The organism is Bacillus sp. FJAT-50079, from assembly GCF_018343515.1.
Classification (GTDB): Bacteria; Bacillota; Bacilli; order Bacillales; family Bacillaceae_C; genus Lederbergia.
Window position 1 is genome coordinate 461,372 of the sequence record NZ_JAGYPD010000002.1, and the last position, 57,671, is coordinate 519,042.

Below are 57,671 nucleotides of genomic sequence, written 5' to 3' on the forward strand. Positions count from 1 at the left end.
GTAAAGTGTTTTTTCTTAACATCTAAAAAGTAATGATGTTTTTACATGAAAGGTAGTTTAAATCCACCTTTTTTTCTGCCTTTTTGCTGCATTCCTGTCATTTGCTTCATCATTTTTTTCATATCTTCAAATTGCTTTAAAAGACGGTTCACCTCTTGTACAGTCGTTCCGCTTCCTTTCGCAATTCTCCGTCGCCTGCTTGCATTAATAATTTCAGGTTGCAGCTTTTCCTTTGTTGTCATGGAACGAATGATCGCTTCTACATGCCCAATTTGCTTCTCATCGATTTGCAAATTGTCCATGCCTTTAATCTTATTCGCACCCGGCATCATTTTTAATAGTTCGTCAAGTGGCCCCATATTGCGCACTTGGCCAAGCTGGTCAAGGAAATCATCAAGAGTGAATGAAGCTGTACGGAATTTCTGTTCCAATTCTTTTGCTTTATCTTCATCAACAGACGCTTGGGCCTTCTCGATTAATGTAAGCACATCGCCCATCCCAAGAATTCTTGATGCCATTCGCTCAGGGTGGAATGACTCAAGTGCATCCAGTTTCTCACCCATCCCGACAAATTTAATCGGTTTTTCGGTTACGGAGCGAATCGATAATGCCGCCCCTCCTCGTGTATCACCATCGAGCTTCGTTAAAATGACACCGCTAATTTCTAGCTGATCATTGAAGCTTTGCGCAACGTTGACAGCATCTTGACCTGTCATCGCATCGACGACAAGAAAAATTTCGTCCGGATTTGCAACATCTTTAATCGCTTTTAATTCATCCATCAATTCCCCGTCAATATGCAAACGACCAGCCGTATCGATCAATACGTAATCATGATGGTCTTCCTTCGCTTTTTCAATCGCTTGACGAGCGATTTCAACAGGGCTTACTTGATCCCCTAGGGAAAACACAGGCATGCCGAGTTGCTTACCTAATGTTTCTAGCTGTTTAATTGCTGCTGGGCGATAAATGTCCGCAGCAACAAGCAATGGGTTTCTGTTATATTTTTTCCGAAGTAAATTGGCAAGTTTTCCAGTTGTTGTTGTTTTCCCCGCACCTTGTAACCCTGCCATCATAATGACCGTCGGGGGTCTTTTGGCGACAGCGATTTGACTTTGCTCTCCGCCCATGAGCTCGGTAAGCTCTTCTTTTACAACTTTAATGACTTGCTGACCAGGTGTTAGGCTTTTCATTACTTCTTGTCCAACAGCCCGTTCACTTACTTTCGAAACAAACTGTTTCACGACCCTGAAATTGACGTCGGCTTCAAGAAGCGCAAGTCGAACTTCACGCATCATTTCTTTAACATCCGCTTCAGAAACTTTCCCTTTTCCGCGGATTTTTTGCATCGTTGCCTGTAATCGGTCGGCCAATCCTTCAAATGCCATAATGCCGCCCCCTAATCCAATTTTTCAAGCGCAAGCAAATACTCGCTTAGTTTAGCCTCATCTAATTTCCCTTCAGCTAAATCTATTTTTAATTGTGCGGTAATATTTTTTCGCTCTTGAAATTTTTGAAATAACAACAATTTTTTCTCATATTCCTCCAGCATGGCTTCGGTTCGCTTAATATTGTCGTAAACCGCTTGTCGGCTTACTTCATATTGCTCAGCGATTTCTCCAAGGGAGTAATCATCAAGATAATAGAGGGACATATAACTTTGTTGCTTCTGAGTTAACAGCGCATGATAAAAGTCGTATAAATAATTCAAACGCGTTGTTTTCTCAAGCATGGTCATTACATCCACTCCTTGTTAAGTTAAAATGCTTTACACTAAAATCATACATGTCCATATGCATATTGTCAAGCACTGAACATATTCCATTACGTGCCTATTCGTTCATGTTTTCGATCGTATCAGAAAACAATCCATACACATATTTCTCCGCGTCGAACTCTTGGAGGTCATCCATTTTTTCTCCAAGTCCAACAAACTTAACCGGGATATGTAGTTCATTGCGGATTGCAAGGACAATTCCACCTTTTGCTGTCCCATCCAATTTAGATAGAACTATTCCCGTTACATTCGTTGCATCTTTAAACGTCTTCGCTTGGATCAAAGCATTTTGTCCTGTCGTTGCATCTAATACAAGTAATACTTCATGCGGCGCTCCTGGAACTTCTCGCTCAATGACTCGCTTTACCTTTTCAAGCTCATTCATTAAATTCACTTTATTTTGCAAACGTCCCGCTGTATCGCAAAGCAAAATATCTGCCTTTCTTGATTTTGCCGCTTGAACGGCATCAAACATAACTGCCGCTGGATCAGATCCTTCCGCTTGCTTTATCACATCAACACCAACACGCTCTCCCCATACTTCGAGCTGTTCAATTGCCCCAGCACGGAACGTATCACCAGCGGCAAGCATGACATGCTTGCCTTCCTGTTTAAACTTATGAGCAAGTTTACCAATCGTTGTCGTTTTTCCGACTCCGTTTACACCGACAAATAAAATAATCGTCAATTCGTTTTCTTGAATATTCAATGTCGTTGGGGATGTGTCGTCTGCTTCATAAATCTCAACAAGTTTTTCTGAGATCACAGATTGAACATCTGCTGTATCTTTAATATTGCGCTTTTTCACTTCTGTTTTTAATTCATCAACGAGCTGCATGACCGTGTCAAAGCCGACATCTGCCTGAATTAAAATTTCTTCTAATTCTTCAAAAAAGTCTTCATCGACTTTACGGTATCTTGCAACTAAGTCATTTACTTTTTCTGAAAAATTATCTCTTGTTTTTGCCAAACCATCTTTAAACTTCTCTGAAATTGAATCCGTAGAAGTAGTAAATTTTTCTTTCAGCTTTTTAAAAAAACTCATGTTTTTCCACCTCTATATTTATATACTGTATAAGTTGAATAAATAACGTACATAAAATGCTGAAAGTAAACACCGTTGATTTCCGTTCCAGGCGGACGCTTTCTGGGGGGCGGCACGTTTGCCGCTCATCCCCCAGGAGTCGCCGCCTTTCACTCCAATCAACTAGGTATACTTCTGATTAAAACCATTTAAATGAACATTTTAACTTCAACTTATATCGTAGCCATCTCTTCTTGATCTTGTAATTTCACCGAAACGAGCTTCGAAACCCCTGATTCTTGCATCGTTACCCCGTATAATACGTCAGCGCCTTGCATCGTACCTTGACGATGAGTAATGACGATGAATTGTGTTTCATTGCTAAACTTTTGTAAGTATTGGCTGAACCGATACACATTTGCTTCGTCCAATGCCGCTTCCACCTCATCAAGTACACAGAAAGGAACAGGACGCACTTTAATAATCGAAAAGAGAAGGGCGATCGCGGTTAAAGAGCGCTCTCCACCGGAAAGTAAGCTTAAATTTTGTAGTTTTTTTCCAGGCGGCTGTGCGACGATATCGACTCCTGTGCGCAATAAATCATCAGGCTCGGTTAGTTTCAATTGAGCTTTCCCTCCGCCGAATAACGCTTGGAACACTCCTTCGAAATGTGCTTTGATTGCGTTAAACGTCGATGAGAAACGTTTTTTCATTTCTTCATCCATTTCAGCCATCACTTGTAATAACGTGTTTTTTGCTTCGGCTAAATCTGCTTGCTGTTCAGCTAAAAACTGATACCTTTCCGAGATCCGTTCATATTCTTCGATCGCACCGAGATTAACCGTTCCCAGTTCCTCAATCTCACGTTTAATTAATGTTACTTTCTTGGCTGCTTCATCTGCAGCGATTTGCAGCTGATACTGCTCCTTCGCCCCTTCATATGAAAGACGATACACCTCACGCAGTTTTTGCAGTCGATTTTCCAACTCGACATCAAGGCGATTCGTCTGAATTTCCGCCTCCACGAGCAAATCATTCACAGCTTTGTATTGATTTTTCAATTGCTTACATTCGTTCTCATTTGCAGCGATCGTCGCTTGCTGTGTTGTTCGTTCATTATACAAATGAGTAAGCTTTTGTTCTATCGTATCTTTATCGGCTTTTTTCTTCAATGCTTCAGCCGCTAGCTCCTCCTCGCTCGTAAAATGACCGGACATTTCATTTTCTAGCCAATGCAAATCATCGACTAGAGACGTTTTTCGCGCCTTTGCTTCTTTCAATTCTTTATTTAATGATTTTAAATAGTTCGCGCTTGATGAAAGCTGTTCATTCATTACCGCATATTCTGCCGTCAAATTGCTTACTTCCTCACGCAATGACTCTTTTGAAATCCGCTCATGATCTCTTCGTGCTGTTAGTTCCGCAATTTGTTGATTTAGCGCATCTGCTTTTTTCTCATTGTCTTCTAATACAGTTTTTAATGCGTGCATGCGTGCGGAAATTTTGCTGGATTCAGCATCTAGCTCATTTTTTTCCAGATCATATAAAGATAGACGCTCATCAACATTCTTTTTATTCACTGTAATTTGCAAAATATTTGCTTCTAAATTATTTTGTTCCTTGCGTAATTGCTCGCCGGATTCTCTAATTGCTTCAAGCTGTTTTTCCTCGGCTGTTAACGCTTCTTTTACCTCTTGCCAACGAGCTTCTAAATTCGCTGTCTTTTCGCGCATCATTGCTATTTTCTCTGTCAGCTCTTCAAGTTCACTTTTTCGGCTAAGTAATGAGCCGGCTTTTTGCTGTGTCGCTCCGCCCGTCATCGAGCCGCCCGGATTGACGATGTCGCCTTCTAGGGTGACGATTCGATAGCGATATTGCAAAAGCTTCGCTAGTGCGTTTGCCCCAGCCAATCGATCAGCAACAATCGTCGTTCCTAGTAGACTTCTAATAGCAGGGGCATGCTCTGGAGCATACTGAATAACATCCGCCGCGACTCCAACGAACGCCGATTGCGCAGCTAATGTCTCAATTAAGCCATGCTGTATCCGTTTTTCCTTTATGATATTAAGTGGTAAAAACGTCGCTCTCCCGTATCGATTTTCTCTAAGATATTCAATCGCTCTTCTTCCATCTGCTTCTGTTTGAACAACGACATGTTGCACAGTGCTTCCCAACGCCGTTTCAATTGCAAGCTCAAATTTTTTCGGGACTTGGATAAGCTCGGCAACGGCTCCTTCGATGCCCGTCAATTTTTTCTCCCGCGCTTTTAGCACTTCACGAACACCTTGGAAAAAACCGATATAATCGTCTTCCATTTCCTCTAATGTTTCTTTGCGCGAAATGGATTTCTGTAAATAATGATGAGCCTGATTTACGAGCGAAGCTTGTTCATCCACTTGCTTTTTCAATTCGGAAATCTTTTTATCTGTTTCTTGAAAAGACGTTAATTGCGTAGAAAGCTGATCTTCCACTACTTTTAGCTGTTTTTGTTTTTCGGCAAGTGCTGCTGTCACTTCATTTCGTTCAGCAATATATTTTTCATTTTCGCGATCGAGCCGTTCAGCCTTTACTTGCTGCTGACGTTTTTGCTGCTCTAAATATTGATGCTCATTTTTAGCTGATGCTTGCTCATTTAATCGTTCGATATAATCGCTTTTTAATGATTCAATTGTTTCTTCAATTGAGCCATCAAATAAGTCAACTTGCTCTTTTTTCTGCTTAAGCTTATTTTTTAATTGCTCCGCAGCTTTCTGCTTGATCCGCGTTTCGTCTACCAACTGCTTTTTCTTCATTTCTAATTGTTCAATCTTTTCCTCTGCATCATGGATGTTTTTCGTTAATTGAGCGGTATTATCGGTCGCATTTTTTTTACGCTCCCTTAAAACATCTCTTCTTCCTTCAAGCTTTTCAAGTTCCTTCGTTGCAGATAGAAGTTCGGACTGAAGTTGACTAATTGTTTCATCGATGATGATTAATTGCTCACGGACAACGGTCAACTCCGCTTCGCTTTTTTGAACATCTTCGGCAAGTTGGTGATCACGTGCCTGTAATTGTTCGACTTTTCCTTTAAATTGTTCCCAGCTTTTATGTAACGTATCGATTTCATAAACCGTTAGCGCGACCTCATAATTTTCGAGCTCTGCTTTTTTCTGCAAATAATCGTTGGCAATCGACGCTTGAATTTTTAATGGTTCGACCTGTCCTTCAAGTTCATGAATGATATCATTGACGCGCTGTAAGTTTTCAGCTGTTTCATGCAGCTTCGTTTCCGCTTTCTTTTTCCTCATTTTATATTTGAGGACGCCAGCCGCTTCTTCGAAAATCGTTCGTCTTTCCTCGGGCTTACTATTTAAAATTTCTTCTACTTTCCCTTGGCTAATAATTGAAAAGGCTTCTTTTCCAAGTCCAGAATCCATGAAAAGATCAACGATATCTTTTAATCTGCATGATTGGCGATTCAATAAATACTCACTTTCACCCGAGCGAAACACTCTTCGTGTGACACTTACTTCATTGTATTCGATCGGCAAAGCACCGTCTTCATTGTTTAAAGTCAATGTCACTTCCGCATAATTTAATTGTTTTCGTGAGTCACTTCCAGCGAAAATAACGTCTTCCATTTTCCCGCCACGAAGTGATTTAGCCGATTGTTCACCGAGCACCCAGCGAATTGCATCGGTCACATTGCTTTTTCCACTTCCGTTTGGGCCAACAACAGCAGTTACACCAGGGACAAATTCAATATTCGTTTTTTCGGCAAACGATTTAAAGCCAATAATGTCCAACTGTTTTAAAAACACCTTATTCCCCTCCTTTCTTTTTGTTCTTGCTTCTTATTCTTCTTTTCGCTTACTTAAAGCCATTTGGGCCGCATGCTGCTCCGCTTCTTTTTTTGATCTTCCCGAGCCTTCGCCAAGCACTTCGTTATTTAATAATACTTGTGAGACGAACGTCCGATTATGCGCCGGACCTTCTTCGAGTAAGATTTTATATTCAAGTACCCCAATTCCATCTCTTTGAATATTTTCTTGCAATTGGCTTTTAAAATCCATCACATGAGAAAAAGCACCAGCATCGACTTGCGGATAAACAGATTTTTCGAGGAACGAGATCGTTGCTTCAAGCCCTTGGTCAAGATATAACGCACCTACAAAAGCTTCAAATGCATCAGCAAGCAAAGCCGGCCTTGATCTTCCTCCTGTCATCTCTTCTCCTTTTCCTAATAGCACTGTTTCGCCAAAATTTAATTCAGTCGCAAACTTAACGAGTGAAGGCTCACAGACGATCGATGCCCTGATTTTCGTTAACTCGCCCTCGCTCATTAGCGGAAATTTTTTGAATAGATATTGGGAAACGGTTAGTTCCAGAACCGCATCACCTAAAAACTCAAGGCGTTCATTGTCTTCATGCGGTTTTTTCCGATGCTCATTCACATAGGATGAATGTGTAAAAGCTTGCATAAGTAATTTTTGATTATGAAATTGTATTCCGATTTTTTCTTGGAAGTTTTTCATGCGATTTTCAATGAGATGACTCATTTTTCTCTCACGATTTATTTTTTTCCTCATGTGTGATTCCACCTTGATAGAAATAATGTAACGTAGAAATGTCCCGCCTACAAAGAACGGGACATCATCTAAACTTCAACGACTAGTTTTTACTTTCTATGTAATTAACAGCGTCGCCGACTGTTGCGATCTTTTCAGCATCATCATCGGAAATTTCCAAATCGAATTCATCTTCCAATTCCATGACAAGTTCAACAACATCTAATGAATCTGCTCCTAAATCATCTTTAAAAGAAGCTTCAAGTGTTACTTTTGATTCTTCCACACCAAGACGGTCAACGATAATTTGAGTTACGCGTTCTACTGTATCTGCCATTCGTTTCACCTCCCCTCAAGTCATTATAAAGGAAAACATTAAAAAGTAAAATGTTTAAAATGATTACATAAACATGCCGCCATTAACGTGAATGGTTTGGCCAGTAATATATTTCGCATCATCTGAAGCTAAAAATAACGCTGCCTTTGCGATATCTTCCGCATCACCAAATTGCCCGAGCGGAATTTGCTGTAACATCGCTGTTTTCACATCTTCTGGTAATTGATCGGTCATATCTGTCGTTATAAAGCCTGGTGCAAGTGCATTGACTGTAATTCCTCTTGCAGCAAGTTCTTTTGCTGATGTTTTCGTAAGTCCGATTACGCCAGCTTTTGCCGCTACATAATTAGCTTGTCCTGGATTCCCGATTTCACCAACAATAGAAGAAACATTAATGATTCTACCTGATCTTTGCTTCATCATTTGTCTTGATACAGCTTTCGTGCAGAGGAATACGCCTTTTAAGTTAATATTAATGACATCATCCCATTCGTCTTCCTTCATGCGCATTAATAAATTATCTTTCGTAATCCCTGCATTATTTACTAATATATCAAGCTTGCCAAATTGTTGAACCGCCGCTTTGACCATTTCACCAACAGATTCGCTGTCAGCGACATTGCATTGATAGGCAATTGCATTGCGTCCTAATGCTTGAATTTCACTGACTACTTCATTTGCTTTCGCTTCACTGCCTGAATAATTGACAAGGACATTAGCACCTTCTCTAGCAAAATGTAAAGCAATTTCTCGGCCAATTCCCCGTGATGCACCTGTTACAATGACAGCTTTCCCTTCTAACTTCATTTTCCTTCTCCTTTCAATTGCTCGATCGCGCTTTGACAACTATCCGGATCTTGGACTGAAATCGTTGTGACGGAGCGATTGATCTTCTTAATTAATCCAGAAAGCACTTTTCCTGGCCCAATTTCAACAAATGTATCGACCCCATTCGCGATCATTGCTTCAACCGAATCCTCCCATAAAACGGGTGAGTATAATTGTTCGATTAATTTTTCTGCAAACTGCGAGCCGTCTGTAAGTGGATGCGCGGTCACATTTGCTACAACCGGAACCTTTGCATCACTTATATTAATTTCAGCTAAAATTTGAGCAAATTTTTCTGCTGCCGGCTTCATTAATTCGGAATGAAACGGCCCGCTCACTTGCAACGGAATGACTCGTTTTGCTCCTTGAACTTTTGCGACTGCACCAGCTTTTTCAACCCCAGCGACCGTACCAGAAATAACAATTTGGCCTGGACAGTTAATATTCGCCATTTGTACAGAATCACCAGCTTGGGTAACTTCGCCGGTAATTTGCTGCAACTTTTCCCGGTCAAAGCCCATGATCGCCGCCATCGTTCCTTTTCCGTTTGGAACGGCTTCTTCCATAAACTCTCCACGTTTTCTAACGGCATAAACGGCATCGGAAAACTCCATCACACCGCTTGCGACTAACGCTGAATATTCACCAAGACTATGACCAGCCGTGTAATCAGGTTGAATCCCTGCTTCTTGAAGGCGCTGCAAAAGAGCAATGCTCGTCGTTAACAATGCCGGTTGCGCATTCGTCGTTTTTGTCAATTCTTCAATTGGTCCATTAAATATAAGGGATGATAGCGATTCATCCAATCGTTGATCTGCTTCTTCAAAAATATGCTTCGCCCGTTGGTCTGCCTCAGCAATGGCTTGTCCCATTCCAACTGTTTGCGAGCCTTGTCCTGGAAAAACAAAAGCGATTTTCCCCATTTTTTCACCCCATCTATTATACGTTTTGTTTTGCTTCTACTGCTTCCCTAATTTTTTCTGGTACTTGATGAATAACCATTTCACGCGCTTGACGTACAGCATGGTAAATGGCATTCGCATTCGATGAACCATGCGCTTTAATAACAGGCGCATCTAATCCGAATAGACATGCACCACCATATTCTGTATAATCCATTTTATTTTTCAATTGGACGAGATCAGATTTAATTAGGCCAGCAGCAAGTTTATTTTTAAAGCTCCCCATGAACGTGTCCTTTAACATCGAAAATAACGATGATGCCGTTCCTTCGATCGCTTTTAAAACGATATTGCCTGTAAATCCATCCGTAACGACAACGTCCGCATGACCTTCCAGTAAATCTCTAGCCTCAATATTCCCAATAAAATTCAAATCTGCTTGGCTAATGAGTTCAAATGCTTTTTTCGTTAATTCATTTCCTTTATTTTCTTCGGTTCCAATATTTAATAATCCGACGCGAGGACGGTCAATTTTTCGAACCTTCTCAGCATAAATATTGCCCATAATCGCATTTTGCAATAAATGCTCCGCCTTTGCATCGGCATTTGCTCCTAAATCGAGCATGACAAACCCTTTGCCATCAGTAGTCGGGAGCGTTGGTGCGAGTGCAGGTCGATCAATTCCCTTGATCCTTCCAACGACAAATAAACCCGCAGCCATTAATGCCCCAGTATTGCCTGCTGAAATGCACCCATCTGCTTCGCGATCTTTCACCGCTTGTGCCATCATGACCATGGAAGCTGCTTTCTTACGGCGAACTGCCCGCACGGGTTCATCCTCTGCTTCGATTTTTTCATCTGTATGAATGATTTGAATTCGGTCAGATTTTGTTACATATTTATTTATTTCTGTTTCATTTCCGTATAATACAAACTCAACATCTGTAAAGTCTTGGGCAGCTTTCACGACGCCAGCTACAATTTCTTTCGGCGCGTGATCTCCTCCCATTGCGTCAATTGCAATTTTCATTCGTTTTCACCTTCTATTCATTGACTGGAGCGATACATTTCAAATTCACCTTTGAATACGATCTCTTGACCGACATAGCTAAGCACACCGACAGTCGTTCGATCCGGTCGTGTTGTTTTCTCCACTTTCGCCTTGGCAACAACACGATCACCAAGTTTAACGGGACGAGTAAAATGAACTTTTACTTTCATTGTCAATGCTAGCTCATCATCAATCACAGCAACTGCCAAAGAGTTGGCTTGGGCAAATAAATGATGTCCTCTAGCAATCGAATTTCTTTTAAACACATGCTCTTGCTTTACATCGAAAATCGATATCGCTGTCTGGTCAAGTTGAATATCAATAACCTCTCCAATTACTTCATCGATTGGAAGTGATTTTACCTCGTCATCTACATGCTTTTCAGCAACATTTTTTATTCTCTCCCTAAGTTCAGGGATCGACAACTCCATTCGATCTAGGCGAATGGTTTGAACGCTGACAGAAAATCGTTCAGCTAATTCCTCATCTGTTACAAATGGATTCTCTTCAATTGTCTCGATCAAAAGCTTTTGCCTTTCTTTTTTAGGCCGCCTCATATTATCAACACCATTCAAGATATTAAGACTAGGTATTAATAGTAGTATATAAAAATAAAAGAGGAAGCGCAACAAATATGAGTCTATGATTTTCACTAGAAATGTACGACTTCTTCGAAAAAAGGTAGATTTGGGTAATGGGATGTTGATTTGCGCTCTAGGCACTTCGCTTTCCGCGGGTGAGCGGTGAGCCGCTTCGGGCCAACAGGATGTCGGTCACGAAGCCGTTGCCACACGATGTGGCGAATTTAGGCTTCGTTCCTTAAACGCGCCTTGCAGGGTCTCACCTATCTCGCACATCCCGCTGGAGTCTTCGTGCCTTCCGCTCCAATCAACGCATTTCAAAAGTATCCCTTTTAGTTAACCATAAAAAACCTGTTTCTTTCGGCAAATTTGATCAAACCTTATTCCAATGCCACAATTGAGCGGATATTTTTACTAAAAAAACTAAATGACTTTGGTAAGAAATATGCCCGTTTCTTGAAATACTAAGTCGGGTGCATGCTCAACTTAGTATTTTCACAAGGTTAATGGAGGATTATGCAAAAATATAATGCAAGGGGTTGCATATGAAAATAATGAATTATTTTTTTCACGTTGTTAACTCTAATATTAGCACTATCGACTTGTGCTCCAAGTCCTATTTTTGAATCGTATGAAGGGAAATCTTTAAGATTAGCAGTAATTGGAGAGCCACAAGAAGTGAAAGAAGAACAAGTAAGTTCGAGGAAATTTCTTTCGGTGATATAAAAAGTGAGGTAATGGATTCTTATGATGCCGTCTTAATTATGGAAGAAAATCTTATCGAAGCTGCTGAAAGCCAGTATGCAGATGTTTATTTAAATATAACCGTTCCATTCTTTTTATCAGCTTCGAATCAAATCCCTTTTACTATAAAAGATATGGCTTGGGGTTGGATTCCTAGTACTGAATATGCTGTTGGCATTCTTACCTCTCAAGAAGGCGACGCATTAAAAGGCTGGAGATATGGTTTATATAACGAAGAAAAGACTGATGAACATATAAGAGATGTGTAGTCAAGAATTTCCAAGACATTTGATGAACGGAAGGGGCTATCCTAAAGTCAAACGTTTATTGACTTTAGAATAGCTACTTTTTTATGCACAGGTAGGGTAGCTATCCAGTTCCTCCTGATCCATATTTACGTCATTTTGGTCAATCGAATTTTATCCGATTGCCCCTTTCCAGTAAAAAATCACCGATATGGGCATTCGATACTCGCCCGATTGCCCCTCGCCAGTAAAAATTCCTCGATACGGGCATTCGAGCGCACGATGTTTACAAAAAAACAATTAGTATTACTTTTTAGACAGCCCCTATATCATTTTATTTGCGAATTATTGCTTTGTACTTCTGAACAAACCAATTATCTAAATACGATTTATCAGTCCAATTTTTCGTGCGATAATACGCCAGACATTTCTAAATAGTTACGTAGTGTAGCATATTCTTCGTCTTGCCAAAACTCCTTTAGCTCGATGATATGTGCAGCATCGTTTCGAGCGGTTTCCAGCGCACGATAATCATGGACCATATCCGCGACTTTAAATTCCGGCAATCCGCTTTGTTTTTTACCAAAAAATTCACCGGGACCGCGCAGTTCTAAATCACGCTCACTTAATACGAAGCCATCATTCGTTTCCGTCATAATTTTCATCCGTTCTTTACCAACGTCTGATTTTGGATCGGCGAGCAAGATACAATAGGATTGCTCCTTTCCACGTCCAACTCGACCGCGAAGCTGATGAAGCTGCGCTAACCCAAATCGTTCCGCATCATAGATGAGCATAACCGTTGCGTTCGGAACATTTACTCCTACTTCAACAACGGTTGTTGAAACGAGTACTTGAATGTCGTTTTGGCTAAAGCTTTTCATTACTTCATCTTTTTCCGCAGATGGAAGTCTTCCGTGCATGAGCCCGACTGCAAATTTCCCTTGATAATGAACAGATAATAAATCAAAAAGATCGATGGCGTTTTGCACATCTAATTTATCCGACTCCTCAATGAGTGGACAAATGACGTATGCTTGCCTTCCTTTTCTTAATTCTGCTTCTATGAAATTCAAAATCCGATCAAGCATATCGTGCTTCGCCCAATACGTTTCGATCGTCTTTCTTCCTGATGGCATTTCATCTATGATCGAAACGTCCATTTCTCCAAAAACAGTGATCGCCAATGTTCTTGGTATCGGTGTAGCTGTCATAAACAGCACATCCGGATGTTCCCCTTTTTCCCGTAAAACTCGGCGTTGTTCAACACCGAAACGATGCTGTTCGTCTGTAATGACGAGGCCTAGTTTATGAAAATGAACATCATCTTGGATAAGGGCATGCGTTCCGACTAGCAAATCGATTTCTCCGTTTCTAAGCTGCTCAATGATGGCTTCGCGTTTCTTCCCTTTGATCGAGCTTGATAATAAGGCAATCGACACACCTGCTGGAGCAAGCAATTCTGTTAATGAAGCGACATGCTGTTCAGCGAGAATTTCTGTTGGCACCATTAATGCTCCTTGGTAGCCTGCCGTAATACTGGCGTATAAAGCAATTGCGGCAACAGCCGTTTTCCCTGATCCTACATCACCTTGAAGGAGCCGATTCATTTTATAAGGGGATTTTAAATCCGCACATATTTCATTGACAACCCGCTTTTGAGCGTTTGTCAACCCAAATGGCAGTGAATCGATCAATGCCTTTATTCGTTCCAAATCATATGCTTGAATAATCCCTGCTGATTTTTCCCTTTCAATTTTGCGCAGTGCTTGCATTTTCAATTGAAAATAAAGAAACTCCTCATAGACAAATCTCCTTCTCGCTCGCTTTCGATCTTCCTCCTTGTCAGGAAAATGAATCGCATGCAAAGCCGTTTTGCGATCAAGCAAGCGATATTTGTTTATGAGCGATAGCGGCAAAGTTTCTTTCATAAGATCGCTATATTCATGAAAGGCTTGCGCAATATAACGGCGCAGCGCTTTTACACTTACATTGCCCTTTGTTGAGTATACAGGTTCAAAGTTCGCACTTTGTGAACGTGGACCTATCGTCAAATCTTGTCCAGTTATTGTTTGTCTATGTTTATCCCATTTTCCCGAAACGGTAATCACATCTTGTGGAGCGAGCTTGCCTTTTAAATAGGCACGATTAAAAAATGTGACTTTAATTAAATAACGATCGACGAGCAGATGAATCGTTAGCCTGCTTTTTTTCCTACCGTAATACATGAAAGAAGGTTCACTATGAACCTTCCCTTCAACGGTTATTCTTTCATCATGGGCAACATCTGCCAAATCACGCAATCGCGCATCATCATATCGAAATGGAAGATGCTCGATTAAATCGGCGATCGTTTCAATGCCCATTTCAGCTAATGTTAGGGCCGTTTCAGGACCAATTCCTTTTAAAACCGTAACGGGATCCGTCAGCGACCTACTCATTATTCCACCGCGAAAATATAATGGTAGAGCGGTTGCTTGCCATTATGAATTTCAATTTCAAGCTCGCCATACGTTTCATCCACATACGTTTCTAACTGTTCAAGATCTGCCTGTTTTGTGTCCTCTCCATATATGACAGTCATGATCTCTGAATCCTCATCGATCATTTTATCCACCAATGTTTCTGATACGGTAGATAGGCTTGGATTTGCAGCAACAATTTCCCCGTCTAAAATAGCCATATAATCATCTTTTTTAATGGCTAATCCGTCGATGCTCGTATCACGGACAGCAAATGTCACGAGCCCCGTTTTTACTTCACTCAGTGCCGCTGTCATTTCTTCTTTATTTTTGTCCAGTGATAATGACTCGTTAAAAGAAAGAACAGCAGTCAATCCTTGCGGAACTGTTTTGGAAGGAACGACAATGACCTCCTGATCGGCAATCGCCGCTGCCTGTTCAGCTGCCATAATAATATTTTTATTATTTGGCAATAAAATAATTTTATTGGCATTCACCGCTTGAATTGCCTTCATCATATCTTCTGTGCTCGGGTTCATTGTTTGTCCACCTTCAATAACTTCCGACACTCCGACACTTTTAAATAATTCGGCAATGCCAGCACCCATTGAAACGGCGATGATCGCATAATCCTTCCGTTCTTTTGCAGGCGAATGGTCAGCATGCGAAGAAGCTGGTGCAGATTCTCCAACAATTGACCGATGCTGTTCCCTCATGTTTTCAATTTTCATATGAATTAAGCTTCCATATTGCTGTCCATATGTTAAAACTTCACCTGGCTGCTCTGAATGAATATGAACTTTCGCTACTTCATCATCGGCAATTACGAGTAAGGAATCACCGAAAGCACTTAAATCATTTCTAAATGTTTCTTCTGAAAACGCCTTTTGATGATCGAGACGAACCATGAACTCGGTACAATAGCCAAATTCGATTTCGTCTGTATTCATGAAGCCTTGAACATTTTGATGATGGTGGGCACTCACAAGCTCATCCATAGAAGGCTCGATCGTATGCTGTGGAAGCTCCTCACCTTTTAACACAGCTAAAAACCCTTCATATACACATACTAAACCTTGCCCACCACTATCAACGACACCTACCTCCTTTAAAACAGGAAGCAAATCTGGCGTACGTTTCAATGATGCCTTCGCTTCTTTCACAACCGCTTCCATAACAACGACAATATCCGGTTCACTTTTTGCAACCTCGACCGCTTTGCTCGCAGCATCTTTTGCAACAGTTAAAATCGTCCCTTCAACAGGCTTCATTACTGCTTTATAAGCCGTTTCCACTCCCACTGCGAACGCATCTGCAAAATCAACGCTTGTCAAAATGGATTTCGCTTCAATCGCTTTTGAAAATCCGCGAAATAATTGTGATAAAATCACCCCCGAATTTCCACGCGCACCCATAAGTAGACCTTTTGATAACGCCGCCCCAACTTTTCCGATTTGCTCTTGGCGATTGTTTTGTACTTCTTTTGCGCCCGACGACATCGATAAATTCATATTCGTTCCAGTGTCGCCGTCAGGAACGGGAAACACGTTCAATGCATCAACCATTTGTGCATTCGCTGCTAAATGGTTGGATCCTTGTATAATCATATCGGCGAACCGATATCCGTCCAATGCTGTAATTGACACGAACTTTTCCTCCTTATTAAGGATTCGAGACCCGAACCCCTTGTACATAAATGTTTACTGTATCGGCTGAAAAACCAACTGTTTGCTCAAGTGTGTATTTAACCTTCGATTGCACATTATGGGCAACTTCCGAAATTTTCGTTCCATAGCTTACGATAATATACATATCAATATGTATTGACGTCCCCTCTTGACGGACGATAATCCCTCTAGTGAAGTTCTCTTTTCGTAAAATATCTGAAAATCCATCTTTTATTTGGTTTTTAGAAGCCATTCCCACAATTCCATAGCAGTCGATTGCAGCTCCTCCAGCAATGGTTGCAATCACATCATTAGATATCTCAATCTGACCGTACTTCGTTGTCATCTCTATTGACATACAACTTCCTCCTTTATCGAAATATCATGACTGTACATTTTCATTCTGCATCATATCATATACACCTTATAGCTATGATTATTTTACTATACAAGGCTCTGTTTTGAAAGTATGATCCTTTTTCGGTAAATGCTTCCTAAAAAGGATGTCAAGGAAAAGTTCTTTAAAGGAGAAGTTTGATGTATTGCATTATGAAAGCATGTGTGATAAATTATTAAAGTATCTTTAAATGTGCAAATTGAAGTAGTTCGGGAGGGAATAATAGATGGCGAAACAATGTGTAATTACTGGACGCAAAACTGGAACTGGTAATAGACGTTCTCACGCGATGAACGCAAACAAACGTACATGGGGGGCAAACCTTCAAAAAGTACGCATTCTTGTCGATGGAAAGCCTAAACGTGTTTGGGTATCTGCAAGAGCGCTTAAATCCGGTAAGGTCGAAAGAGTATAATAAACATTATAACAAATTGCAAAAAAAGGCGCCTTTTAAGGTGCCTTTTTTCTATTTGCTGCTAACTACATCAATTCTTTTTAAAACCTAGCACGGCTCTGACAAGCCCACCTAAAAACCTTGGAAGTTTAATTGTATAAAACCTCATAAAATTCCCTCCTAATGTGAAAATATCGGGATTTTCCTCAATCCTATCATATTCATCATTTATGGATAAGTACGTGCTCTAACAGGAATGGGCGATTTAATCTGTACTTCTTACCATCATTAATATGCCTTTTTCAAAAGAAAAAGTACCTGTTTGTTGTAGAAGTTCATTACTAATGCAAAGAGATGAACCAAAAGGCACATACTTGTCCTTGAGAGGATATTTGAACCCTTTTAAACTTAGCCCGAATATTTCACTGCTTAGAGGAAGAAATGAGATATATTTTTTTGTGTTATCAATTTCTATATCATATTCACCAGGGTAGAAAATAGAAATGGTGTTTTGAATGTCAATGAGTTCAAACGTCACCGTCTGCTGTTTGAGTTGATATGGAGCGAGCATAAAAGCATTGGCGAAAAAATGATCGCTTCTCCCCCCCGTACCACCAAAAATCTTGATTGAATCAGGGTTATGTTTTAACGCCCATTCGATTGCTAGCTCCATATCCGTCTCATCTTTTTCTGGTTTAAAACGGTTAACAGCTTGAATGTGACTGCGAACTTTTTCCCATTCTTCCGCTGAAATTGAGTCAAAATCACCGACAGCAAAATCTGGGCGAATGCCGGCATCTAATAAATAAATGACACCACGGTCAACACCAATCCATAAAATGTCTTGATCATTTCCTTGAAAAACGTCCGGAATTAAATGACGCGGACCGCCTGCCATAATATGAATCGCCTTATTATTCGTTTCCATCATTACTCCGTAATTTGCTTGCGTAGCTCCTGGATTGCTGCCTTGCGATCTTCGTTTGCAAAGATGTTTGAGCCAGCTACGAATACATTTGCGCCTGCATCCATACATTGCCTAATCGTTTCGCTGTTTACGCCTCCATCGACTTCAATATCGACAGAAAGTTGCTTGCGATCAATCATGGCCTTCACTTCGCGAATTTTCGGTAAAACATTCGGAATAAATGACTGTCCACCAAAACCTGGGTTGACCGTCATTAATAGAACCATATCGATATCATCAATAATATGTTCAATCGTCGATACAGAAGTAGCCGGATTTAAAACAACTCCAGGCTTTGCTCCTAATCTTCTAATTTCTTGAATCGTCCGATGTACGTGCGGATCGGCTTCCACATGTACTGTTACGTAATCCGCTCCTGCATTGACAAACTCTTCAATGTAACGAGCCGGCTCTTCAATCATTAAATGAACATCAAGCGGCAGATCCGTCACTTTGCGAACCGCCTCTACAATTAAGGAACCAAATGAAATATTAGGAACAAAATGGCCGTCCATGACATCAATATGGATTAGATCTGCTCCAGCAGCTTCTACCTCTTTAATTTCATCAGCTAGCTTTGAAAAGTCAGCCGCCAATATCGATGGTGCAATTTTCATCATAGTTAGTACCTCGGCTTTCTATCTATTATTTCTTGTATAAATTGTTCATAATGCTCATATCGATACGATGGAATTTCACCTGATTGAGCACTACCTTTGACGTGACATCCAGGTTCGTTTAAATGTAAACAGCCTCTAAAACGACATTGCTCACTTGCCTCCGATATTTCCGGAAAATAATCCGTTAATTCTTCTTTTTCAATCGTTGAAAATTCGAGCGAGCTAAATCCAGGCGTATCAGCAACAAGCCCTCCGCCGATTTCGACCAACTCTACATGACGTGTCGTATGCTTCCCACGGCCAAGATGAGTTGATATCTCGTTCGTTTTTAATTGCAGCTCTGGTTTTAATGCGTTCAGTAACGATGATTTTCCAACACCGGACTGACCAGCAAATACACTCGTTTTTCCCATTAAATAGGGGCGTAGCTTTTCGATTCCTTCATCGGTTTTTGCTGAAAGCTTTACAACATCATAACCAATTTGCTGATAATCATTTATATACTCCTCGATTTTACTACGTTGTTCTCCAAGGAGGTCAATTTTAGTTATACAAATAAGTGGTAAAATTTGCGCTTCCTCAACAATAACGAGAAAGCGATCGAGAAGAAGTGGGCTAAACTCCGGTTCAACAGCTGAAAAAACGAGAATCGCTTGATCAATATTGGCAATTGCAGGTCTGATCAGCTCGTTGCTCCGTTCTTTGATTTCCATAATATAGCCTTCTTTATCATTTTCAGCTTGAAAGACAACTTGGTCTCCGACAAGTGGGGTGATTTTATTTTTTCGAAATACTCCCCTGCCTCTGCATTGGATGACACTTCCTTCAGATAACACGTAATAATAACCGCTTAGCGCTTTTATTATTTTACCTTCTGGCATCGAACCCTTCCTTCCAAAAGCTTATATTGGAGGACAAAAAGTCCAGCTCCCTTCCTACGGACGAAACGAATGCATTGCAAGCAAGCCATTTCACTCACGTTTAAAAGGTATAAGCGGAGCTGTCTTTAAAACAGAACCCGCTTGTCCTTTTTGTCCTTTATTGCAATTCATTATTCACCTGAATATTCTACTTCTTCATTAATTAATACAGAATTATCGCGAATCACTTGGTAGCTGGCCTTTTTTCCCTTTTCGATCGTCAGCTCGATTTCCTCTGTGACCGTTTCTGTAATCGTAAATGTTTTGACAGGAGTTGTTATACTATGATGCATATCTTGAACAAAGATGCTTACTTCTTGCTCCATTCCTTCTTCCGCCGGCTCATATGGAATCGTAATCGAAACGACCTTCGTCTGCGGCGGAATTTCCTCCTGACCTTTTGAAAGGATGACAGTCACTTTATCACCGTTAATTAATTCTGTGCCCGGAGCTGGCGTTTGCGATATGACGAGTCCCGCCGCGACACTATCCGAATATTCCTCACCGGCGATTACGATTTCGAATCCAGTAGATTCTTCATAGCTTTCTAACGCATCCGCATTATAGCCGCTTAAATTTCTTAACGTCATCTTCTTCGGTCCAAGACTGACGACGAAAACCAAATCTGTTTCTCCCGGAACAACTTCTCCTGGCTCATGATTCTGTTCAAGAATCGTCCCAACCGCCGAATCATCGTAGCGCGCATCCTTTTTAATGCTTTTAAACTTGACAGGATCAAGTATGCTGACAACACTATCAAACTGTCTGCCTGTGTAATCGGCAAGAGGGAATTTCTCCTTGCCTGAACTAACATAAATGTCTACGGAACTGCCTTTTTTCACTTCTTCATTCGCTTTCGGTTCTGTTTTAACGACGGACCCTTCAGGGATTTCTTCATGAATAATATCGTGATTTTCTCCTAATTTTAATCCTAACTCCGAAAGCTTCATTACTGCCTCGTCATATTCATATTCACTTAGATCAGGAACGACAACGATTTGCGCATCACGTATAGCCGGAAGAATAAAGCTGAAGAAAACGACCGCCAATAGAAGCAATGTCATAAAAATACCAACTAGCCATGGCCATTTTTTTCTTTTCTTCTTCGTTGGCGGTTGTTTTTTAGCGCCACTCGGTTTCTCCTTTTCTTTCGTATGGAGCACGGTATCATGACTTGCACTATGTAAATGCGAGTTTGTAATGACAGGGATTGCCCTCGTCGCATCGACATCTTCCGGAATCGTAAATTTTGGATCGTTTTGCCGTTCTGGATCGAGTGCTGTTTCAAGATCCTCCTCCATTTCCTCCGCCGCGTTATAGCGTAGAAACGGATCTTTCGCTGTTGCTTTTAAGACGATATTTTCAACGCTTTGTGGAATATCTGGATTCCAGCGTGTTGGAGAAGGTGTGTCAGATTGCAAATGTTTCAATGCGATCGAAACTGCTGATTCTCCTGAAAATGGCAACCTTCCCGTAAATAATTCAAACATAACGATTCCTAAAGAATAGATGTCCGATTTTTCAGTCGCCATCCCACCACGCGCTTGCTCTGGTGATAAATAATGAACAGACCCTAATACCGCATTTGTTTGCGTAATGGAAGTCGCACTCAGTGCCATCGCAATCCCAAAATCAGTGATCATCACTTGACCATGATGGTCTATTAAAATGTTTTGTGGTTTAATATCGCGATGAACGATATGATTTTCATGGGCGTGAGCAACAGCTGATGTTAATTGTTTCATAATATCGAGCGATTTTTCAATCGGTATTGGATGATATTGTTGAATGAATTGTTTCAATGTCATGCCATCAACATATTCCATCACAATATAATAAATATCGCCCTCTTCTCCAACATCGTAAATGCTAACAATGTTCGGGTGAGTTAAACTTGTCGCTGACTGGGCTTCTCTCTGGAAACGGCGAATAAATTCATCCTCGTTTGCAAAATCTAAACGAAGGATCTTAACCGCAACTTCCCTTTCCAAAATCATATCGAGCGCTAAATAGACGTTGGCCATTCCTCCGCCGCCAATCATCCGGAGGATTTTATAGCGTCCGCTTATTCTGCGGCCTATTAACATTCCTCACACCCGCTTTCATCGCTTTCATACTCAATGATTGCGAGCGTAATATTATCTTCGCCACCCTTTTGATTAGCTCGATTAATTAACGTCGTCGCTTTTTCATCCAAAGACCGATCACTTTCTAATACTTGGGCCATTTCTTCCACCGTTACTTTATTTGACAATCCATCTGAACAAAGCAATAGTTTATTCTCTTCTTCAAATGTAATCGTTCGCACATCCATCTCGACATGTTCTTCTGTTCCTAAAGCTTTTAACAAAATATTTTTACGCGGATGCTGCTCCGCATCTTCTCGTGAAATTTGCCCAGTTTTAATCAGCTCATTTAATAAAGAATGATCTTCAGTTAATTGGCTAAACCCCGATTCATTTAAAATATAACAACGGCTATCGCCAATGTTAACTACTGTTGCGAATAGATCCGTACAAATTGCGGCCACAATCGTTGTTCCCATGCCACTGCATTCTTCTACTTCCAAAGAATGACGATAAATCTGTTGGTTAACTTCCTTCACATTTGATAAAAACCAATTTTCCGCCTTTTCCGGTGTAAACGGTTCTTCAACTTTTGACCAGACATCTAAGAGAGCACTGACGGCCATGCGACTTGCAACTTCCCCTGCATTATGTCCTCCCATGCCATCAGCGACAATGGCTAAATAATCGCCGTTCTTATTTTTGAACACTCCGCCATTGTCTTCATTTTGCTGACGGATTTTCCCTTGATCCGTTTTGAAAATCATCGACAAGCTGATCACCCCACTCTTCTAGTAACCTCACAACTCTTTTTTGAATTCCTTGCTCTGGTAAACCTGTTGTTGATTTCCGCTTCAGGCGGACGCTTTTCACTGAGCGACCCGTGAGCCTCCTCAGACCAACAGGATGTTGGTCACGAAGCCGCTGCCACACGATGTGGCGACTTTAGGCTTCGTTCCTTTAAAAGCTCCTGCGGGGTCTTACGTTTACCGCTCGCAGGACATGAATCTACACCGCACGAAGGAAGTGCGAAGCATTTTCAAGGAGTCGCCTCCTTCCGCTTCAATCAACGAAATTTATTATAATTCGACATTCACGCGATTATCAGGGCTTTTTTCTAAAACATGAAAGAAAGAAACCATCCCCGCCAAAATCTTGTGGGAATATTTGTAATTGATGTCCGTCATTACCGACTAATGCTTGCAAGCTTTCAGGCAATGTAAGTGGATGCGGAATAAAATCCGGATGGCGTTGCAAAAACTGTGCCACCGTTTGCTCATTCTCTTCTTTATCAACTGTACATGTACTATAAACGAGAAGCCCATCTTTTTTTACTAATTTAGAAACTTCATCTAAAATTGTTTGTTGAATAGAAGAAAGTGAATGAATATCTTCAAGTGACTTCGTATATTTTATATCCGGCTTTCGTTTTAAAACACCGAGTCCTGAACATGGGGCATCAACGAGAATACGATCAAAGCTTTCTTCCTTAAATGTTTCTCCCGCTTTTCTGCTATCCATCACAACCGATTCAATGTTTGGTAATTGAAGTCGGTTGGCATTCTCTGTAATCAACTTCACTTTATGCGGATGCAAATCAAGCGCTGTTACAAGGCCTGTTCTATTTAACATTTCCGCTATATGACCTGTTTTTCCTCCGGGTGCAGCGCAAGCGTCGAGCACATTCAGATTCTCTGTAATATCAAGCGCATATGCGACTGCCATCGAGCTTTCATCTTGAATGGAAATAAGTCCTTTTTTATAGACGTCTGAGTGGACGAGATTGCCTTGAAGAACTTTGATTCCGACTGGAATGATGTTGCTAGGCTGAACGGAATATCCTTCCTCAGTTAGTGCAGATACGACTTCCTCTCTCGAAGCAAGCGTCGTATTTACCCGAGCTGTTTGGACAGGGGCGAGTAAATTTTCTTCACACATCGCTTTTGTTTTTTCAAAGCCGAATTGCTCCACCCAGCGCTTAACAAGCCATAACGGATGACTCGTTTCGATTGATAATCTTTCAACTGGATCTTTAATTTCATTTAGACTAGGTAATCCTTGTCTTTGAACGGAACGTAAAATCCCATTTACAAGTGATGCAATCCCTTTATGACCTTTTCTCTTCCCAATTTCGACCGCTTCGAAGATAATCGCGCGATCAGGAATTTTATCTAAATAAACCATTTGATACAGTGAGAGTCTTAATAAAATCAATACCCATGCTTCAAGTTTCTTTTTTATAAAAGGACTTAAATAAAAATCTAACGTCATTTTCCGTTGAATTGTACCGTAGACCATTTCTGTTAGCAGTCCAACATCAGGACCAGTCATCTTATTTTTTGTAATGACTTGGTTCAAAAGAAGATTGCTATATGACTGATGTTTCTCGATTGCTTCCAGCACTTCTAGTGCCACTTCACGGACATTCTTTTTATGCTTATTCATGATTTTCTCCAAACGTCATCCCTGCTTTTATGTGTGCGCCAGCCCCTCTAAGGTATTGCTCTGCGAACAGCTTTTTCTTCCCAGCCGGCTGTAATTCAGTAATTTTAATTGCGATCTCATTGCCTGTCGCAACGATGATGCCGTCCGCTTCGATTTTCACAATTGTTCCTGGAGTCGATGACTGCTGGAGTGGATATTTTTCTGCTTGCCATATTTTTACCGTTTGTCCGGCAAAAGTTGTGTATGCCACCGGCCATGGACGCAAGCCTCTAATATGATTATAAATGACTTCGCCTGTTTCCTCCCACTGAATCACTTCTTGTTCACGGGTAATATTGTATGCGAATGTCGCTTTCTCTTCATTTTGTGGCTGGGCAGTCACATTGCCTGCCAAAAGATCGGGCAATGTCGTAAGTAAAAGTTCTGCCCCTGCTTTACTTAGCTTATTATGTAATGATCCAACATCATCATCCTCGGAAATTGGTACTTCCACTTGGCTAATCATATCGCCGGCATCCAACTTTTCTACCATATACATAATTGTAATGCCTGTTTTCTCTTTTCCTTGTAATAATGCATAATGGATCGGTGCTCCTCCGCGTAGTTCCGGTAGCAATGATGCATGAACATTAATGCAGCCAAGTCGCGGCGATTCCAATAGCTCTTTCGGTAAAATTTGCCCGTATGCTGCTGTAATAATTAAGTCCGGTGATAGATCAATAATTTTTTGTAATTCTTCTTGCTTGCGAATTTTTTCCGGTTGCAAAACAGGTATTTGATGGCGTTCTGCCTCCACTTTTACCGGGGGTGGTGTTAATACTCGTTTTCTGCCAACGGGTCGATCTGGCTGCGTAACGACAGCAAGAATGTCATAGCCTGCTTCGACAAGACTGTTTAAGACGGGTACTGAAAAGTCAGGCGTACCCATAAAAACGATTTTCGTCATGCTTCTTCCCTCCCAAAAACTTCTTCTTCATCGACATATTCAATAATTTTTGATGTAAAAAGCACACCAGCTAAATGATCAAGTTCATGTTGAATCGCACGTGAAAGAAAGCCCTCCGCTTCCAATTTGAAGGGCTCGCCAAATCGGTTTTGAGCTGTAACTTCAATTGTATAGGAACGCGCAACCGTTCCGTATAGTTCTGGAAAGCTCAAGCAGCCTTCAACATCTATTTCTTCCCCCTTTTTCTCAACAATTTCAGGGTTAATAAGTTCAATCATTTCATTCTCATCAATTTCCACGACAGCAATTTGCTGACGAATGCCGATTTGCGGTGCCGCTAGCCCTACCCCATCCGCATCGATCATTGTATCGATCATATTATCTAATAATTGTCCGAGCTCTTGATTAAACTCCGTCACTCGTTCACATTTTTCCTCTAAAATCGCAGCTGGATATTGCACGATAGGGAGAATTGCCATTTATCTTCACTCATTTCCTTCGGTTACATCATCATATAAGGATTCACATCAATCGATATCGTTAATCCTTCTTTTACATATTGTTGTTGATAATGTTCGATTACTTTTTTTAATGCATGATTTAGTTGTGGTTCATGTTTGTATTTTATCAAACATTGATATCGATATCTATTATTAATCCGTGCGATCGGTGAAGCGACAGGTCCTAATAAAATCGCGCTTTCCGAAATAAACGATGAAATGTATTTTGCAATTTTTTCTGTCGCCGAAAAAGCGTGCATGACATTTTCGTGGCTAATTGTAATCATTGTGATGTAATAAAACGGCGGGTAAGAACCGATTTTTCTCATCATCATTTCCTGCTGATAAAATCGATCATAATCCTGCATGCCTGCGGTTTGAATACTGTAATGTTCTGGTGTATACGTTTGGATAACAACCTCGCCCGATAATTCATGCCTGCCTGCACGACCGCTCACTTGGGTAAGTAATTGGAATGTTTTTTCACTTGCACGAAAATCAGGCAAATGTAGCATTGTATCAGCACTTAAGATGCCGACGAGGGTGACGTTGGGAAAATCCAAGCCTTTGGCAATCATTTGCGTACCTAGTAAAATATCCGCCTGTCCGGATTTAAAATGATTTAGTAATTTCTCATGTGCCCCTTTGCGGCTTGTCGTATCAACATCCATCCGGACGATTCGCACTTCTGGCAAAAGCTTTAATAATTCTTCCTCAACCTTCTGTGTACCTGTCCCAAAATAGCGAATATGCGTGCTTGAGCAATCAGGACATGTTTGCGGGACATTCGTATCGTAACCACAATAATGGCACTTCATTTCTTTTGAATAGCGATGGTATGTTAATGAAATATCACAATTTGGACATTGCATTACAAATCCACAATCCCTGCACATCATAAAAGAGGAGTGTCCACGTCGATTTAAAAATAAAATCGTTTGTTCCTTCTTTTCGAGATTACTGACAATTTTTTCGAATAATAGTTTCGAAAACATCGAGCGATTGCCATTGCGCATTTCTTCACGCATATCAACAATAGATACAGGTGGCAGTCCTTTATTATTCATCCGTTTAGACAAGGTTAATAATTCATAAACCCCTTTTTTAGCACGGGCAAATGATTCAAGTGATGGTGTCGCACTGCCAAGAATCACAGGACAGCGATGGTGCATCGCCCGTTGAATGGCTACGTCACGTGCGTGATACCTTGGTGCTTCTTCTTGCTTATAGCTTGTTTCATGCTCCTCATCAATAATAATAATGCCGATATTTTCAAAGGGAGCAAAAATAGCTGACCGTGCGCCAACGACGACCTTCGCTTCCTTCCTTTGAATTTTTCTCCATTCATCGTATTTTTCGCCGTTAGAAAGCCCGCTGTGTAAAACAGCTACATCATTGCCAAATCTACTTTTAAATCGTTCAACCATTTGCGGTGTTAACGCGATTTCCGGAACAAGAACAATCGCTTCCTGCCCTTTTCTTAACACTTCTTGTATCGACTGAAGGTAAATTTCGGTTTTTCCACTTCCAGTCACACCATATAAAAGAAAAGTTTTTTGAATGTTTTCGGCAAGTGTTTGAAAAATCGGTTGAATCGCAGCTGCCTGTTCTTCTGTTAATGGTAAAGGCTTAGTTGCCGTAAAATCCCGATGCCCATACGGATCTCTATACACTTCCTCATGGATTTCAGAAAAAACGCCTTTTTCGATTAACGCTTTCACCGTTGCTGACGAAGTGTTTGTCATTTTTTCGAGTGCATTTGCCTCGTATTTCGAAGAGGGAGTATCGACGATATGATCAAGAACTCGTCTTTGTGCCGCTGCCCGTCCATCGAGAGATTCTATGAAACTGCGGATTTCATTTTGATCCATTATCGGAATAAGCATGCGGACCATTTTCTTATTCGTTCTATTTTTTACTTCATAAATGAGCTCGACGTTTCCTGTTTTTATTTCTTCATGAAACGTTCGTAATAGATCTCGTTCTTCCGCTTCCTTCCACGAAACCTCCATGCGATCTTGAAATAGCTGATTAAGAAATGGATGATCCTTCGTATCGATTCGGAGAAATTTTTTTTCATATTTCGCCTTCATTGCCGCCGGAAGCATCGCATGAAAGGAAGATATTTTAAATGATAATGTTTCAGCCGCTAGCCAATGTCCAAGCTCTAGTAATTCTTTATTTAAAACAGGTGTTAAATCGAGCGGCTCTTTCAATTCTTTGAGCTGCTTAAACTCTGATTGATCTTTTAGCCCTGTCACAAAGCCTTGGATCGTACGTGGCCCAAATGGTACAGCGACCCGCATCCCCGGCTCAATCATTCCAAGCCATTTATGCGGAATGTGATAATCAAATTCACGATCCGTACCTAGGGCAGGAACGTCGACAATAACCGTTGCAATGTTCATATTTGCTGATCAGCTCCAAGCTTCCTCACAACTTCCATTAATATTTCTTTTGCTGTTTCATGTTTGCTTAAAAGCGGAAGCTCCTTTATCGTATCGTCTTTATGAAAAATCGTAACGATATTCGTATCACCTGCAAAGCCGGCTCCTTTCGCTGTCACATCATTGGCAACGATCATGTCGGCATTTTTTCGTTTTAGTTTATCGCGGGCATACGTGGCAAGGTCATTTGTTTCAGCCGCAAAGCCAACGAGAAATTGCTGATCTTTTAGCTGGCCTAATTCTTGCAAAATATCTTTCGTTCTTTCTAGTTCAATCACTAAATTTCCCTTTTGCTTTTTGATTTTCTCATTTGAAACGAGCTTCGGGCGGTAATCGGCGACTGCGGCCGTTTTAATGACGATATTAGCCTCTTGAAAATGAGCCATTACCGCCTCGTACATATCCGCAGCACTCTCTACCTTTACTAACCTTACATTTGCAGGGACAGGTAGATGACCGGCACCAGATATTAAAATAACGTTTGCTCCCATTGAGGCTGCTGTTTCTGCTAGTGCATAGCCCATTTTCCCCGTCGAGCGATTCGTCAAATAGCGAACAGGATCGATTTTTTCCTTCGTCGGTCCCGCTGTAACTAATACCGTTCTCCCGCGCAATGGTTTGTCTTGTGCGAAAAAGGCTTGAACAGTCTCAACGATGATTTCTGGCTCTTCCAACCTGCCTTTTCCGACATAGCCACACGCTAAATAGCCTTCACCTGGTTCGATGAACCGACAGCCATACTCATAGAGTGTAGCAATGTTTTTCTTAACCGCCGGATGATCATACATATGGACATTCATTGCTGGAGCCACCCATACAGGAGCGGTCGTTGCTAGCAATGTCGTCGTAATCATATCATCCGCAATTCCGTTTGCTAATTTGCCAATTGTGTTAGCAGTAGCAGGGGCAACGAGAATCAAATCTGCCCAGTCCGCTAAATCAATATGGGCGATCACTGATGGATCTTTCTCATCAAATGTATCCGTATAAACTTCATTCCGTGACAAAGCTTGAAAGCTAAGTGGTGTGACGAATTTTGTTGCTGAATCACTCATCATCACTTTCACTTGAAAACCTGCTTGAACGAGCTTGCTCGTCAAAGCAACCGCTTTATAAACAGCGACACCACCGGTGACACATAAAAGTATGTTTTTCGCTTTTCCCATCTTCATCCCTCATCTTTACAATTCATTAGTATTATTATGCCCGCCAATTAAAAGAAAAGGCAACCTATTTACGTAGGTCGCCTCCCAATCAATCTTCATCGTCTGTCTTTTTAATTTTTATTACACCGTTATAAATTTCTTCAAGCGATTTGCCAACATATTTATGTGATAAGTATTTTTCCATTTTTGGATCTTCATCTTCTTGAAACTGACGCGCTCTTCTTGCTGCAATCGTTACAAGTGAGTATTTCGAATCAATCACATTTAATAATTTATCAATTGATGGGTATAACATATTATTTAACCTCCAACATCCGAATATATTTTTCTGCCACTCGTTCACTGCGGCAATGTTCTGCTTGGACAATCGCGTTAATTCGATCAACCGCATGCTCCACATTATCATTTTCCACAATATAATCGTATAAGCTCATGAGCTCAATTTCTTTTCTCGCCGCATCCATGCGGTTATGAATGAGTTCAACCGATTCGGTACCGCGCCCGACGATTCTGCTTTCTAGCTCATCTAAGCTCGGCGGCATAAGGAAAATAAATAGTCCGTCTGGAAACTTCTCGCGCACTTGTTTTGCACCTTGAACTTCAATTTCTAGAAAAACATCTTTCCCTCTATTCAATGTCTCTTTTACATAATTGACAGGTGTGCCGTAATAATTACCTACATATTGCGCATATTCAAGAAGCATACCTTCTGATATTAACTGCTCAAACTCCTCACGGCTTTTAAAAAAATAATCAACACCATCCACTTCGCCTTCACGAGGCTGTCTCGTCGTCATCGAAATCGAGTATTCGAACTTTGCGTCTGGCCGAGAAAAAACGGCTTTTCTCACCGTCCCTTTACCTACTCCGGAAGGTCCGGAAAGTACAATTAATAAACCTTTTTCTTTCATAATGACTCGTTCCTACCCTTCTTCATTGTCATCCTTCCCATTTAACCGCTGTGCAACTGTTTCGGGCTGAACGGCTGAAAGGATCACATGCTCACTATCCATAATAATGACGGCTCTTGTTCTTCTTCCATATGTAGCATCTATTAAAGTGGCACGATCACGTGCATCTTGAATGATTCGCTTAATTGGCGCCGACTCTGGACTGACAATTGAAATAATCCGATTGGCGGAAACGATATTTCCAAAACCAATATTTAAAAGCTGAATAGCCATGTTGTTCCTCCAGTCCACTAACGTTTATTGTAGCCTTTTTCCACATATTTTAACATCGATTTACATAGGACGTTTCCAAATTTACGATATGTATTAAAAAAAGGTAATAGATGATCATCTATTACCTTGAAATTATAACATAATTTATTGTTTTTTTCTTATAAAAAACGAACCTGCTAGTAAAAAAGTTGGTAATGCACTCATTCCACAGATGAGGAGCCAATCATGTAAAGCGACCGGACTCGTATGGAAAATTGGCTGAAGTACCGGAATATAAATGACGGCAATTAATAATGCGATCGATGAAATAACCGCTAACACTAAATATTTATTTCCAAAAGGATTTCTAGAAAAAATTGATACTTCACTTCGGCAATCGAACACGTGAATGAGTTGGGCCAACACAAGTGTCGCAAAGGCAATTGTTTGTGCATAGGCTAAATCATTTGGATTGCGATGATAGATGAAAATAAATGCAATTAGTGTGGCGAGCCCGATTAAAAAGCCACGAGATACAATCTTCCAACCTAAATTTCTCGCAAACACACTTTCTTTCGGGTGACGCGGTTTTCGCTTCATCACATTTTCCTCTGGTTGATCAAGACCTAATGCCATTGCCGGCAATCCATCCGTCACTAAATTGACCCAAAGAATTTGAATCGGGACGAGCGGAAGCGGTAAAGACATGAGCATGGCAAAAAGCATGACGAGAATTTCACCTACGTTTGAGGCGAGTAAATATCGGATAAACTTTCGAATATTTTCATAAATATTGCGCCCCTCTTTAATCGCCGCTTTAATCGTTGCAAAATTATCATCAAGTAAAATGAGAGAAGACGCTTCTTTGGCGACATCAGTTCCTGTTATTCCCATTGCAATACCAATATCTGCCGCCTTAATCGCTGGTGCGTCATTAATTCCGTCACCTGTCATTGCGACGATATGCCCCCGGTTTTGTAAAGCAGTCACGATTTTCAATTTATGTTCCGGTGTGACGCGGGCAAATACGGAAATTCGTTCAACAACATCTTCCAACTCTTCCACAGATAATTCGTTCAATTGTTTTCCGTCCATTGCTTCATCGTTTGGTTGTAAAATACCAAGCTGTTTAGCAATTGCACATGCGGTCGCCGCGTGATCACCTGTAATCATAATTGTTTTGATTCCAGCTTCCTTACATTCAGCGACAGCCGCTTTCACTTCTGGACGAGGGGGATCGATCATCCCTTGGAGACCGATAAATGTCAGCCCTTTTTCAACCTCCTCCTCCTTTGAAGGATGAAAGGAAGATTGAATCGGCTTATAGGCGATCGCAATCGTCCTTAAGGCCGCACCAGCAAGTTCATTTACGGCTTTGTTCACCTCTTTTGCATAATTGGTATCCAATAAACATTGTTTGCCCTTCCATAATATCGATTCACTTTTTCCGATTAAAACGTCTGGCGCCCCTTTTGTAACGACGAATCGCTTGCCTTGATGATCCCTCACGATTACACTCATCATTTTTCGAGTAGAATCAAATGGGAATTCCTTTTCAATCGTATATTGGGCTCGTAACCCTTCTTGGTGAATGCCTGCTTGATACGCTGCCATTAGCAATGCACCTTCTGTTGGATCTCCATCAACTACTGGTTCGTTATCACGTATTACTAAGTTGGAATGATTGCAAAGAACACCAAAAGTAAGCAATTGTTGCACTTCATTCACATTCCAATCATCTTGCTCTTCTGTTGGATCTCCGTCAATTTCCCACGTTTTACCGCCACTCCACATATGCGTGACCGTCATTTTGTTTTGGGTCATCGTACCGGTTTTATCCGAACAAATGACTGATGCACATCCTAATGTTTCAACGGCAGGCAATTTACGGACAATCGCATTTTTTCTGATCATGCGCTGTACACCAAGTGATAAAGCGACAGTGACGATTGCTGGAAGACCTTCTGGAATGGCAGCAACCGCTAAAGAAACACCTGCAAGGAACATCGTATACGCATCGTGGCCGTGAACAATACCAGCGACGACGACGAGCAATGTTAATAATAAGGCAACGGTAATGAGTATTTTCCCAAGCTGTTCCAGACGTCGTTGCAACGGTGTAACGAGCGCTTCAACTGATTGAATCATATCGGCAATTTTCCCCATTGCCGTTTTCATTCCTGTGGCTGTAACAATCCCTATCCCATTTCCGCGTGTGACCATCGTCCCCATAAAGGCCATGTTATGCAAATCACCAAGCGTCGGCTGAGAATCTTCAATCGATTCCGCTGTTTTAGTTGTCGGGATCGATTCGCCCGTTAAAGCAGACTCTTCAATTTCCAAATTATTAGCAATCACAATCCTTACATCGGCACCAATCATATCCCCACTCGAAAACTTAATAACATCACCGGGCACAACATTACGTGAATTCACTTTCTCCCATTTGCCATCACGCAATAATAACACTTGTGGTGCGGATAAATTTTTAAGCGCTTGAAGGGATTTTTCAGCTTTTCGTTCTTGAAAAAAACCGAGAACTCCATTTATTAATACAATCGCCATGATCGCAATCGCATCGATATATTCCCCTAATAAGCCCGATATTAATGTTGCGCCAAGCAACACAAGCACCATAAAATCCTTAAACTGATTAAAAAATAAAAGGATGGCCGATTGCTTCTCTCCTTCTGTTAGCTCATTCCAGCTATACTTTTTCCGCCTATGTTCAACGACTTTGCTAGATAGACCTGTTTGTACACTTGTATGGAGTGCTTGTTCAATTTCATCCCGCTTCATTTCATGGAACTTCATTCAGGCTTCACCCTCTTTAATGATATACGACCAAACTTGTCCCTTATAATAGGAATCATATTCAGTGTTTGTCCGATTCATGATATAATTTTCAACAATACATAAAGATGATGTTCAAAAAGACCGGTAAAAATGACACATCGAATTTTTTCGACGGCGAAAGGGAAACTTCCGTGTTGCCCACATCCTGTGGGCAACACGGAAGTCAATACATCCTGCACAAGCCCGCTCCTTGGAAAAGAAAATCACTTTTCCTGCGTGCAAGAACGTTTGCTAACGTATTAAAAAGCATACGCTCCGATGCTCAAAGCGGCGCCACCTCGAACTTCTTGGTCCTTTTTATCCTCCTTTTTGAACACTCACATAAAAGAAGCAAAGGATGTTCAATATGTCATTTGATGGATTTTTTACACGCGCGATGACGAAGGAATTAGAGAAAACCGTATTAGGAGGAAAAATTGGGAGAATTTATCAGCCTTTTAAAAATGAATTGATCCTTTCGATACGGGCTAATCGAAAAAATGTGAAGTTGCTTATTTCTGCACATCCCTCCTATGCAAGGGTTCAGTTAACAAAGGAAGAAATGGAAAATCCGAATGAACCACCGATGTTTTGTATGTTGCTTCGGAAGCATTTAGAAGGAGCGATGATTGAGGAAATCCACCAGCCTAATATGGAACGAATGATTATTTTTGATGTAAAGGGCAGAGATGAATTAGGCGATATTACGTATAAACAGCTAATCGTAGAAATTATGGGAAGACATAGCAATATTATTCTCGTTGACAAAGAGAAAAACGTAATCATCGATAGTATTAAGCATGTATCAGCAGCGATTAATCGTTATCGTACTGTATTGCCAGGATCTTCCTATGTTTCACCGCCGCCACTTGAAAAAATTAACCCGCTTAGCGCAACAAATGAAGATGTACTAAGGTCACTTGATTTTAATGCTGGGAAATTAGATAAACAATTGGTCGCTCGTTTTGCAGGAATGTCACCGCTTCTTGCAAAAGAAATTCTTTTTCACGCTGGACTTACTAATCGAGAAACTGTGCCAACCGCATTTTCAAATTTAATGGAAACTTTACGTAACCATGACTATAAACCAACGATGACAACCGTTTCAAATAAAGAATTTTTTTATATTATTCCGCTTACTCACCTTGACGGAGAATATCAGCATTTCACATCATTAAGCGAAATGCTTGATCGCTTCTATTTTGGCAAAGCGAGCCGCGACAGAGTAAAGCAGCAAGCAGCCGATCTTGAACGATTCATGAAAAATGAAAAAGATAAAAATGAATTAAAGCTGAAAAAATTGGAAAAGACGTTGTTGAAAGCGGAAAATGCCCATGAATATCAGCTGCTTGGTGAGCTGCTGACAGCAAATATGCATGCTGTAAAAAAAGGGATGGAAGTAATTTCAGTTACTAATTATTATGATGAAGCCGGAGAGCAAGTTGCCATCAAGCTTGATCCACGAAAGAACCCTGCGGAAAATGCCCAAAGCTATTTTTCAAAATACCAAAAAGCAAAAAATGCAGTTATTTTCGTTAAAGAGCAAATGGATAAGACGAGAGAGGAAATCAATTATTTCGATGGGCTCTTACAGCAAATCGCTTCAGCCTCTCCAAAGGATATTGAAGAGATTCGTGAAGAATTAGCAGAAGGTGGATATATGCGCTTGCGACAAAAGAAAGGGAAAAGGAAAAACCCGAACAGCAAGCCAATCATTGAATCGTATATGTCTGCTGATCAAACGGAAATTCTCGTCGGAAAAAACAATAAACAAAACGATTATTTGACGAGTAAATTGGCACATCGCGATGAGATATGGTTGCATTCGAAAGATATCCCAGGCTCACATGTCGTGATCCGAAGTAAAGAGCCTTCAGAAGAAACACTGCTTGCAGCCGCAAATCTTGCCGCCTATTTTAGTAAAGCGAAAAATTCATCCGCTGTCCCGGTCGATTATACGAAAATTAGGCATGTAAAAAAGCCAAATGGTTCCAAACCTGGTTTCGTCATTTACGATAACCAACAAACGATTTATGTTACACCTGATGAAGATTTGGTTATGTCAATGAAGATGCAGAAATAATCAGCTGAAAGAAAAAAAGAAGTGATTACTGTCTATTAGATGCTTCCTTCTGATCTAATTAAGTACCCTTTAAGAAACATTATGGTAGACCTAACTCTATTACCTAAAAAACGGTCTTTCAAAATCACTTTTGAAAGACCGTTTTTTAATTTTCACTTGGGATTTCTCTTTCAGAATCGTATACATTTTTTAAGCATGAGTTTTTACATTTCAACAATTCATTTATTTTTTAAACGCCTCATCAATTAAGGGATTTCCTTCTTGATCGACCATTACTGTAGTCCTCCTCCTGCACCTGTATGATTTTGCATATACAGGACCCCTGTTACATTGTCACGGATAATTCTAAAGAGTTCCAGTTTTCCCTGCGTATAGATGATTTCAAACCGTTTTTCACTCATACCATCCACTCCTCTTCTGTTCATTCCGTGTTTTCAATACAAGTAATCGGATTTTCCCCACGAATATTATCGGTTCAAGTAAGGGTTTCTAACGAAGGAGTGACAATCATTTTTGTTTCCCCCTTCCGTTTATATTTTTACTATACGGCGCCACATATTCTAAATCCAGTCACCGGGGTTGAAAATTTCAAAAAGCCAAACATCCCTTTACTGATAGCAAACTCTGAAGAAATAGGCTTTCTTATTCGAGAAGATCTATAAAAAATAGAAAACCTCCCAGCTAAAATCATCTGAATAGCTGCGAGGTTCACATTCTACTTAATTAACAATATTTTCAGCTTTCCCATTTATAAAGCATTGCACATTTTTCACTGCAATTTCCATCAAACGTCCGCGGGCTTCTTTTGTTGCCCATGCAATATGTGGAGTGATGACGCAATTACGTGCAGATAGAAGCGGATTGTCTGGAGTTGGTGGCTCCGTAGATAAAACATCTAATGCGGCTCCAGCAATCGTCCCTTCATTCAATGCATCCGCCAATGCTTGATCTTCAATAAGCTGCCCTCTAGACGTGTTAATTAAAATCGCGGATGGCTTCATAAGGGCTATTCGTTCAGCATTCAGCATTCTTTCTGTTGAAGGCGTCATTGGACAGTGCAGACTTACAACATCAGATCTTTCTAGCAGTTCATTAAGCTCTACCCACTCAACCCCAGCTATTTCTGGTGGAGTACGGCGACCACTCCCAACCGCCAATACATGCATTCCAAATGCTTGGGCAATTTGCGCTGTTTGACGACCAATTCTCCCTAATCCAATTAAACCGATTGTTTTATTAGCAAGCTCGATTAGTGGAGCACGAGTAAAAGAAAAATCGACACTCCGAGTCCATTCCCCTTCAAATACAGCATCACTATGGCGCTGTACACGGTGGCATAGTTCCATTAGTAGAGCAAATACAAATTGAGCGACTGAATGCGTACTATATGTTGGAACATTTGCAACAGCAATTCCCTGATTTTTCGCTGCCTCTGTATCCACGATATTATAACCAGTAGCAAGCACACCAATATATTGTAGTTTTGGCAATTGTGCTAAAGTCTCGCTAGTCATGGGTGTTTTATTCGTCAATACAATTTGCGCATCAATAGATCTCGGTACGATCTCATCTGCGTGCGTCCGATCATAAATCGTTACTTTCCCCAATTTTTCTAATCCCGCCCAATCTAAATCTCCCGGATTTAATGTATACCCATCTAATACAACGATGTTTAACATTTCTTCTCCCCCCCTATATGTATTACGCTTTTCTGCTGTCCATTCTAAAGTATACAATTTAGCACTAGAAGTCCACCGATTGTATTTTCAAGAAAACTTTAGGCCTTATGATTGTGTCTTTTTTAAACCATGCAGAAAAGCCGGGCGAAAATCATGCCCGGTCCGTTCTTTTAGCTAGTAACATCCGCTAGCCTATATTCCCTGTCCTGTGCAACATCATATGGAATTTCACCCATCGCTTCAGACAATCCGAAAAATTAGGAAGCCATACCGTTTCATTTCATCCACGATTCCGGATCTTGCCGCCAGTTTTCGAGCTCAGCTTCGTCTTTTTCTTCAATCAAGCCTTTATGTAAAGCGGTTTGAATCAAACTTGAATAACCAGTTAATGAATAAGCTTTTAAGTTAGCATTTTCTAACCGCTCTTTTCCTTTCTCCAGCTCATAAGAGAAAATAGAAACGATCCCAAGTACATCACAGCCAGCCGCCCGGAGAGCTTCGGCCGCTGTGATCGCACTCCCACCTGTTGAAATGAGATCTTCGACGACGACAATTTTTTGACCGCTGACAATTTTCCCTTCAATTTGATTACCTTTCCCATGGCTTTTCGCTGATGAACGAACATAACACATTGGAAGTTCAAGTAGATCACTCACCCAAGCGGCATGTGGGATTCCAGCTGTTGCTGTTCCCGCAATCACTTCCGCCTCAGGGAATGTTTTTTCTATCATTTGTGCCAATCCTGCGGCAATTTCTTTTCGCACATTTGGATAGGATAGCGTCAAACGGTTATCACAATAAATTGGAGATTTGATCCCTGAAGACCATGTAAATGGATCATTCGGGCGTAAAAAAACAGCTTCGATGTCTAATAATTGCTCAGCAATTTTTGTTTGAGTTTCGCTCATTTTTCCAACTCCCATTCTAATTTAGCTTTCTTGTATGCTGCATATGGATCTTCCGCCCCTGTTATTGAACGGCCGATGACGATAAGAGAAGATCCAATTTTTCGCGCTTCACTCGGTGTAACAATTCGCTTCTGATCATGGACGGTGTCCCCTTGCATGCGAATTCCCGGTGTTACTCGTAAAAATTGATTGCTAGTTGTATCGCGAATTTCCTTCGCCTCTAGTGCAGAACAAACGACCCCATCCAATCCTGCTTCATAGGCGAGTGTTGCATAATGAAGAACAGAGTCCTTTAACGGTCGTTCAATCAGTTGCTCTTTTTGCATCTGTTCCTCACTCGTACTTGTCAATTGGGTCACTGCGATTAATTGCGGCCTCGTTTGTCCATTTCCCGTTCCTTCTTCAAGCCCTTTTAATCCCATCTCCATCATTTTTCGTCCGCCAGCCGCATGGACATTAACGATATCTACCCCTAAGCCCGCAATTACTTTCATTGCGCTATATACGGTATTCGGAATATCATGTAATTTCAAATCGAGAAAGATGCGATGACCTTGCTCCTTTAATGCTGTAAGCAATGCAGGTCCTTCGCGATAATAAAGCTCCATTCCAACTTTTACAAACAGCCTTTCTCCTTTATAATGTTGTAAAAATTGATCGGTTTTTTCTTTGTTTGGAAAATCGAGCGCAATAATCGGTCTTTGCTCCACCTTATTTCCAGCTCCTTCCCGTCAACTCCGAAATATGCGATACATTCAATTCATCGAGCTTGATAGGCAATTCCTCGATTAATCGCGGGCAAATAAATGGATCGGTAAAATTTAAAGTACCGATCGCCACAGCACTTGCTCCTGCATAAAAATATTCAATAACATCGTCGGCAGATTCGATCCCACCCATCCCGATAATCGGAATGTTGACACGTTGACTGACCTCATAAATCATTCGAATGGCGACTGGCTTTATTGCTGGTCCAGATAGACCGCCACTTCGATTCGCTAAAATCGGTTTAGCGTTTTTCGTATCAATCCGCATTCCGATCAATGTATTAATCATCGTTAAACCGTCGGCGCCAGCCGCTTCAATTGCCTGAGCCATGCCAACAATATCGGCTACATTTGGGGATAATTTTACGTAAACCGGCACGTTTGAAACGTCCTTTACTCGTTTCGTGAGCTCGGCAGCGACCTCAGGAATCGTCCCAAAAGCAATCCCACCTGTTTTCACATTCGGGCAAGAAATATTTAACTCCAATGCTTTTACGTTCGGAGCACGGGAAATTTGCTTGGCAACTTCGACGTAATCTTCTGTTTCGGAACCAGCAACATTTGCAATAATCGGAACGTCAAATTGTTCCAACCAAGGGAGCTCATTTGCAAGTACCCCCTCTAAGCCTGGGTTTTGTAAACCAATCGCATTCAACATCCCTGCGGCTGTCTCAGCAACCCTTGGTGTTGGATTTCCGAAACGTGCTTCCAATGTCGTCGCCTTAATCATAATCGCTCCAAGCACATTTAAATCATAAAGCTGACTAAATTCTTTTCCGAATCCAAAACAGCCTGAGGCAGGCATTACCGGATTTTTCAATGATAATCCTGGTAATTCAACGTGTAGACGATCCATTTACAACACCACCTTTCCAATTGGGAAAACCGGACCGTCACTACATACTTTGACATAGTCTGTTTGTTCCCCATCGTGCACATGACAAACACAGGCGAAGCAAGCTCCAATTCCGCAGCCCATTCGCTGTTCAAGTGATAAAAACCCCTTTTTAGAAGGGTAACGCTGCTCTAATGCTTTCAGCATTGGAGTTGGTCCGCATGAAAATAGTAGGTCAAACTCCAGTTGTTGCTCATCGATCACATGTGTGACAAATCCTTTTGTCCCTAATGTCCCGTCTACGGTTGCAACAAAAGTAGCCCCTAATTCCGAGAATTTTTCCATATAAAATGCTTTTTCAACTGATTCAAATCCTAGCACATGAATCGTTTGTACGCCGTTTGCATTCAATTGTTTTGCAAGCTCATAGAGCGGGGGGACGCCAATTCCCCCACCAACGAGCAGTGCTGTCTCTTGTTGCTTTGCCTCTTTAAGCGGAAATCCATTTCCTAATGGACCGAGCACATCGACGAGTTGTCCTTCTATTCCCGTCGCAAGCAGTTTCGTTCCTTTTCCTTCAGCGCGATAAATGATTGTAAAACGGTTTTTTTCCTTGTCGATCGAAGCAATGCTAATCGGTCTTCTTAAAAGCGGATCTAGCCCTTGATTCGTCCGGATATGAACAAATTGCCCCGGCACATTCATTTCCTGAACGAGCTTACCTTCTAATGTTAGTTCATAGATGTCTTGTGCTAGTTCTTGCTGGGAAACAATGGTTACCTCTTCTTGCCGAATCATAATGTTACCGCCTTTTCATGATCGTTCATTGCTTCTGCAGAAAAGACCATCGATTCCAACACCCCTAAAATCGCCTCAGCTGTATCAAGTGATGTCAGACATGGAACACCGTTTTCAACTGATTCCCTGCGAATTCTGAAGCCATCACGCTCTGGTTGCTTACCTTTCGTTAATGTATTAATGATAAGCTGTGCTTTTCCTTGGCGAATAACATCGATTAAAGTAGGTCCATCTGCACCAATTTTACCGACTGTATCAACTTTCAAGCCTACTTCCGATAAAGCTTGCGCCGTACCGCTCGTTGCAATCACACGATATCCAATCGTAGAAAAACGCTTTGCAAGTTGTGCCGCTTCGTGTTTATCTTTATCTGCAACGGTGATGAGCACTGTTCCATAATTTTTTATTTCCATTCCGGAAGCAACGAGACCTTTATATAAAGCCTTTTCCAATGTATGGTCTTTCCCCATTACTTCACCAGTTGACTTCATTTCTGGACCAAGAGTAATGTCGACTCTTCTCAGCTTCGCAAACGAGAAGACCGGCACTTTAACATACACTCCCTTTATTTCTGGTGCAATGCCCGTTTCATAGCCAAGTTGAGGCAATGTTTCACCTAAAATCACTTTCGTTGCAACATTGGCCATTGGAATACCAGTGATTTTGCTTAAAAACGGTACCGTCCGACTTGAACGTGGATTCACTTCAATCACATAAAGTTCATTATTTGAAATAACGTATTGGATATTAAGCAAGCCAATAATTTCTAATCCTCTTGCAAGTCTGATCGTATAATCGACGATCTTTTCTTTCATTTCTTCACTAATATTTTGCGGAGGATAAACCGCGATCGAGTCACCTGAATGGACGCCTGCGCGTTCAATATGCTCCATAATTCCCGGTACTAATACATTTTCACCATCCGATATCGCGTCAACTTCAATTTCTTTTCCCGTTAAATAACGGTCGACTAAAACCGGATGCTCCGGATTAATTTTTACTGCGTTTTCCATATAGTGAAGAAGTTCTTTTTCTTCATAAACAATTTCCATCGCTCTGCCACCTAGTACATAGGATGGACGAACGAGAACAGGATAGCCGATCGTATTCGCAATTTCTACCGCACCTTCAACGGAGAAGGCGGTTTTTCCTTCTGGTTGTGGAATGTTCAAAGTAGATAAAGCTTGTTCGAATTTATCACGGTTTTCCGCTCGGTCAAGACTTTCAAGCGTTGTCCCAAGAATTTTTACTCCGCGCGCGCTTAAATCTGCTGCTAAATTAATCGCGGTTTGACCGCCGAATTGAACGACAACGCCTTCTGGCTGTTCCAAATCAATAATATGCATGACATCTTCGATTGTCAGTGGTTCAAAATAAAGTTTATCCGAGATGCTAAAATCGGTTGAAACCGTTTCTGGATTATTATTAATGATGATCGCTTCATAACCCGCTTCTTGAATCGCCCAAACACTATGAACAGTTGCATAATCAAACTCGATCCCTTGTCCAATTCGAATCGGGCCGGAGCCTAAGACGACAACGCTTTTTTTATCTGTTTGAACCGATTCATTTTCCATTTCATATGTTCCGTAGAAATATGGTGTATGTGAATCGAATTCACCTGCACATGTATCTACTTTTTTATAGACTGGAAGGAGTCCGATCGTTTTTCTCCAATCGTATACTTCCTTTTCATCGACGCCCCATAATTTAGCGATTGTTTTATCAGAGAAACCGAATTCCTTTGCCTTCTTAGCTAACTCTTGCTCATACGGCGCTGCACTTAATTCCTTTTCAAGCTTGATAATTCTTTCCATTTTATAAAGGAAGAAAAGGTTGATCTGACTCCACTCGTGAATTTCCTCAATCGTTATTCCTTGTCTTAACGCTTCACCTACATAAAAAAGTCTTTCATCCGTTGGTTTGCTTATTTCTTTTTGCAACAAAGATTTTTCAAATGGACCTTTTCCTTCAAGTTCTAAATGGAACACATCATTTTCAAGCGAGCGTATCGCTTTTAACAATGATTCTTCTAACGTTCGTCCAATCGCCATCACTTCTCCCGTAGCCTTCATCTGTGTACCGAGCAAGCGATTTGCTGATTCAAACTTATCAAACGGCCATCTTGGAATTTTCGTTACAACATAATCGATTACTGGTTCAAAGCATGCGAACGTTTGACCTGTGACAGGGTTCATGATTTCATCTAATGAATAGCCGACTGCGATTTTAGCAGCAAGCTTGGCAATCGGGAAGCCAGTTGCTTTTGATGCTAAGGCGGATGAACGGCTCACCCGTGGGTTCACTTCGATGATATAATATTGAAAGCTTTCAGGATCAAGTGCGAGCTGAACATTACAGCCGCCTTCAATGCCAAGTGCACGAATTAATTTTAAAGATGTGTTACGCAGCATTTGAATCTCTCTATCTGCAAGTGTTTGGCATGGCGCAACGACGACGGAGTCGCCCGTATGTACACCAACTGGATCAATGTTTTCCATATGACAAACGACGATCGCATTATCGTTTGAATCACGCATCACTTCATATTCGATCTCTTTGAAGCCGGCAATACTCTTCTCAAGCAAACATTGACTGACAGGGCTATTTTTCAAGCCACTGCTAACAATTTCAGTAAGCTCTTCGATGTCTTCACAAATTCCCCCGCCTGTTCCGCCTAATGTATAGGCTGGACGGACAATGACTGGAAAGCCAACGACTTCTGTAAAAGCGAGCGCTTCTTCCAACGTATGGACAATCTCACTCTCAGGCACAGGCTCACCTAGTTGATTCATAAGCTCGCGGAATTGATCACGATCTTCCGCTTGTTCAATCGCTGAAAGCTTCGTGCCCAATACTTCAACACCGCATTCTTCGAGCACACCTGCATTCGCTAATTCCATTGCCATATTTAAGCCTGTTTGTCCACCGAGTGTTGGTAAAATCGCATCCGGCTTTTCTTTGCGAATAATTCGACTTACAAATTCGAGCGTTAAAGGTTCAATATAGACCGCATCGGCGATTTCCGTATCCGTCATAATTGTTGCTGGATTGGAATTCACTAAAATCACTCTGTATCCCTCTTCTTTTAATGCAAGACATGCTTGCGTACCAGCATAATCAAATTCAGCTGCTTGACCAATCACAATCGGTCCTGATCCAATTACTAAAATACTCTCGATATCTGTTCGTTTAGCCATGTTGCTCCACCTTTCCTTTATGCTCTTTCATCATCGTCATAAACTGATCAAAAACAATTTTCCCGTCTTCTGAACCTGGTGCGGCTTCTGGATGGAATTGTACAGAAAAAGCCGGAAGTGACTGATGTGCTAGACCTTCGATCGAATCACCATTTAATGATTGGTACGTAACCGAAAGCACGTCATGATCAACTGAATGTGCCTCTACTTCATAGCCGTGGTTTTGTGAAGTAAAGATGATTTTACCTGTTTTTAAGTCTTTAACCGGATAACTTGATCCACGGTGCCCAGCCGCCATTTTAGTCGTTTTACATCCATTTGTGATTGCAAATAATTGATGACCAAGACCGATGGCGAAAAGTGGAATCTTTTCTTGAATGACTCGAATCATTTCAGTTGTTTCTTCTACATCACGAGGATTACCCGGACCATTCGATAAAAGAACACCATCAGGGCTTAATGCAAGAATGTCTTTCGCCGGTGTATTGTACGGAACGACTGTTACATCGCTGCCACGCTCCGTTAACTCTCGTAAAATTCCATGCTTGAGCCCAAAGTCGACGACGACAACATTTTTCCCGCGGCCCGGTACCGGATATGGCTTCGTTGCTGCCACTTGTTTCACTTGATCAGCTGGAAATGACACAGCTTTTAACCGTGTTAACACGACTTCATCATTTTCAGCGATACTGCATATTGCCCCTTTTAACACACCATTTTCTCGGATATGTCTCGTGAGCATGCGCGTATCGATGCCTGCAATGCCAGGAATGTTTTTCAGCTTTAAAAATTCACCGATCGTCATGTTATTTCTCCAGTTAGATGGAAATTCTGCCGCCTCCTTGACGATCACCCCTTTGATGACCGGCTGAATGCTTTCAAAATCATCACGATTGATGCCGTAATTTCCGATCAATGGATAGCTGAATGTAATTAATTGACCGTAATTAGTAGGGTCTGAAATGGCTTCTTGATACCCCGTCATACATGTATTAAAAATTACTTCACCGATCGCTTCACCTTCCCCACCAAATGCATCGCCAATTAAAACCGTTCCGTCAGACAATATAAGTTTACGTTTCATTGATATTTCGTCCCTTCCGCCCATGCTAATTTTCCGTCTACAAATGTGGCTGCTGGCCATCCCTTACATTCCCATTGAGTAAATGGAGTATTTTTTCCTTTTGAAGCAAAAGTCGTAGGGTCGATTTCCTTTTCCTTCTGTAAATCAAGCAATGTAATATCGGCACGCTTGCCTATTTCCAATGTTCCAGATTCTAGGCTAAATGTTTCAGCAGGTTTTACCGTCAACCAATCGATAAGCTGTTCGAGCGTACATACATCTTTTTCAACAAAATGCGTATATAAAAGCGGAAAGGCTGTTTCTAACCCAACTATCCCGAATGGGGCAAGCTTCATTCCTTGTGCCTTTTCCTCCTCCGTATGTGGCGCATGGTCGGTTGCGATAAAATCGATCGTTCCGTCGAGCAAGCCTTCAATCAAAGCATCAAGATCATCTCGTCCGCGTAATGGTGGGTTCATTTTAAAATTCGGATCTGCCCCTGGTATATCTTCATCACATAAAAGGAGATGATGTGGTGACACTTCAGCCGTGACACGGATGCCCGCCCGTTTCGCATCACGAACGACCCGAACAGATTCCTTCGTACTAATATGGCAAACATGATAATGACAATTGGCAGCCTCTGCTAACAATACATCTCTAGCAATATGCACCGATTCACAAATCGATGGAATTCCTGGGATTGCCGCTTTTTTAGAAAAATCCCCTTCATGGACCGCTCCGCCGTAAATCAAGGAATTATCTTCACAATGGGCAACGATCGCCATATCCAATTCAGCCGCCTTTTTCATCGCTTCATACATTGTGCCCGCTTCTTGAACCCCGACTCCATCATCAGTGAAAGCAAATGCCCCAGCTGCTTTTAATCCGGCAAAGTCAACGAGTTCCTCGCCAAGCTGACGTGTTGTAATCGAAGCGTACGGTAAAACGTTCACGACACCTCTTTCCTTCAGTTGGTCAACAAGCCACTTCATTTGCTCGGCATTGTCAGGAACTGGACGCGTGTTTGGCATCGCTGCAACCGTTGTGAAGCCGCCTTTGGCAGCGGCCATCGTTCCCGTTTCAATCGTTTCCTTCTTCTCACCGCCGGGTTCTCTTAAATGAATATGTAAATCGACAAATCCTGGTGCAATCGTTAAGCCAGTTGCATCAAATAATTGTTCTCCGTTATTTTTAAGCTCCTCACCGATTTCAACGATTGTTCCGTTGTGAATCCTTACATCAACAGTTTCTGCTACCCCAATTTTTGCCGCATTTTTAATCAACCAGTTCATTTGTCCTTCCCCCTATTGTTGAATTAATTTTTTTAGCACAGCCATTCTCGTATATACACCATTTTCCATTTGCTTAAAAATTCGTGATCGCTCACATTCAACAAGACTATCAGCGATTTCTACATTTCGATTAACTGGTGCTGGATGCATAATGATGCTCGATTTTTTCATTCTTTTTTCACGTTCAACCGTCAATCCGTATTGCTCATGATATTGCTCTGCTGTTATTGCCGTTAAGCTCATATGCCGCTCATGTTGAATTCTTAAAAGCATGATGACATCCGCTATTTCAACAATTTCGTCCATCTCATAATATTTTTCTGCTTGTGTAGGCTGATCGATAAACCATTCAGGCGGTCCAGATAAAAGCACTTCAGCTCCAAGTGCTGTCAATGCATCCTTATTTGATTTAGCTACCCTGCTATGGCTCAAATCCCCGATAATTGCTACTTTTAAACCAGCAAAACCGCCAAATTCCTGTCTGATTGTAAAAAGGTCTAATAATGATTGAGTTGGGTGTTGTCCACAGCCATCTCCGCCATTGATCATTTTTACATTGACACGATCAACCAGCTCTTTGTAATATGCTTCCTGCTTATGTCGGATGACAGCAATATTTACCCCAATTGACTCAAGAGTTTTCATTGTGTCGTAAAAAGTTTCACCTTTTAATAAGCTCGATGACGTTGTTTCAAATGGGATAATATCCAAGCCCAGCTTTCTTTCTGCAATTTCGAAGCTCGTTTTCGTTCTTGTGCTCGGCTCAAAAAATAAATTTGCAGCGAAGATCTTTTCATCTGGTTTCCACATCTCACCGTTTGCAAAGATTTCAGTCTCATCTAAAATTGTCGTTATTTCGGCGGTGGATAATTCTGTCATTGACACTAAATGTTCCATTTATAAGCAGCTCCTTTATCTTTTGTCATAAGGCAATTAATAGTCGTTCTTGCTGGATAAAAAAACCCCCTTTGCCTGTTTATAGACAAAGAGGGTACACGTATATAGAAGTAGCAACAAACTACCTCCACAAGCTGCCTCCCTTTGCCAGCCTCACAGGACTGTTTTTAAAAGGGACTTATTTAGTTTTCAAGCATGTTTATTTTAAAATACTTACTTGATCATTTTCATCGGATTCAATTAATTCAACAACTACCCGTTCCTCGCTTGAGGTTGGGATGTTTTTCCCAATGAAATCTGCTCTGATAGGAAGTTCTCTATGCCCTCGATCAACTAACACAGCTAGTTGAATCAATGATGGGCGGCCAAGATCAACGAGAGCGTCCATTCCTGCTCTAACCGTTCTTCCCGTATACAATACATCATCGACAAGAATGACTTTTTTATTTGTAATATCCACTGGTATTTGTGAACCTCTTACTTCTGGTTCAGCCGTTTTCGTTTTAATCGACAGATCGTCACGGTACAAGGTGATATCAATTTCACCGACCGGAATTTCTTGACCTTCGATTTTTTCAATTCGCTTTGCTAAGCGGTCTGCGATATAAATTCCTCTCGTTTTAATGCCAACGAGCACACAGTTCTCAATTCCTTTATTCCGTTCAATAATTTCATGAGCAATACGAGTTAATGCCCGTTGAATTGCTTTTTCATCTAGTACAGTCGTTTTTGGCTGCATTCTTTTCACCTCTTAAAAACGATAAATAAAAAACCCTCTTTACCGAAAGGCAAGAGGGTATACGTATCCTAAAAAGACATGTTCAGCATGTCATCACCGTATCCTTCATAGCCTCACGGGACTAAATTAAAGGTGCGTATTTAACTAATACCAATATAGGCTTAAATTCGACATCTGTCAATCATTATTTCTTAATTGGTGTAAAAACTCTTCAAAATACGCCGGAATCGGCGCGGAAAATTCCATATACTCGTTCAATCTCGGATGAATAAAGCCGAGAACTCCAGCATGTAACACTTGTCCAGACGCTTGTAATGTTTTTCGCGGACCATATTTTGGATCACCAGCTAATGGATAGCCGATGTATTTCATATGCACACGAATTTGATGCGTTCTTCCCGTTTCAAGTGTACATTCAACGAAACTGTATTGATCAAAACGTTCCAATACGCTAAAATGCGTGACAGCATGCTTGCCATTATCTACGACCGTCATGCTTTGCCGATCATCTTTATCCCTGCCAATTGGTGCATCGATCGTGCCATGATCATGAGGAATCACGCCGTGCACGAGGGCGTAATATTTCCGGGTGACCGATTTTTCGACGAGTTGATTGACCAGTTTTTCATGTGCTTGATCATTTTTCGCAACCATTAATAAGCCTGATGTATCTTTATCGATCCGATGAACGATCCCCGGACGCAACACACCGTTTATGCCTGATAAATCGTTGCAATGCGCCATTAATCCATTCACGAGTGTGCCCGTTGAATGTCCTGGTGCCGGATGAACGACCATCCCTTTTGGTTTATTCACAACAATTACATCGGAATCTTCGAAATAAATATCGAGATCCATTTGCTCTGGTTCTACATCTAATAACTCAGGAGCGGGAATTCGAATGATAATGACCTCATCCAAAGCACATTTATAATTAGCTTTTTCTATTTTTCCATTGACAGAAACATGCCCCTCTTTGATCCACTGCTGCACCTGTGATCTAGACCAATCTGTATTTAAGCTAGTGATTACCTTGTCAAGGCGTTCCATCACTTCTGTCTCAATCGTACGATGTTCCACTTTATCCATGTAATTTCCTCTTTTCCTCGCGACTTTCTATAAACATTTGGATGAACATAATCACCACACCAATTGTCAATGCAGAATCTGCAATATTAAAGATCGGGAAATCATACTTAAAAATATATGTATCGAGAAAATCTACGACTTCTTTTCTAAATAGACGGTCAATAAAGTTGCCGATCGCTCCCCCTAAAATAAATGCTAACCCTAATTGGAAAAGCGGTTTACCTTTTGCATGCTTTTCAAGATAATACACGATCGCAACACAAACAATCAGTGTAATAATATAAAACAACCACATTTGATCTTGCAAAATGCCCCATGCAGCTCCGCGATTTCGGTGAGATGTAATGTAAAAAAAGTTTTTAATAACCTTAATGCTTTCACCAAGCTCCATATTTTTAACAATGATCCACTTCGTTATCTGGTCTAAAATAATAATAAATAAAGCAATGATATAATACCGCACTTGCTCCCCTCCATATGAAAAGAAAATAACTCCAATAGAATTTTAGCATAACCGATTGTAATAACATAGTGATTGATAAGAAAAACTCCTCTTTCAAACGCAAGCTTATGAAAAAGTCCCACTTTAGAACACTGTTGATCTCCGCTTCTGGCACTTCGCATCAATCAACGTCATCTGCTAAAAGGCGGGAAACAATTGGGGTGTTTAAAATCTAGGTTTTCTTCAAGGATTTTTTCCGAACAAAAGCATCCTTTCAACAACAGAGTTATATAGGTGATAGTAGTTCTAAATGTAACTTGTTAAATCCTTAATCGTTTTTATTTGTTTAATTTTAGTGTTCCGGTACTCAGAACCAACTCCGATACCAAACCCTTTCATATTCATTTTTATCGCCAACTCAATATCAACTATTGAATCTCCAATTATAAAAGATTCGGATAAATTTATTTCTGGATGATTTATTAGAGCATTTTTTATCATTCCAGTTCTCGGTTTAATACAGGAGCACTCTTCTATTTTTGCGTGAGGGCAATAATAAATATCATAAATCTCAATATCATAACGCTTAAGTTCATCAAGCATTTGATTGTTTATATCATGGTATTGCCCAATTGTGATATGCCCTTCATTTATTATGTATTGATTAGTTATAATAATAATTTTATAACCTTTCTGTTGTACTTCATTTAATGTTTGGATTGCACCATCAATAAATACTGGCTGTCTAATCTTCATCCACTCATGGTCCGGATAATCATCTATTATTGTTCCGTCTCTATCAAAAAATGCCACTTTCATAAACACACCTCCTTGTTACTTGAACTACAACAATTCTTCACAATATGCTAAAAAGGCATAAAACCCTTACTTTATGAGGGTTTTATGCCTTTTTTTATGTGGTGTTGCAAAATACTTCAATAATTTTAACACCGTTGATTGGAGCGTAATTCAACAACATCATCAAGGACTTCCCACTACTCCGCCGTTCGGAAGTAGAGCATCTATTTATTCAAAGTCTTTCACAACATCAGCACAGCGTGGGCATAGTGTCGGATGTTCTGCCACTTCACCTACGTCTGTAGAAACAACCCAACATCTTTCACATGTTTCGCCTTCTGCTTTTTCAACGACGATTGCTGCATGCTCAAGTTTTAAAGCATGTTCAGGAGCTTCCTCCGTCGAACCTGCAATTGCAAAGTCAGAGACAATGAATAGTTGCTTTAAACTTTCCGTAATCGTCTCAAGCAATGCTTTCGTTTCAGCATTCACATAGAGCGTTACTTTCGCTGTAAGTGACTTACCGATGAGTTTTTCGTTTCTCGCTTCTTCAAGTGCTTTAAGGACATCATCACGTAAGTCCATGAAAGCTGCCCATTTTGCTTCAAGTGCATCAGCGTTCGCTAATTCACGACCTTCAGGCATGTCAGTCAACTGCACGCTTTCTTCCACAACTCCTGGAATATACTCCCAAACTTCATCTGCCGTATGTGGAAGAATTGGTGAAAGCAATTTAGCTAAGGCAACAACCGTTTCATACATCACCGTTTGCATGGCGCGGCGCTCATAATGATCCGCTTTTTCGATGTAAAGGACATCTTTTGCAAAATCCATATAGAATGAACTTAATTCAGTCGTACAGAAATTATTTACCGTATGATAAATCGTTGAAAATTCATAGCTGTCATACGAAGCACGTGCTTCCTTCACCAATTTATCTAATTTCACTAAAATAAATTGATCTACTTCACGTAATTGTTCGTATGCAATCGCATTTTTCGTTGGATCAAAATCAGCTAAATTACCAAGCAAAAATCTAAATGTATTTCTAATTTTACGATACACTTCACTTACCTGTTTTAAAATCGCATCTGATACACGCACATCGGCTTGATAGTCAACAGAAGCTACCCATAAACGAATGATTTCCGCGCCAAGTTGATTCGTTACTTTTCCAGGAAGAATGACGTTCCCAAGTGACTTACTCATTTTTCTGCCGTTTCCATCAAGGACAAATCCATGGCTTAGTACGCCTTTATATGGAGCTTTGCCAGTAACTGCTACTGCTGTCGTCAATGATGAGTTGAACCAACCACGATATTGATCCGAACCTTCTAGATATAGATCAGCTGGACGTTGTAATTCATCTCTTTCAACGAGCACACCTTGGTGTGATGAACCTGAGTCGAACCATACATCCATAATATCTGTTTCTTTCGTAAACTCTCCATTTGGACTTCCCGGATGTTCAAATCCTTCAGGTAATAATTCCTTCGCATCTTTTTCAAACCAAATATTTGATCCGTGCTCACGGAATAGCTCGGAAACGCGTTGGATCGTTTCATCCGTAATGATCGCTTCCCCATTTTCCGCGTAAAACACTGGAATCGGCACACCCCAGACACGCTGCCTAGAAATACACCAATCGCCGCGATCTCTTACCATATTGTACAATCTTGTTTCTCCCCAATGCGGGATCCATTTTACTTCTTTAATCGCCGCTAAAAGATCTTCACGGAAGTCTTTAATCGACGCAAACCATTGTGATGTAGCTCGGTAAATAACCGGCTTTTTCGTACGCCAATCATGTGGGTATGAATGTGTGATAAACTCTAGTTTCAGCAATGCCCCTGCTTCTTCAAGCTTTTCCGTAATTGGCTTATTTGCAGCATCGTAAAATAACCCTTCAAATCCAGGAGCTTCGTCTGTCATATGGCCTTTATCATCAACTGGACAAAGAACACCGAGATCATATTGCTGGCCTACATAGAAGTCATCTTCCCCGTGTCCTGGTGCTGTATGAACACAGCCAGTACCAGAATCCGTCGTTACATGTTCACCAAGAATGACTAATGACTCACGCTCATAAAACGGATGTTTCGTCGTAATTCTTTCTAAATCCGCTCCGCTAACAAGTTTAACCGTTTCTGGATTTTCCCATTCTAGTACCGTTGAAACTTCTTCTAACAATGCTTGTGCAACAACGAATTGCTCATCCTTCACTTTAACAACCGCATATTGTAATTCCGGATGAACGGCAATCCCTAGATTCGCTGGAAGTGTCCATGGAGTTGTCGTCCAGATGATAAACTTCGTTCCTGCCTCTAACACATCTTTCCCATCTGTTACAGCAAAAGCAACATAAATCGATGGGGAACGTTTATCTTGGTATTCAATTTCCGCTTCAGCAAGGGCTGATTCACTTGATGGTGACCAATAAACCGGTTTTTTCCCTTTATAAATATAGCCTTTTTTCGCCATTTCGCCGAATACTTGGATTTGTTGCGCCTCATATTCAGGCTTTAACGTAATATATGGGTTTTCCCAATCGCCACGAACACCTAAGCGTTTAAATTCTGTTCTTTGATTATCAATTTGCTCATACGCATATTTCGCACAAAGCTCACGGAACTCTGCAACAGACATCTCTTTGCGCTTAACTCCTTTATTCGCCAATGCCTGCTCAATTGGCAAACCGTGCGTATCCCAGCCTGGCACATACGGAACGCAATAGCCGCTCATTGATTTATAACGATTAATAAAATCTTTCAATGTTTTATTTAGTGCGTGTCCCATGTGGAGATCACCATTCGCATATGGTGGTCCATCATGTAAAATAAAAAGCGGTCTATCTTTCGTATGTTCTTGCACTTTCCGATAAATATCTTGCTCTTCCCATTTCGCTTGCATTTCCGGCTCTCTTTTTGGAAGATTGCCGCGCATTGGAAACTCTGTTTTAGGCATTAATAACGTATCTTTATAATCCATGTTCATTCTCCTTTATTTATTGGTTGTTTAACTTGTGATTTCCGCTTCAATCAACATAGTGCAAAATTAACAATGAGCTTTCCCTTTTATTCATAAAAAAATAACCTTCTCATCCCTAAAATAGGGACGAGAAGGTTATTTCCCGCGGTACCACCCAAATAGCATACAAATCGTTCATATGCCCGCTCATTGATCCGTATCGTGGACGCTCCGCTTTCATCTACTGACTCATCGTCGTTTTCAATGTAAGAACTCGAGGGTGATCTTCCAAATCTCGCCGTTCTCTAGGCTTTCACCATCCCTAGATCGCTAATGCAAAGGCTGTTGAGATTCGTACTATCCCTGTCATCGTTTAATTATTTTAAAATATCTTATATTATATGCGAGACGATCACATTCCGTCAAGCTTACTGGTCTACTTCTTGTAGTGATCTTAATTCTGTTGAATCTGCATCGAATTCCATTAAATGATCCCAATCATCGCTTTCGATTAAATCGAGCTGTGCTTCGATCAACATTTTAAATCTCGTTCTGAACACTTTTGATTGCTTTTTCAATTCTTCAATTTCAAGCGCGATCTTTCTTGCTTTCGATAATGCCTCATTAACAATTCGATCCGCATTTTTTTCTGCTTCTCTAATAATGAGCTTCGCTTCTTTTTGCGCATTGCCTTTTACTTCTTCAGCTGCCTCTTGAGCAACGACGATCGATTTATGCAATGTTTCCTCAATCGTATTAAAATGGCCAAGGCGCTCACTTGTAGAGGATAATCTTTCTTCTAATTCCTTTTTCTCACGAAGGATTAATTCGAAGTCTTTAATGATCTGTTCAAGAAACTCATTTACTTCATCCTCATCATAGCCACGAAACCCTCTACTGAACTCTTTATTATGTATATCTACTGGCGTTAACGGCATCATGCCACCTCCACTGCTATTTCATTCAATAATCTATCCATATTATACAGAATTTCGACTATAAATGGCGAAAAAACAAAGATTTATTCATTTTATTTCAATATTCCTATCGTTATCCGCCACTTATCTTTTTTCGTTTTACCATGAATAGCGATCATTTTACTTCGACCGAACCCACGAACAGAAAGGACATCTCCTGCCATGCATTCGTAAGACGGTTGTTCGATCTTCTCCCAATTGACCCGTGCAAGCCCTTGCTGGATGAGTGTTTGTGCTTTTTGCCTCGACAAATTATATGCTGTCGCAACAATCGTATCTAGACGCAAAGAGCTGGCTGTTTTCTCACTTTCATGCCACTTTTCATCCGATTCGATTGGTTTTTCTGCTTTTTTCTGAATCGAAACATTCGCCCTGCCCATTTGAGTCAATTGCGTCAAAATAAAATCCTCAATCTCTTCAGCTAAAAGGAGCTGAATGCGATCGCCACTAACGATAATATCGCCAAATTTATCCCTTTTCAAGCCTAGTGACATAATGGTGCCAAGCACAGTCCGATGATCCAGTTGGATGAACTTTCTCGGATAGTCGATTTCATACAATCCGACTTGAAAATCTTCCAAAGATGGCTCGTAATATTCGGGATAAATAATGGCACGCTTTCTTTCACTCTCTTCACTTCCACCAAAAAAGGAGCAACGAACATCATTGTTTTCACCAATGAGCGAGCTGACAATGAGTTGTTGACGCGGATCGAGAAAATCTGTAAGTTTCGGAGAATAAAAATCTTCTACGCTTTGTCGCCAATCGAGCACTTGATCAATAAATTCTTTTTCTTCTGGTCGAAAATGCTGGTAAACCCCTGACATTCATCCCACTCCAAATTTGCCATTATCAATTTCCCCGGAGTAATTGCATCCAGATTTTTTTCTGGCTCGAAAAAAATCTGTGACTTTCCGCCAAGGCTTAACCTGAATCAGCAAATCGTTTTGTACCGAAAGCGAAGCATCGGCCTTTCACTCATTCAAGTTAAAAAAAGGAGAGCGAGTGCTTTCCTTTTTTACATGAAAAATCTTTCTACTTCAGCCAAGCCTATTGTCGCAAGCCTTAACACAAAGAATGCAACAATCGGTGAAATATCAATCATTCCTAGCGATGGTACAAATCGGCGAAAAGGCTCCAAATACGGCTCACAAATGCGAGCAAGCAGTTGTCCAAAGCCTGTTTCCCTTGCGTTTGGGAACCATGACATTAAAATGTAAATGATTAAGGCATATGAATAATACTTTATTAATAATGCGATCAAACCAAATATTAGCGACATGCTATTTAACTCCACCTCGTATCTTGAAATTCATTATCCCCCATAATTTCAGAAATGTTTCCGGAAACCTCCACATTATCTGGGGTACATAAAAATATATCTTTTCCTACTTTTTGGATATCACCACCAATGGCATAAACAGTCCCGCTTAAAAAGTCAATAATCCGAACACCTTGCTCACGCTGAATGCGTTGTAAATTTACAAGCACGGAACGACGATTGACGAGGTGATCTGCAACTTCCTGCGCTTCCGCATATACTCTTGGCTCTATGAGAATGACCTTAGAGGCTTTTTGGACGCTTTGAAGACTGACGACATTTTGTTTGCGGCTTGCGATTGGCTGCTCCGCCTCTTGCCGATACTTTGGCTCCTGCTTCACGCTCTCTTCCTCATACTCATATTCGTATTCATCTTCAAGCTGAAAAAAGTTTTTAAACTTTGACTTGATGCCCATTTTCATACCTCCTTCGATTATTCCCCTACTAAAGCAGTACCGATTCGTACATATGTAGCACCTTCCTCAATGGCAATCATATAATCATTCGACATTCCCATTGATAATTCCGTGCATGGAGCATGTTCCATATGTAATGATTGAACTTCATCACGAAGTTCCTTCAATTGACGAAAACAAGCACGCAATAATGCTTCGTCATCCGTCAATGGAGCCATCGTCATTAATCCAACGACATGGATGTTTGGGTACTCGTCAAGTTTCTGGATAAATTCAATGACATCCTCTTTGTTTAGCCCTTGCTTTGATTGTTCACCTGATACATTCACTTGAACAAAGCAATTGATTTTTTTCGACGCCCGCTTTTGAATTTCCTTTGCAAGTGAAAGCCTGTCCAATGAATGGATATAGTCTACTTTGTCAATTACATTTCTTACTTTACGTGTTTGTAATGAGCCGATAAAATGCCATGCAACTTTATCTTGCAATAATTCCCACTTAGAAGCAAGGCCATCATCCCTGTTTTCTCCAAAATTCATTATTCCCGCTTCAAAAGCCTCGACAGCTCTCGCAGAAGAAACATATTTTGTAACAGCAATGATAGCCACATCTTCAGGGTTTCGGTTGCTCAGTTCGCATGCAGATGCAATATTATCATTAATTAGCGTTAATTTTTCTTCAACCTTCATTCTGTATAACCCCTATTATATAAATCATAATAAAAAAGAAAACATTTTCTCTAGTGTATCATAAAAGCGTGAAAATCGATAATAGTATTATTAAGATTTTGGCTCGGCAATTTGCTGCTGAATATAATTTTCACTTTGATGTCTCACTAAAATGACGTCTGTTCCAATTTTAACAATTTGTTTCCATGGGATAACAACTTCCTCATCCTTGCCAAAAAAGCCAAGTAATTTCCCCGCGTTGTTAATCACAATCGCTTCAATTCTACCCGTCTCAAGATTAATATCAATATCACCTATATTTCCAAGCTTTCTCCCATCACTAATATTTACGACATCTTTTATTTGAAATTCAGAAATTCTAACCAATACGATCCCCCGCTTCCATGCAATCATTCTCACTATTATATGTATGCGCCCATGTCCTATGTTCATGCTTGCATAAAAGCCGCTGTATTCAAGATAAAAAGCGCAATTCCACACTGATGATGGAATTACGCTTTTCTATTATTGAATGTTTTTATTCATTTGTTTAATTGCCGCTTTTTCTAATCGGGATACTTGGGCCTGTGATATCCCGATTTCTTCAGCCACTTCCATCTGTGTTTTCCCTTGGAAAAAACGTTTACGAATAATCATTTTTTCCCGTTCATTTAATCGTTGTAATCCATCGTGAAGGGCAATCTCTTCAATCCAGTTCGTATCCCGGCTTTTTTCATCACTCAATTGATCCATGACGAAAATTGGATCCCCGCCATCATTGTAAATGGGTTCGAATAAAGATACAGGATCTTGAATCGCATCAAGTGCGAAAACGACTTCCTCGTGAGGGAGGTCCAATTCTTTCGCAATTTCCATTGCTGTCGGCTCTCTCGAAGTTTTTGCCATGAGACGCTCACGAACATGGAGTGCTTTATAAGCAATATCGCGTAAAGATCTTGATACGCGAATCGGATTATTATCGCGCAAATATCTGCGAATTTCACCGATAATCATCGGTACTGCGTAAGTAGAAAAGCGAACACCATGGCTTAAATCAAAATTATCGATTGACTTCATCAAGCCTATACAACCGACTTGAAAAAGATCATCGACATACTCCCCTCGATTGTTAAATCTTTGGATGACGCTGAGAACAAGCCGTAAATTGCCATTCACTAATTTTTCTCGTGCTGATAAGTCCCCCTGTTGCATTTGCCTTAAAAGTTCCCGCATTTCTTCGTTTTTGAGGACAGGGAGCTTTGAAGTATCTACACCGCAAATTTCAACTTTATTACGCTTCAACTCTTTTCCCTCCTTGCAGGAGCTGCTCTACAAATGTAAGTATCTCCGCAGGAGGAATTTCTATGCATTTAGAAGATCGTGTTCATTTAAGAAAATGAATTAAAAGCTTATAAACTCTTGCTTTTCATCTGTAAATTTTTTTAAAAAATCGTTACACCATTTTATTAAATTCCTTTCTTAACCTTTTAATAATTCGCTTTTCTAGCCTAGAAATATACGATTGGGAAATTCCTAGCAAATCAGCTACATCCTTCTGTGTTTTTTCTTCACTTCCTGCAAGCCCGAAGCGAAGTTCCATAATTTTCTTCTCACGATCAGACAATGTTGTTAATGCGCTTAATAATAATGATTTATCCACATCAGCTTCTAAGTTTTTTGTAATAATATCATCGTCGG

At 40.8% G+C, this 57,671-nt stretch carries 54 protein-coding genes and 1 other annotated feature (1 of these 55 cut by a window edge); of the genes, 3 read left to right on the top strand and 51 right to left on the bottom strand.

Going from position 1 to position 57,671, the window contains the following annotated elements; genetic code table 11:
- Window positions 1-41 precede the first annotated feature (41 nt).
- From ffh to fapR, 10 genes are all read right to left on the bottom strand, one after another.
- The gene (ffh, locus tag KHA95_RS06210) at window positions 42-1,388 is read right to left on the bottom strand and encodes a signal recognition particle protein (RefSeq protein WP_213136615.1); all 1,347 of its coding nucleotides are present in this window, start codon (window positions 1,386-1,388) and stop codon (window positions 42-44) included.
- Window positions 1,389-1,399: 11 nt separating this feature from the next.
- On the bottom strand, window positions 1,400-1,732 hold the full coding sequence (locus KHA95_RS06215) for a putative DNA-binding protein (RefSeq protein ID WP_213136926.1): 333 nt from the start codon (window positions 1,730-1,732) through the stop codon (window positions 1,400-1,402).
- A 100-nt stretch (window positions 1,733-1,832) separates the two neighbouring features.
- A complete protein-coding gene (ftsY, locus tag KHA95_RS06220; protein WP_213136616.1) occupies window positions 1,833-2,822 on the bottom strand; it encodes a signal recognition particle-docking protein FtsY in 990 nt (329 codons plus the stop codon).
- A 212-nt stretch (window positions 2,823-3,034) separates the two neighbouring features.
- A complete protein-coding gene (smc, locus tag KHA95_RS06225) occupies window positions 3,035-6,601 on the bottom strand; it encodes a chromosome segregation protein SMC (protein ID WP_213136617.1) in 3,567 nt (1,188 codons plus the stop codon).
- A gap of 33 nt (window positions 6,602-6,634) precedes the next feature.
- Complete coding sequence (rnc, locus tag KHA95_RS06230) at window positions 6,635-7,369, bottom strand: ribonuclease III (protein ID WP_213136618.1); 735 nt, start codon at window positions 7,367-7,369, stop codon at window positions 6,635-6,637.
- Window positions 7,370-7,451: 82 nt separating this feature from the next.
- Complete coding sequence (locus KHA95_RS06235) at window positions 7,452-7,685, bottom strand: acyl carrier protein (RefSeq protein WP_213136619.1); 234 nt, start codon at window positions 7,683-7,685, stop codon at window positions 7,452-7,454.
- A 63-nt stretch (window positions 7,686-7,748) separates the two neighbouring features.
- Window positions 7,749-8,492, bottom strand: coding sequence for a 3-oxoacyl-[acyl-carrier-protein] reductase (fabG, locus tag KHA95_RS06240; RefSeq protein ID WP_213136620.1), 744 nt, complete (start codon window positions 8,490-8,492; stop codon window positions 7,749-7,751).
- The gene (gene fabD / locus KHA95_RS06245) at window positions 8,489-9,436 is read right to left on the bottom strand and encodes an ACP S-malonyltransferase (protein ID WP_213136621.1); all 948 of its coding nucleotides are present in this window, start codon (window positions 9,434-9,436) and stop codon (window positions 8,489-8,491) included. Before fabD ends, fabG begins: the two co-directional genes overlap by 4 nt.
- 16 nt (window positions 9,437-9,452) lie before the next feature.
- Window positions 9,453-10,445 carry a phosphate acyltransferase PlsX gene (plsX, locus tag KHA95_RS06250; RefSeq protein ID WP_213136622.1) on the bottom strand — a complete coding sequence of 331 codons (993 nt, stop codon included), beginning with the start codon at window positions 10,443-10,445 and terminating at the stop codon, window positions 9,453-9,455.
- A 17-nt stretch (window positions 10,446-10,462) separates the two neighbouring features.
- A complete protein-coding gene (gene fapR / locus KHA95_RS06255; RefSeq protein WP_213136623.1) occupies window positions 10,463-11,023 on the bottom strand; it encodes a transcription factor FapR in 561 nt (186 codons plus the stop codon).
- A 761-nt stretch (window positions 11,024-11,784) separates the two neighbouring features.
- Between fapR and KHA95_RS22885 the strand changes: the two genes are divergently transcribed.
- Window positions 11,785-12,060 (top strand): hypothetical protein, encoded by a 276-nt coding sequence (locus KHA95_RS22885; RefSeq protein WP_249316612.1) that lies wholly within the window; start codon window positions 11,785-11,787, stop codon window positions 12,058-12,060.
- Window positions 12,061-12,428: 368 nt separating this feature from the next.
- Here KHA95_RS22885 and recG read toward each other — a convergent pair whose 3' ends face one another.
- Genes recG through KHA95_RS06275 form a run of 3 tightly spaced genes read right to left on the bottom strand, consistent with a single transcriptional unit; the run spans window position 12,429 to window position 16,523 of the window.
- On the bottom strand, window positions 12,429-14,477 hold the full coding sequence (recG, locus tag KHA95_RS06265; RefSeq protein ID WP_213136624.1) for an ATP-dependent DNA helicase RecG: 2,049 nt from the start codon (window positions 14,475-14,477) through the stop codon (window positions 12,429-12,431).
- The gene (locus KHA95_RS06270; RefSeq protein WP_213136625.1) at window positions 14,477-16,144 is read right to left on the bottom strand and encodes a DAK2 domain-containing protein; all 1,668 of its coding nucleotides are present in this window, start codon (window positions 16,142-16,144) and stop codon (window positions 14,477-14,479) included. The genes recG and KHA95_RS06270 overlap by 1 nt, the downstream gene beginning before the upstream one ends.
- 16 nt (window positions 16,145-16,160) lie before the next feature.
- Window positions 16,161-16,523, bottom strand: a complete 363-nt coding sequence (locus tag KHA95_RS06275; RefSeq protein WP_213136626.1) for an Asp23/Gls24 family envelope stress response protein — start codon at window positions 16,521-16,523, stop codon at window positions 16,161-16,163.
- A gap of 265 nt (window positions 16,524-16,788) precedes the next feature.
- Here KHA95_RS06275 and rpmB point away from each other — a divergent pair, with 265 nt between their 5' ends.
- The gene (gene rpmB, locus KHA95_RS06280) at window positions 16,789-16,977 is read left to right on the top strand and encodes a 50S ribosomal protein L28 (protein ID WP_213136627.1); all 189 of its coding nucleotides are present in this window, start codon (window positions 16,789-16,791) and stop codon (window positions 16,975-16,977) included.
- Between the two features lie 70 nt (window positions 16,978-17,047).
- Here rpmB and spoVM read toward each other — a convergent pair whose 3' ends face one another.
- The 15 genes from spoVM to KHA95_RS06355 all read right to left on the bottom strand — a co-directional run bounded on the left by spoVM (window position 17,048) and on the right by KHA95_RS06355 (window position 33,010).
- On the bottom strand, window positions 17,048-17,125 hold the full coding sequence (gene spoVM / locus KHA95_RS06285; protein ID WP_213136927.1) for a stage V sporulation protein SpoVM: 78 nt from the start codon (window positions 17,123-17,125) through the stop codon (window positions 17,048-17,050).
- A 96-nt stretch (window positions 17,126-17,221) separates the two neighbouring features.
- Entirely contained in the window at window positions 17,222-17,884 is a 663-nt protein-coding gene (locus KHA95_RS06290) for a thiamine diphosphokinase (RefSeq protein ID WP_213136628.1), read from the bottom strand.
- 2 nt (window positions 17,885-17,886) lie between these two features.
- Window positions 17,887-18,543, bottom strand: coding sequence for a ribulose-phosphate 3-epimerase (gene rpe, locus KHA95_RS06295; protein ID WP_213136629.1), 657 nt, complete (start codon window positions 18,541-18,543; stop codon window positions 17,887-17,889).
- A 2-nt stretch (window positions 18,544-18,545) separates the two neighbouring features.
- Entirely contained in the window at window positions 18,546-19,424 is an 879-nt protein-coding gene (rsgA, locus tag KHA95_RS06300; RefSeq protein ID WP_213136630.1) for a ribosome small subunit-dependent GTPase A, read from the bottom strand.
- Window positions 19,425-19,594: 170 nt separating this feature from the next.
- Window positions 19,595-21,550, bottom strand: a complete 1,956-nt coding sequence (pknB, locus tag KHA95_RS06305; protein WP_213136631.1) for a Stk1 family PASTA domain-containing Ser/Thr kinase — start codon at window positions 21,548-21,550, stop codon at window positions 19,595-19,597.
- A complete protein-coding gene (locus tag KHA95_RS06310; RefSeq protein WP_283248128.1) occupies window positions 21,544-22,302 on the bottom strand; it encodes a Stp1/IreP family PP2C-type Ser/Thr phosphatase in 759 nt (252 codons plus the stop codon). The genes pknB and KHA95_RS06310 overlap by 7 nt, the downstream gene beginning before the upstream one ends.
- A 331-nt stretch (window positions 22,303-22,633) precedes the next feature.
- The gene (rsmB, locus tag KHA95_RS06315; protein ID WP_213136632.1) at window positions 22,634-23,974 is read right to left on the bottom strand and encodes a 16S rRNA (cytosine(967)-C(5))-methyltransferase RsmB; all 1,341 of its coding nucleotides are present in this window, start codon (window positions 23,972-23,974) and stop codon (window positions 22,634-22,636) included.
- Window positions 23,967-24,920 carry a methionyl-tRNA formyltransferase gene (fmt, locus tag KHA95_RS06320; protein WP_213136633.1) on the bottom strand — a complete coding sequence of 318 codons (954 nt, stop codon included), beginning with the start codon at window positions 24,918-24,920 and terminating at the stop codon, window positions 23,967-23,969. Before fmt ends, rsmB begins: the two co-directional genes overlap by 8 nt.
- Window positions 24,917-25,399, bottom strand: coding sequence for a peptide deformylase (def, locus tag KHA95_RS06325; protein ID WP_213136634.1), 483 nt, complete (start codon window positions 25,397-25,399; stop codon window positions 24,917-24,919). The genes fmt and def overlap by 4 nt, the downstream gene beginning before the upstream one ends.
- A gap of 23 nt (window positions 25,400-25,422) precedes the next feature.
- On the bottom strand, window positions 25,423-27,828 hold the full coding sequence (priA, locus tag KHA95_RS06330; RefSeq protein ID WP_213136635.1) for a primosomal protein N': 2,406 nt from the start codon (window positions 27,826-27,828) through the stop codon (window positions 25,423-25,425).
- Complete coding sequence (gene coaBC, locus KHA95_RS06335) at window positions 27,825-29,033, bottom strand: bifunctional phosphopantothenoylcysteine decarboxylase/phosphopantothenate--cysteine ligase CoaBC (protein WP_213136636.1); 1,209 nt, start codon at window positions 29,031-29,033, stop codon at window positions 27,825-27,827. Before coaBC ends, priA begins: the two co-directional genes overlap by 4 nt.
- An 88-nt stretch (window positions 29,034-29,121) precedes the next feature.
- Window positions 29,122-29,328, bottom strand: coding sequence for a DNA-directed RNA polymerase subunit omega (gene rpoZ / locus KHA95_RS06340; protein WP_213136637.1), 207 nt, complete (start codon window positions 29,326-29,328; stop codon window positions 29,122-29,124).
- A gap of 1 nt (window position 29,329) precedes the next feature.
- The gene (gmk, locus tag KHA95_RS06345; RefSeq protein WP_213136638.1) at window positions 29,330-29,944 is read right to left on the bottom strand and encodes a guanylate kinase; all 615 of its coding nucleotides are present in this window, start codon (window positions 29,942-29,944) and stop codon (window positions 29,330-29,332) included.
- Window positions 29,945-29,956: 12 nt separating this feature from the next.
- Entirely contained in the window at window positions 29,957-30,217 is a 261-nt protein-coding gene (remA, locus tag KHA95_RS06350) for an extracellular matrix/biofilm regulator RemA (RefSeq protein ID WP_213136639.1), read from the bottom strand.
- A gap of 144 nt (window positions 30,218-30,361) precedes the next feature.
- Window positions 30,362-33,010 (bottom strand): calcium-translocating P-type ATPase, SERCA-type, encoded by a 2,649-nt coding sequence (locus KHA95_RS06355; RefSeq protein WP_213136640.1) that lies wholly within the window; start codon window positions 33,008-33,010, stop codon window positions 30,362-30,364.
- A gap of 388 nt (window positions 33,011-33,398) precedes the next feature.
- Here KHA95_RS06355 and KHA95_RS06360 point away from each other — a divergent pair, with 388 nt between their 5' ends.
- Window positions 33,399-35,114 carry an Rqc2 family fibronectin-binding protein gene (locus KHA95_RS06360; protein WP_213136641.1) on the top strand — a complete coding sequence of 572 codons (1,716 nt, stop codon included), beginning with the start codon at window positions 33,399-33,401 and terminating at the stop codon, window positions 35,112-35,114.
- 272 nt (window positions 35,115-35,386) lie between these two features.
- Here KHA95_RS06360 and KHA95_RS22890 read toward each other — a convergent pair whose 3' ends face one another.
- The 23 genes from KHA95_RS22890 to sigE form a co-directional block, all read right to left on the bottom strand.
- Window positions 35,387-35,515, bottom strand: coding sequence for a DUF6440 family protein (locus KHA95_RS22890; protein ID WP_249316614.1), 129 nt, complete (start codon window positions 35,513-35,515; stop codon window positions 35,387-35,389).
- A 318-nt stretch (window positions 35,516-35,833) separates the two neighbouring features.
- Window positions 35,834-36,793: a D-2-hydroxyacid dehydrogenase gene (locus tag KHA95_RS06365; protein WP_213136642.1), complete on the bottom strand. Its 960-nt coding sequence runs from the start codon at window positions 36,791-36,793 to the stop codon at window positions 35,834-35,836.
- Between the two features lie 275 nt (window positions 36,794-37,068).
- Entirely contained in the window at window positions 37,069-37,701 is a 633-nt protein-coding gene (gene pyrE, locus KHA95_RS06370; RefSeq protein ID WP_213136643.1) for an orotate phosphoribosyltransferase, read from the bottom strand.
- Window positions 37,698-38,411: an orotidine-5'-phosphate decarboxylase gene (gene pyrF, locus KHA95_RS06375; RefSeq protein WP_213136644.1), complete on the bottom strand. Its 714-nt coding sequence runs from the start codon at window positions 38,409-38,411 to the stop codon at window positions 37,698-37,700. Before pyrF ends, pyrE begins: the two co-directional genes overlap by 4 nt.
- Before the next feature lies 1 nt (window position 38,412).
- Window positions 38,413-39,324 (bottom strand): dihydroorotate dehydrogenase, encoded by a 912-nt coding sequence (locus KHA95_RS06380; RefSeq protein ID WP_213136645.1) that lies wholly within the window; start codon window positions 39,322-39,324, stop codon window positions 38,413-38,415.
- On the bottom strand, window positions 39,325-40,101 hold the full coding sequence (locus tag KHA95_RS06385; protein ID WP_213136646.1) for a dihydroorotate dehydrogenase electron transfer subunit: 777 nt from the start codon (window positions 40,099-40,101) through the stop codon (window positions 39,325-39,327).
- Window positions 40,098-43,301 carry a carbamoyl-phosphate synthase large subunit gene (gene carB, locus KHA95_RS06390; protein ID WP_213136647.1) on the bottom strand — a complete coding sequence of 1,068 codons (3,204 nt, stop codon included), beginning with the start codon at window positions 43,299-43,301 and terminating at the stop codon, window positions 40,098-40,100. The genes KHA95_RS06385 and carB overlap by 4 nt, the downstream gene beginning before the upstream one ends.
- Entirely contained in the window at window positions 43,294-44,385 is a 1,092-nt protein-coding gene (locus tag KHA95_RS06395; RefSeq protein ID WP_213136648.1) for a carbamoyl phosphate synthase small subunit, read from the bottom strand. Before KHA95_RS06395 ends, carB begins: the two co-directional genes overlap by 8 nt.
- Window positions 44,382-45,659, bottom strand: a complete 1,278-nt coding sequence (locus KHA95_RS06400) for a dihydroorotase (protein WP_213136649.1) — start codon at window positions 45,657-45,659, stop codon at window positions 44,382-44,384. Before KHA95_RS06400 ends, KHA95_RS06395 begins: the two co-directional genes overlap by 4 nt.
- A 12-nt stretch (window positions 45,660-45,671) precedes the next feature.
- Window positions 45,672-46,556, bottom strand: coding sequence for an aspartate carbamoyltransferase catalytic subunit (locus KHA95_RS06405; protein ID WP_213136650.1), 885 nt, complete (start codon window positions 46,554-46,556; stop codon window positions 45,672-45,674).
- A gap of 199 nt (window positions 46,557-46,755) precedes the next feature.
- Window positions 46,756-47,295 carry a bifunctional pyr operon transcriptional regulator/uracil phosphoribosyltransferase PyrR gene (gene pyrR / locus KHA95_RS06410; RefSeq protein WP_213136651.1) on the bottom strand — a complete coding sequence of 180 codons (540 nt, stop codon included), beginning with the start codon at window positions 47,293-47,295 and terminating at the stop codon, window positions 46,756-46,758.
- Window positions 47,296-47,472: 177 nt separating this feature from the next.
- Entirely contained in the window at window positions 47,473-48,384 is a 912-nt protein-coding gene (locus KHA95_RS06415) for an RluA family pseudouridine synthase (RefSeq protein ID WP_213136652.1), read from the bottom strand.
- Complete coding sequence (lspA, locus tag KHA95_RS06420; RefSeq protein ID WP_213136653.1) at window positions 48,377-48,847, bottom strand: signal peptidase II; 471 nt, start codon at window positions 48,845-48,847, stop codon at window positions 48,377-48,379. Before lspA ends, KHA95_RS06415 begins: the two co-directional genes overlap by 8 nt.
- Window positions 48,848-49,132: 285 nt before the next feature.
- A complete protein-coding gene (locus KHA95_RS06425) occupies window positions 49,133-49,645 on the bottom strand; it encodes an HAD-IIIA family hydrolase (protein ID WP_213136654.1) in 513 nt (170 codons plus the stop codon).
- Window positions 49,646-49,852: 207 nt separating this feature from the next.
- Window positions 49,853-52,612, bottom strand: coding sequence for an isoleucine--tRNA ligase (gene ileS / locus KHA95_RS06430; RefSeq protein WP_213136655.1), 2,760 nt, complete (start codon window positions 52,610-52,612; stop codon window positions 49,853-49,855).
- A 119-nt stretch (window positions 52,613-52,731) separates the two neighbouring features.
- Window positions 52,732-52,970, bottom strand: a binding site (T-box leader).
- Window positions 52,971-53,019: 49 nt separating this feature from the next.
- Window positions 53,020-53,529, bottom strand: a complete 510-nt coding sequence (locus tag KHA95_RS06435; RefSeq protein WP_213136656.1) for a DivIVA domain-containing protein — start codon at window positions 53,527-53,529, stop codon at window positions 53,020-53,022.
- A 92-nt stretch (window positions 53,530-53,621) separates the two neighbouring features.
- Window positions 53,622-54,395 (bottom strand): YlmH family RNA-binding protein, encoded by a 774-nt coding sequence (locus KHA95_RS06440; RefSeq protein ID WP_213136657.1) that lies wholly within the window; start codon window positions 54,393-54,395, stop codon window positions 53,622-53,624.
- Between the two features lie 191 nt (window positions 54,396-54,586).
- A complete protein-coding gene (locus tag KHA95_RS06445; RefSeq protein WP_213136658.1) occupies window positions 54,587-54,850 on the bottom strand; it encodes a YggT family protein in 264 nt (87 codons plus the stop codon).
- 5 nt (window positions 54,851-54,855) lie between these two features.
- On the bottom strand, window positions 54,856-55,305 hold the full coding sequence (locus KHA95_RS06450; protein WP_213136659.1) for a cell division protein SepF: 450 nt from the start codon (window positions 55,303-55,305) through the stop codon (window positions 54,856-54,858).
- Between the two features lie 17 nt (window positions 55,306-55,322).
- A complete protein-coding gene (locus KHA95_RS06455) occupies window positions 55,323-55,994 on the bottom strand; it encodes a YggS family pyridoxal phosphate-dependent enzyme (protein ID WP_213136660.1) in 672 nt (223 codons plus the stop codon).
- 90 nt (window positions 55,995-56,084) lie between these two features.
- Complete coding sequence (locus tag KHA95_RS06460) at window positions 56,085-56,360, bottom strand: YlmC/YmxH family sporulation protein (RefSeq protein WP_213136661.1); 276 nt, start codon at window positions 56,358-56,360, stop codon at window positions 56,085-56,087.
- 138 nt (window positions 56,361-56,498) lie between these two features.
- The gene (gene sigG / locus KHA95_RS06465) at window positions 56,499-57,275 is read right to left on the bottom strand and encodes an RNA polymerase sporulation sigma factor SigG (RefSeq protein WP_213136662.1); all 777 of its coding nucleotides are present in this window, start codon (window positions 57,273-57,275) and stop codon (window positions 56,499-56,501) included.
- Window positions 57,276-57,426: 151 nt separating this feature from the next.
- Window positions 57,427-57,671 carry the 3' end of an RNA polymerase sporulation sigma factor SigE gene (sigE, locus tag KHA95_RS06470; protein ID WP_213136663.1) on the bottom strand. The gene runs 475 nt beyond the window's last position, so only the last 245 of its 720 coding nucleotides appear in the window; the start codon falls outside the window, past its right edge; it ends in the stop codon at window positions 57,427-57,429.

Bases quoted from the DNA above. Each gene is read 5' to 3' on its own strand.
- rnc (WP_213136618.1), bottom strand. From the start codon at position 7,369: ATGAGGAAAAAAATAAATCGTGAGAGAAAAATGAGTCATCTCATTGAA.
- ileS (WP_213136655.1), bottom strand. From the start codon at position 52,612: ATGGATTATAAAGATACGTTATTAATGCCTAAAACAGAGTTTCCAATG.
- KHA95_RS06415 (WP_213136652.1), bottom strand. From the start codon at position 48,384: ATGGATAAAGTGGAACATCGTACGATTGAGACAGAAGTGATGGAACGC.
- KHA95_RS06405 (WP_213136650.1), bottom strand. From the start codon at position 46,556: ATGGAACATTTAGTGTCAATGACAGAATTATCCACCGCCGAAATAACG.
- KHA95_RS06385 (WP_213136646.1), bottom strand. From the start codon at position 40,101: ATGATTCGGCAAGAAGAGGTAACCATTGTTTCCCAGCAAGAACTAGCA.
- KHA95_RS06445 (WP_213136658.1), bottom strand. From the start codon at position 54,850: ATGTCGCTAATATTTGGTTTGATCGCATTATTAATAAAGTATTATTCA.
- rsgA (WP_213136630.1), bottom strand. From the start codon at position 19,424: ATGCCAGAAGGTAAAATAATAAAAGCGCTAAGCGGTTATTATTACGTG.
- KHA95_RS06365 (WP_213136642.1), bottom strand. From the start codon at position 36,793: ATGTTAAACATCGTTGTATTAGATGGGTATACATTAAATCCGGGAGAT.
- KHA95_RS06395 (WP_213136648.1), bottom strand. From the start codon at position 44,385: ATGAAACGTAAACTTATATTGTCTGACGGAACGGTTTTAATTGGCGAT.
- def (WP_213136634.1), bottom strand. From the start codon at position 25,399: ATGGCAATTCTCCCTATCGTGCAATATCCAGCTGCGATTTTAGAGGAA.
- pknB (WP_213136631.1), bottom strand. From the start codon at position 21,550: ATGTTAATAGGCCGCAGAATAAGCGGACGCTATAAAATCCTCCGGATG.
- plsX (WP_213136622.1), bottom strand. From the start codon at position 10,445: ATGAAAATTGCAATTGACGCAATGGGAGGAGATCACGCGCCGAAAGAA.
- KHA95_RS22885 (WP_249316612.1), top strand. From the start codon at position 11,785: ATGGATTCTTATGATGCCGTCTTAATTATGGAAGAAAATCTTATCGAA.
- rsmB (WP_213136632.1), bottom strand. From the start codon at position 23,974: ATGAATAAGCATAAAAAGAATGTCCGTGAAGTGGCACTAGAAGTGCTG.
- fapR (WP_213136623.1), bottom strand. From the start codon at position 11,023: ATGAGGCGGCCTAAAAAAGAAAGGCAAAAGCTTTTGATCGAGACAATT.
- KHA95_RS22890 (WP_249316614.1), bottom strand. From the start codon at position 35,515: ATGAGTGAAAAACGGTTTGAAATCATCTATACGCAGGGAAAACTGGAA.
- spoVM (WP_213136927.1), bottom strand. From the start codon at position 17,125: ATGAGGTTTTATACAATTAAACTTCCAAGGTTTTTAGGTGGGCTTGTC.
- gmk (WP_213136638.1), bottom strand. From the start codon at position 29,944: ATGAAAGAAAAAGGTTTATTAATTGTACTTTCCGGACCTTCCGGAGTA.
- KHA95_RS06440 (WP_213136657.1), bottom strand. From the start codon at position 54,395: ATGTCAGGGGTTTACCAGCATTTTCGACCAGAAGAAAAAGAATTTATT.
- rpoZ (WP_213136637.1), bottom strand. From the start codon at position 29,328: ATGTTATACCCATCAATTGATAAATTATTAAATGTGATTGATTCGAAA.
- KHA95_RS06455 (WP_213136660.1), bottom strand. From the start codon at position 55,994: ATGAAGGTTGAAGAAAAATTAACGCTAATTAATGATAATATTGCATCT.
- KHA95_RS06380 (WP_213136645.1), bottom strand. From the start codon at position 39,324: ATGGATCGTCTACACGTTGAATTACCAGGATTATCATTGAAAAATCCG.
- KHA95_RS06425 (WP_213136654.1), bottom strand. From the start codon at position 49,645: ATGAAAGTGGCATTTTTTGATAGAGACGGAACAATAATAGATGATTAT.
- fabD (WP_213136621.1), bottom strand. From the start codon at position 9,436: ATGGGGAAAATCGCTTTTGTTTTTCCAGGACAAGGCTCGCAAACAGTT.
- fabG (WP_213136620.1), bottom strand. From the start codon at position 8,492: ATGAAGTTAGAAGGGAAAGCTGTCATTGTAACAGGTGCATCACGGGGA.
- pyrE (WP_213136643.1), bottom strand. From the start codon at position 37,701: ATGAGCGAAACTCAAACAAAAATTGCTGAGCAATTATTAGACATCGAA.
- rpmB (WP_213136627.1), top strand. From the start codon at position 16,789: ATGGCGAAACAATGTGTAATTACTGGACGCAAAACTGGAACTGGTAAT.
- KHA95_RS06360 (WP_213136641.1), top strand. From the start codon at position 33,399: ATGTCATTTGATGGATTTTTTACACGCGCGATGACGAAGGAATTAGAG.
- KHA95_RS06400 (WP_213136649.1), bottom strand. From the start codon at position 45,659: ATGAACTGGTTGATTAAAAATGCGGCAAAAATTGGGGTAGCAGAAACT.
- carB (WP_213136647.1), bottom strand. From the start codon at position 43,301: ATGGCTAAACGAACAGATATCGAGAGTATTTTAGTAATTGGATCAGGA.
- recG (WP_213136624.1), bottom strand. From the start codon at position 14,477: ATGAGTAGGTCGCTGACGGATCCCGTTACGGTTTTAAAAGGAATTGGT.
- ffh (WP_213136615.1), bottom strand. From the start codon at position 1,388: ATGGCATTTGAAGGATTGGCCGACCGATTACAGGCAACGATGCAAAAA.
- KHA95_RS06450 (WP_213136659.1), bottom strand. From the start codon at position 55,305: ATGGGCATCAAGTCAAAGTTTAAAAACTTTTTTCAGCTTGAAGATGAA.
- coaBC (WP_213136636.1), bottom strand. From the start codon at position 29,033: ATGGGAAAAGCGAAAAACATACTTTTATGTGTCACCGGTGGTGTCGCT.
- remA (WP_213136639.1), bottom strand. From the start codon at position 30,217: ATGGCTATTCAGCTTTTAAATATTGGTTTTGGAAATATCGTTTCCGCC.
- KHA95_RS06275 (WP_213136626.1), bottom strand. From the start codon at position 16,523: ATGTCAATAGAGATGACAACGAAGTACGGTCAGATTGAGATATCTAAT.
- KHA95_RS06215 (WP_213136926.1), bottom strand. From the start codon at position 1,732: ATGCTTGAGAAAACAACGCGTTTGAATTATTTATACGACTTTTATCAT.
- ftsY (WP_213136616.1), bottom strand. From the start codon at position 2,822: ATGAGTTTTTTTAAAAAGCTGAAAGAAAAATTTACTACTTCTACGGAT.
- KHA95_RS06290 (WP_213136628.1), bottom strand. From the start codon at position 17,884: ATGGAAACGAATAATAAGGCGATTCATATTATGGCAGGCGGTCCGCGT.
- priA (WP_213136635.1), bottom strand. From the start codon at position 27,828: ATGAACATTGCAACGGTTATTGTCGACGTTCCTGCCCTAGGTACGGAT.
- rpe (WP_213136629.1), bottom strand. From the start codon at position 18,543: ATGATGAAAATTGCACCATCGATATTGGCGGCTGACTTTTCAAAGCTA.
- KHA95_RS06235 (WP_213136619.1), bottom strand. From the start codon at position 7,685: ATGGCAGATACAGTAGAACGCGTAACTCAAATTATCGTTGACCGTCTT.
- KHA95_RS06355 (WP_213136640.1), bottom strand. From the start codon at position 33,010: ATGAAGTTCCATGAAATGAAGCGGGATGAAATTGAACAAGCACTCCAT.
- KHA95_RS06435 (WP_213136656.1), bottom strand. From the start codon at position 53,529: ATGCCGTTAACGCCAGTAGATATACATAATAAAGAGTTCAGTAGAGGG.
- pyrR (WP_213136651.1), bottom strand. From the start codon at position 47,295: ATGCAGCCAAAAACGACTGTACTAGATGAAAAAGCAATTCAACGGGCA.
- fmt (WP_213136633.1), bottom strand. From the start codon at position 24,920: ATGACGAAAATCGTTTTTATGGGTACGCCTGACTTTTCAGTACCCGTC.